At 70.5% G+C, this 40,716-nt stretch carries 34 protein-coding genes and 1 tRNA gene; 19 read left to right on the top strand and 16 right to left on the bottom strand.

The window, feature by feature from the left end:
• Nucleotides 1-331: 331 nt before the first annotated feature.
• The gene (locus tag L6E10_RS23820) at nucleotides 332-2,533 is read left to right on the top strand and encodes an esterase-like activity of phytase family protein (protein ID WP_236221740.1); all 2,202 of its coding nucleotides are present in this window, start codon (nucleotides 332-334) and stop codon (nucleotides 2,531-2,533) included.
• Here the strand turns inward: L6E10_RS23820 and L6E10_RS40920 are convergent, their stop codons facing one another.
• Complete coding sequence (locus tag L6E10_RS40920; RefSeq protein WP_236221739.1) at nucleotides 2,534-3,382, bottom strand: SWIM zinc finger family protein; 849 nt, start codon at nucleotides 3,380-3,382, stop codon at nucleotides 2,534-2,536.
• The gene (locus L6E10_RS23810) at nucleotides 3,375-6,350 is read right to left on the bottom strand and encodes a DEAD/DEAH box helicase (protein ID WP_236221738.1); all 2,976 of its coding nucleotides are present in this window, start codon (nucleotides 6,348-6,350) and stop codon (nucleotides 3,375-3,377) included. Before L6E10_RS23810 ends, L6E10_RS40920 begins: the two co-directional genes overlap by 8 nt.
• A gap of 30 nt (nucleotides 6,351-6,380) precedes the next feature.
• On the opposite strand from L6E10_RS23810, the gene L6E10_RS23805 reads away from it, so the two are divergent.
• Nucleotides 6,381-7,847: an aromatic amino acid ammonia-lyase gene (locus L6E10_RS23805; protein WP_236221737.1), complete on the top strand. Its 1,467-nt coding sequence runs from the start codon at nucleotides 6,381-6,383 to the stop codon at nucleotides 7,845-7,847.
• A gap of 629 nt (nucleotides 7,848-8,476) precedes the next feature.
• Here the strand turns inward: L6E10_RS23805 and L6E10_RS23800 are convergent.
• Nucleotides 8,477-8,761, bottom strand: a complete 285-nt coding sequence (locus tag L6E10_RS23800; RefSeq protein WP_236221736.1) for a MoaD/ThiS family protein — start codon at nucleotides 8,759-8,761, stop codon at nucleotides 8,477-8,479.
• Nucleotides 8,758-9,837, bottom strand: coding sequence for a sialidase family protein (locus L6E10_RS23795; protein ID WP_236221735.1), 1,080 nt, complete (start codon nucleotides 9,835-9,837; stop codon nucleotides 8,758-8,760). The genes L6E10_RS23800 and L6E10_RS23795 overlap by 4 nt, the downstream gene beginning before the upstream one ends.
• Before the next feature lie 147 nt (nucleotides 9,838-9,984).
• On the opposite strand from L6E10_RS23795, the gene L6E10_RS23790 reads away from it, so the two are divergent.
• Complete coding sequence (locus tag L6E10_RS23790) at nucleotides 9,985-11,667, top strand: acyl-CoA dehydrogenase (RefSeq protein WP_236221734.1); 1,683 nt, start codon at nucleotides 9,985-9,987, stop codon at nucleotides 11,665-11,667.
• Here the strand turns inward: L6E10_RS23790 and L6E10_RS23785 are convergent.
• Complete coding sequence (locus tag L6E10_RS23785) at nucleotides 11,664-12,293, bottom strand: TetR/AcrR family transcriptional regulator C-terminal domain-containing protein (RefSeq protein WP_236221733.1); 630 nt, start codon at nucleotides 12,291-12,293, stop codon at nucleotides 11,664-11,666. The two genes, L6E10_RS23790 and L6E10_RS23785, sit on opposite strands and share 4 nt — an antisense overlap.
• 68 nt (nucleotides 12,294-12,361) lie before the next feature.
• Between L6E10_RS23785 and L6E10_RS23780 the strand changes: the two genes are divergently transcribed.
• Nucleotides 12,362-12,802, top strand: coding sequence for an ester cyclase (locus L6E10_RS23780; protein WP_236221732.1), 441 nt, complete (start codon nucleotides 12,362-12,364; stop codon nucleotides 12,800-12,802).
• Here the strand turns inward: L6E10_RS23780 and L6E10_RS23775 are convergent.
• A complete protein-coding gene (locus L6E10_RS23775) occupies nucleotides 12,799-13,698 on the bottom strand; it encodes an asparaginase (protein WP_236221731.1) in 900 nt (299 codons plus the stop codon). The two genes, L6E10_RS23780 and L6E10_RS23775, sit on opposite strands and share 4 nt — an antisense overlap.
• Before the next feature lie 135 nt (nucleotides 13,699-13,833).
• Nucleotides 13,834-14,040 carry a cold-shock protein gene (locus tag L6E10_RS23770; RefSeq protein WP_030468404.1) on the bottom strand — a complete coding sequence of 69 codons (207 nt, stop codon included), beginning with the start codon at nucleotides 14,038-14,040 and terminating at the stop codon, nucleotides 13,834-13,836.
• Between the two features lie 238 nt (nucleotides 14,041-14,278).
• Here L6E10_RS23770 and L6E10_RS23765 point away from each other — a divergent pair, with 238 nt between their 5' ends.
• Together L6E10_RS23765 and L6E10_RS23760 are read left to right on the top strand one after the other, a co-directional pair.
• Nucleotides 14,279-14,509 carry a hypothetical protein gene (locus L6E10_RS23765; protein ID WP_236221730.1) on the top strand — a complete coding sequence of 77 codons (231 nt, stop codon included), beginning with the start codon at nucleotides 14,279-14,281 and terminating at the stop codon, nucleotides 14,507-14,509.
• A 12-nt stretch (nucleotides 14,510-14,521) separates the two neighbouring features.
• A complete protein-coding gene (locus L6E10_RS23760) occupies nucleotides 14,522-15,289 on the top strand; it encodes a hypothetical protein (RefSeq protein WP_236221729.1) in 768 nt (255 codons plus the stop codon).
• A 5-nt stretch (nucleotides 15,290-15,294) separates the two neighbouring features.
• On the opposite strand, the gene L6E10_RS23755 is transcribed toward L6E10_RS23760, so the two are convergent.
• Both L6E10_RS23755 and L6E10_RS23750 read right to left on the bottom strand, forming a co-directional pair.
• Nucleotides 15,295-16,398: a substrate-binding domain-containing protein gene (locus L6E10_RS23755; protein ID WP_236221728.1), complete on the bottom strand. Its 1,104-nt coding sequence runs from the start codon at nucleotides 16,396-16,398 to the stop codon at nucleotides 15,295-15,297.
• Nucleotides 16,399-16,489: 91 nt separating this feature from the next.
• Entirely contained in the window at nucleotides 16,490-17,578 is a 1,089-nt protein-coding gene (locus L6E10_RS23750) for a sugar ABC transporter substrate-binding protein (RefSeq protein WP_236221727.1), read from the bottom strand.
• Nucleotides 17,579-17,824: 246 nt separating this feature from the next.
• On the opposite strand from L6E10_RS23750, the gene L6E10_RS23745 reads away from it, so the two are divergent.
• From L6E10_RS23745 to L6E10_RS23735, 3 genes are all read left to right on the top strand, one after another.
• On the top strand, nucleotides 17,825-19,537 hold the full coding sequence (locus L6E10_RS23745) for a S8 family serine peptidase (RefSeq protein ID WP_236221753.1): 1,713 nt from the start codon (nucleotides 17,825-17,827) through the stop codon (nucleotides 19,535-19,537).
• A 195-nt stretch (nucleotides 19,538-19,732) separates the two neighbouring features.
• On the top strand, nucleotides 19,733-20,428 hold the full coding sequence (locus tag L6E10_RS23740) for a MerR family transcriptional regulator (RefSeq protein ID WP_240011162.1): 696 nt from the start codon (nucleotides 19,733-19,735) through the stop codon (nucleotides 20,426-20,428).
• 55 nt (nucleotides 20,429-20,483) lie between these two features.
• The gene (locus L6E10_RS23735) at nucleotides 20,484-21,944 is read left to right on the top strand and encodes an alpha/beta hydrolase (RefSeq protein ID WP_236221725.1); all 1,461 of its coding nucleotides are present in this window, start codon (nucleotides 20,484-20,486) and stop codon (nucleotides 21,942-21,944) included.
• A 431-nt stretch (nucleotides 21,945-22,375) separates the two neighbouring features.
• Here the strand turns inward: L6E10_RS23735 and L6E10_RS23730 are convergent, their stop codons facing one another.
• The gene (locus L6E10_RS23730) at nucleotides 22,376-25,306 is read right to left on the bottom strand and encodes a glycine--tRNA ligase (RefSeq protein ID WP_236221752.1); all 2,931 of its coding nucleotides are present in this window, start codon (nucleotides 25,304-25,306) and stop codon (nucleotides 22,376-22,378) included.
• A 443-nt stretch (nucleotides 25,307-25,749) separates the two neighbouring features.
• On the opposite strand from L6E10_RS23730, the gene L6E10_RS23725 reads away from it, so the two are divergent.
• Complete coding sequence (locus L6E10_RS23725; RefSeq protein ID WP_236221724.1) at nucleotides 25,750-27,273, top strand: LCP family protein; 1,524 nt, start codon at nucleotides 25,750-25,752, stop codon at nucleotides 27,271-27,273.
• Nucleotides 27,274-27,352: 79 nt separating this feature from the next.
• Entirely contained in the window at nucleotides 27,353-27,874 is a 522-nt protein-coding gene (locus tag L6E10_RS23720; protein ID WP_374237363.1) for a helix-turn-helix domain-containing protein, read from the top strand.
• 52 nt (nucleotides 27,875-27,926) lie between these two features.
• Here L6E10_RS23720 and L6E10_RS23715 read toward each other — a convergent pair whose 3' ends face one another.
• Both L6E10_RS23715 and L6E10_RS23710 read right to left on the bottom strand, forming a co-directional pair.
• Nucleotides 27,927-29,219 carry a glucosaminidase domain-containing protein gene (locus L6E10_RS23715; RefSeq protein WP_236221722.1) on the bottom strand — a complete coding sequence of 431 codons (1,293 nt, stop codon included), beginning with the start codon at nucleotides 29,217-29,219 and terminating at the stop codon, nucleotides 27,927-27,929.
• A gap of 13 nt (nucleotides 29,220-29,232) precedes the next feature.
• Nucleotides 29,233-30,525: a VCBS repeat-containing protein gene (locus L6E10_RS23710; protein ID WP_236221721.1), complete on the bottom strand. Its 1,293-nt coding sequence runs from the start codon at nucleotides 30,523-30,525 to the stop codon at nucleotides 29,233-29,235.
• 155 nt (nucleotides 30,526-30,680) lie between these two features.
• Here L6E10_RS23710 and L6E10_RS23705 point away from each other — a divergent pair, with 155 nt between their 5' ends.
• Together L6E10_RS23705 and L6E10_RS23700 are read left to right on the top strand one after the other, a co-directional pair.
• A complete protein-coding gene (locus L6E10_RS23705; RefSeq protein ID WP_236221720.1) occupies nucleotides 30,681-31,928 on the top strand; it encodes a MurT ligase domain-containing protein in 1,248 nt (415 codons plus the stop codon).
• On the top strand, nucleotides 31,921-32,628 hold the full coding sequence (locus L6E10_RS23700) for a type 1 glutamine amidotransferase (RefSeq protein ID WP_090098665.1): 708 nt from the start codon (nucleotides 31,921-31,923) through the stop codon (nucleotides 32,626-32,628). Before L6E10_RS23705 ends, L6E10_RS23700 begins: the two co-directional genes overlap by 8 nt.
• Here L6E10_RS23700 and L6E10_RS23695 read toward each other — a convergent pair.
• Nucleotides 32,588-33,196: a TetR/AcrR family transcriptional regulator gene (locus tag L6E10_RS23695; RefSeq protein ID WP_236221751.1), complete on the bottom strand. Its 609-nt coding sequence runs from the start codon at nucleotides 33,194-33,196 to the stop codon at nucleotides 32,588-32,590. The two genes, L6E10_RS23700 and L6E10_RS23695, sit on opposite strands and share 41 nt — an antisense overlap.
• 96 nt (nucleotides 33,197-33,292) lie before the next feature.
• Here L6E10_RS23695 and L6E10_RS23690 point away from each other — a divergent pair, with 96 nt between their 5' ends.
• The gene (locus L6E10_RS23690) at nucleotides 33,293-34,780 is read left to right on the top strand and encodes an NAD(P)/FAD-dependent oxidoreductase (protein WP_236221719.1); all 1,488 of its coding nucleotides are present in this window, start codon (nucleotides 33,293-33,295) and stop codon (nucleotides 34,778-34,780) included.
• On the opposite strand, the gene L6E10_RS23685 is transcribed toward L6E10_RS23690, so the two are convergent.
• Nucleotides 34,764-35,798, bottom strand: a complete 1,035-nt coding sequence (locus tag L6E10_RS23685; RefSeq protein WP_236221718.1) for a zinc-dependent alcohol dehydrogenase family protein — start codon at nucleotides 35,796-35,798, stop codon at nucleotides 34,764-34,766. The two genes, L6E10_RS23690 and L6E10_RS23685, sit on opposite strands and share 17 nt — an antisense overlap.
• 113 nt (nucleotides 35,799-35,911) lie before the next feature.
• On the opposite strand from L6E10_RS23685, the gene L6E10_RS23680 reads away from it, so the two are divergent.
• The 3 genes from L6E10_RS23680 (at nucleotide 35,912) to L6E10_RS23670 (ending at nucleotide 38,694) form a co-directional block, all read left to right on the top strand.
• The gene (locus L6E10_RS23680) at nucleotides 35,912-37,054 is read left to right on the top strand and encodes a carboxylesterase family protein (protein WP_236221717.1); all 1,143 of its coding nucleotides are present in this window, start codon (nucleotides 35,912-35,914) and stop codon (nucleotides 37,052-37,054) included.
• Nucleotides 37,051-37,830 (top strand): trans-aconitate 2-methyltransferase, encoded by a 780-nt coding sequence (locus L6E10_RS23675; protein ID WP_236221716.1) that lies wholly within the window; start codon nucleotides 37,051-37,053, stop codon nucleotides 37,828-37,830. Before L6E10_RS23680 ends, L6E10_RS23675 begins: the two co-directional genes overlap by 4 nt.
• 252 nt (nucleotides 37,831-38,082) lie before the next feature.
• Entirely contained in the window at nucleotides 38,083-38,694 is a 612-nt protein-coding gene (locus L6E10_RS23670; protein WP_236221715.1) for a TetR/AcrR family transcriptional regulator, read from the top strand.
• Here the strand turns inward: L6E10_RS23670 and L6E10_RS23665 are convergent.
• On the bottom strand, nucleotides 38,691-38,912 hold the full coding sequence (locus tag L6E10_RS23665) for a DUF3618 domain-containing protein (protein ID WP_090098321.1): 222 nt from the start codon (nucleotides 38,910-38,912) through the stop codon (nucleotides 38,691-38,693). The two genes, L6E10_RS23670 and L6E10_RS23665, sit on opposite strands and share 4 nt — an antisense overlap.
• Before the next feature lie 109 nt (nucleotides 38,913-39,021).
• On the opposite strand from L6E10_RS23665, the gene L6E10_RS23660 reads away from it, so the two are divergent.
• Nucleotides 39,022-39,095: transfer RNA gene (locus L6E10_RS23660), tRNA-Leu, on the top strand.
• Between the two features lie 14 nt (nucleotides 39,096-39,109).
• Here the strand turns inward: L6E10_RS23660 and L6E10_RS23655 are convergent.
• Nucleotides 39,110-39,343: a hypothetical protein gene (locus L6E10_RS23655; protein WP_236221714.1), complete on the bottom strand. Its 234-nt coding sequence runs from the start codon at nucleotides 39,341-39,343 to the stop codon at nucleotides 39,110-39,112.
• Nucleotides 39,344-39,817: 474 nt separating this feature from the next.
• Between L6E10_RS23655 and L6E10_RS23650 the strand changes: the two genes are divergently transcribed.
• A complete protein-coding gene (locus tag L6E10_RS23650; RefSeq protein WP_236221713.1) occupies nucleotides 39,818-40,432 on the top strand; it encodes a DedA family protein in 615 nt (204 codons plus the stop codon).
• Nucleotides 40,433-40,716 lie beyond the last annotated feature (284 nt).

Raw genomic sequence — 40,716 nt, 5'->3', positions numbered from 1 at the left:
CACCGGGCCACCAGCATCACCAGACCACCGGCATCGGCCGCCCACGTCCACAAACCACGCCGCCCGCGTGCAGCACGACGTGCCCGGCCCGCCACACCCGTCGCCACCACCGCAGCCGCGAACTGCCGAACACCCCGCCACCCAGCCCCGCCAGCGTGCCCGTTCCCGCGAAAACTCAACAGTGGAAGCAAACCCGCTCCCCAGCCCGAACCAGACCGACCCAGGCCAACCTCCGTCGGCACCCGATGCACCCCGGATGATCAGCGAGCGTTCACCTCGACGCCCACTCGGTCAGCCACACTGCGCGCCTCCGAGCTGATGGGGAGGACCAGTGGTCCGGTTGTGCGCAGGCCTCGCGGCCTTCGTGGTGCTGTTGTCGGCCGCACCCGCCTCGGCGTCCGCGCCGCAGCGGTTCCAGCGCTTCGACACGATGCCGGTGTTCCGCAACAGCTCGGCGGCCGAGCACACGGCCGCCGAGATCGCCGCCGCCACCGCGGACGGCGGGCTGGTCGTCTACACCGACTCGCCCGCGCGGCGGATCGGCTTCGCCAAGACGGCCAAGGCGGGCAAGGCCGGCAAAGCGCTCACGCCGGACGGTGTGCTGCCGATGCCGGGCGAGCCGACGTCGGTCGACGTCGTCGGCGGGCTCGCGCTCGTCGCGGTCAACACCTCGGAGTCGCACGCCGAGCCGTCCGGCGTGCTGGTGGTGGTCGACCTCGGCCGGCGCGCGGTCGTGGCCACGCACGACCTCGGCGGGCAGCCGGACTCGATCGACATCTCGAAGGACGGCCGGTACGCGGCCGTCGCCATCGAGAACGAGCGCGACGAGGACGTGGCCGAAGGCGAGATCCCGCAGGCGCCGGCGGGGTTCCTGACCATCGTCGACCTCGTGGGGCGCGGCCCTGCCGCGTGGCAGCTGCGCAGGGTGGAGCTGACCGGCCTCGCGCAGGTCGCGCCGACCGACCCGGAGCCGGAGTACGTCAGCATCAACGGGCGCGACGAGGTGGCCGTCACGCTGCAGGAGAACAACCACATCGCGGTCGTGGACCTGCGGTCCGGCCGGGTCGTGAAGCACTTCTCGGCGGGTGCGGCGACGGTCGCGGGCGTCGACACCGAGGACGACGGCCGGATCTCGCCGACCGGGACCATCACGGCCGCTCGTGAGCCGGACGCGGTCGCGTGGCTGGACGACCGCACGCTGGCCACCGCCGACGAAGGCGACCACCGGGGTGGCTCGCGCACGTGGACGATCTTCGACGCCGCCTCCGGCGAGGTCGTGCGGTCCTCGGGCAACGAGCTCGACCAGATCGCGATCAAGCAGGGCCAGTACCCGGACGGCCGGTCGGACAACAAGGGCGTCGAGCCGGAGGGCTTGGCCGTCGCCACGTTCGGCCGTGACAGGTACGCGTTCGTCGGTCTGGAACGCGCCAACCTCGTCGCGGTGTACGACGTGAACGACCCGCGCAAGCCGCGTTTCCTGCAGGCGCTGCCGACCGGTGCCGGGCCGGAGGGCCTGCTGCCGATCCCGGCCACCGGCACGCTCGTGGTGTCGGCGGAGGAGGACTCGGCGCAGGACGGCCTCCGCTCGTCGCTCAGCGGGTACCGGCTCACCCGCAAGCCGCTCGCGGTGTCGCTGGCGCGCAACCAGGGCACGCCGTCGATCGTGTCGGACGGCATCGGTTTCGGGGCGCTGTCGGGGCTTTCCGGCATCCCCGGCAACCACCGCGACGTCGTGTCCGTGACGGACGCGGCCTACACCCCGACCCGGATCCTGACCGTCGACACCCTGGCGGCACCGGCGCGGGTCCGCGAGGAGCTGACGCTGACCAAGGCCGGCGAGCCCGTGGGGTACGACGGCGAGGGCATCGCCGCGCGCCGGGGCGGCGGGTACTGGATCGCGGCGGAGGGCGACGGCAAGCAGAAGCCGAACCTGCTCGTGGAAGTCGCGGCGGACGGCGCCGTCGTCCGGGAGGTCGCGTTGCCCGAGTCCGTCGCGAAGACGGCGACCGGCAACGGGTTCGAAGGCGTGACCGTGCTCGGCGGCGGCCGGTCCGAGCAGGTGTGGCTGGCCGTGCAGCGCGAGTGGAAGGCCGACACCGCGGGCCGGGCCGCGCTGGCCCGGTACACCCCGGCGACCGGCGAGTGGGCGTTCGCCGCCTACCCGCTCGACGCCGCCCGTCCGGGCACGTGGATCGGGCTGTCCGAGATCACCGCGGTGGACGACCGCACGGTGCTGGTCCTCGAACGCGACAACCAGCGCGGTGACGCGGCCGAGGTCAAGAAGGTCTACCGCGTCGACCTCGGCGGCGTGACTCCGGTGCCGGCCAGCGTCGTGAAACCGTTGGTGGAAAAGGAGCTCGCCAAGGACCTGCTGCCCGAGCTCCGGGCGGGCGGCGCCACCGCGCACGACAAGCCGGAGGGCCTCGCCGTGATCGGCGACGGCCGCTTCAAGCGGCTGGTGGGCGTGGTGGACAACGACGGCCTGGACGACGCTCCCGGCGAGTCGGTGTTCCTGCGGCTCGGCCGGCTCTGATCAGGAGCCGGCACCCTCGGGTCCGCGGTCCGGCGGCAGCGACAGGTACGCGGGGCGCAGCAGCGAGACGAGGTCCGACCGCCCGACGGTGATCGGCACGGCGTCGAACTGGTCCAGCACCGCGTCCGCGCGCACGGCCGCCGTCGGATCGCCGAGGGTCAGCCTCGTCGCCGTCTGCTTCTGCCAGAACGTGTCCAGGCACTTCGTCAGTGGCGGCGCCTCCTCGCGCGCCGCCACCGCACGGGTGGTGCCGCGCAGGGTGCGCAGGCGTTCGAGCAGGTCTTCGCGGCTGCGTCCGCGCCAGGCGAGGATCTCGAACGGGTCGTTGTCGAACGACTCGGCGAGCAGGTAGCAGGTGGCGGCGAGGTGCTTGCAGGGCACCTCCCAGTCCGGGCAGGTGCAGTCCATCGTCAGCTCGCGCTGCGTGGCGGGGAACAGCTGCAGGCCGAGCGAGGCGAACAGCGTCTCGATGTCGCTCGGCATCTCGCCGGCCAGCAGCTTGGCGGCGTAGAGGGCTTTGCCGGCCAGCGCGTGCTCGATGCGCTGCCACTCCGGGGTGGTGAACGCCTTGATGGCGATGCGGGTCTTGTACGGCGTGGGGCGCGATCCCTGCACCAGCGCGATGACCATGCTGGTGGACAACGACAGCGAGAGCACCTGGCCCTGGCGGGCGTAGTTGCGGCCGCGGGTCAGGCGGCCGCCCATGCCGAACGACTCGAGCACCTCGATGAAGCGGCGCGACCACCAGGTGGCGCCGATGTCACCGCGCTTGCTCCTGGCCTTGATGCCGTTGTCCACCTTGATGGTCTTGCCGTAGCGGGGCCGTTCGCCGGACCAGTGCTCACTCACCGACGGCCTCCCCGGACAACGTCAGCAGGTCGCGCAGCTGCGCGGTGGACAGGTCGGTGAGCCAGTTCTCGCCGGCGCCGACCACCAGTTGGGCGAGCGCGCGCTTCTCCTCGATCATGGTGTCGATGCGCTCCTCCAGCGTGCCGATGCAGACGAACTTGCGCACCTGCACGTTGCGACGCTGGCCGATGCGGAACGCGCGGTCCGTCGCCTGGTCCTCCACGGCGGGGTTCCACCAGCGGTCGAGGTGGATCACGTGGTTGGCCGCGGTGAGGTTGAGACCGGTGCCGCCCGCCTTGAGCGACAACAGGAACAGCGACGGACCCTTGCTGTCCTGGAACCGCTCGACCATGCGGTCGCGGGTGGCCTTGTTCGTGCCGCCGTGCAGGAACATCACCTCGGTGTCGAAACGGGCGGCCAGGTAGGGCACCAGCATGCTGCCGAACTCGGTGAACTGCGTGAAGCACAAAGCCTTGTCGCCCTCGGCGAGCACTTCCTCCAGCACCTCCTCGAGGCGCGCGAGCTTGCCGGAGCGACCGGCGACGCGGGACCCGTCGCCGAGGAAGTGGGCGGGGTGGTTGCAGACCTGCTTGAGCTTCGACATGGTCGCGAGCACCAGGCCCTTGCGGCCGATGCCCTCGGCCTCCTCGATCTTCTCCAGCATGTCGTTGACGACGGCCTGGTAGAGCGAGGCCTGCTCGGTGGTGAGGTTGCACAGCTGGCGCATCTCGACCTTGTCGGGCAGGTCGCTGATGATGCGCGGGTCGGTCTTGACGCGGCGCAGCACGAACGGGTTCGTGATCTTGCGCAGGCGGGCGGCGGCGTCCTGGTCGTTGTGGCGCTCCACCGGCACGGCGAAACGGGCGCGGAACGTGTTCACCGTGCCGAGCACGCCGGGGTTGGCGAAGTCCATGATCGACCAGAGCTCGGCCAGGCGGTTCTCGACGGGCGTGCCCGTGAGCGCGACCCGGTGGCGTGCCTTGAGCTGCCGGACGGCCTGCGACTGGCGGGTGGCGCTGTTCTTGATGTTCTGCGCCTCGTCGAGCACCACGCGGTCGAAGGTCAGGTCGCTCAACGCGTCCGCGTCGCGGGCCGCCAGCGCGTAGGTGGTGAGGATCAGGTCGTTGCTCTCGACGGCCTCGCGCAGCGCGTCGCCGCCGAGGCGGCCGGCGCCGTGGTGCACGTGCACCGAGAGCTCCGGGGTGAACCGGGCCGCCTCGCGCTGCCAGTTGCCGACGACCGACATCGGGCAGATCAGCAACGTGGGTGGCCGCTTGCCTTGCGCGCGGTTGAGCGCTTCCAGTGCGAGCAGCTGCACGGTCTTGCCGAGGCCCATGTCGTCGGCGAGGCACGCGCCCAGGCCGATCTTGTCGAGGAACGCGAGCCACGCCAGGCCACGCTGCTGGTACGGGCGCATGCGCGCGCCGAAGCTCTCCGGCGGTTCGACGGGTTCGAGCTGTTCGTCGGCCTTGCCGGACAGCAGGTCACCGAGCCAGCCGTCGGCTTCGACGGAGGTGAGCGGAAGCGGCAGGCTCTCGTCCTCCTCGGTCAGTCCGCTGTGGAGGACGACCTCGGCCGCCGTCATCCGCCCGCCACCGCGCTTGAGGAACGCGAGCCCCGCGGCGAGCCGCTTCTGGTCGACCTGCACCCACTGGCCGCGGACCTTCACGAGCGGCACCTTGGCCTTCGCGAGCTCGGCCAGCTCGGCGTCCGTGAGCGTCTCCTCGCCGAGAGCGAGCTCCCACCTGTAGTCCACAATGGACTTCAAGCCGATCTCGCTCTCCTTGGCGACGGTGCCCGCCGTGCCGCGGCTCTTGGTGGTGAGCTTCAGGCCGAGCCTCGTCGTCTGCTGCCACCACGACGGCAGCAGCACGCCGAACCCGGCCTGCGTCAGCACGGGCGCTGCCTGCAGGAACCGGTAGGCGCCCTCCGCGTCGACCTCCATCTCGGCGGGGTGCGAGCCGCGCAACGCCTCGTCGAGGTCCGGGTGCAGCTTGCCGGCGCGTCCGAGGTCGGCCAGCAGGTGCTCCTGCGGTGCCGGGATCCAGCGCCGCAGCACGCCGTCGTCCGCGAACCACACCTGGTGCGCGGGCACGAGCACGCTCGGTTCGTCGACGGCCTGCAGCAGGAACTCGACGGCCCACTCGTCCTCTTCGCGCTGCTCGGGCGAACGCAGCCGGAAGCACGTGCGCACGGGGCTTTCGTTGCCCGCGCTGTCCTGCCACCGGTCGAGCTGTTCGCGCAGTTCGTAGAGCTCCACCGGGTCGGAGTCGAACGCCGGCTCGCCGGTGAGCGCGGCGAGCCACGACTCCGCGGTCGTCGCTCGGCCACGTCGGCGCGGCGCGATGTCGAGCCCGTTCAGCCGGGCCCTGACCTGCTCGTCGACCGCTGTCGTGAGCGCGGCGCGCACGAGTTCCGCGGGGTCGCTGACGACCTCCTCGCACCGGCACGCGGGCGGCATCGCGGCCTGGAGTGCCGCGAACCGCGCCGAGTCCGTGCCCGACAGCAGCGGCACCCACCGCGCGACCGCCCGGTCCGGTGCGACCGAGGGCAGCACGCGTCCGCGGTCGACCAGGTCGGTGGCGAACCCGGCCACGTCGAACACGAACCGGGCGGAGTCGCTGAGCCGCACCTCGGCGCTGAGGTCCGGGGCGCCTTCGAGGCGGATCGTGGGGACACCCCACTGCCGTAGCTGCACCTTGCCCCGCGGCGCCCGTCCCGCCGTCAACGGGTCGCGCACCAGCTCAGGTGACGCCATCGGCCCCGACGAGTACGACGGCAACAGCAACGGGCGCGTGGTCGTTGTGGACGGTTCCCGCCCGAGAGCGCCGGCCAGCACCTCGGCCGCGGCAGCGAACGGGTGCGGCGCGTCCCGCCGCGTGCTCTCGCTGCGTGCGGGCAGCCCGGAATCCTCGGCCCACAGCGCGAGTGCGCCGTCGGTCGTGCACAGGCCATGCAGTACGAGCACCTGTGAACCCTATGTGCTCACATTGGCGCCATGGTCGAAGACTCCCCTGTCGTGCTGGACGGTCAGTCCCTCAGCGCCGACGACGTGGTGCGCGTCGCGCGGTACCACTCCCCGGTGGCGCTGCACGCTGACGGCCTCGCACGGCTCGAAGCGTCGTGGCGCGCGAGCCAGCGCCTGGTGGTGCGACGACAGGTCTACGGCCGCACGACCGGCGTGGGGGCGAACCGCGACCAGATCGTCAGCACGGAGGGCTGGGCCGAACACGGCCTGCGCCTGCTGCGCAGCCACGCGGGCGGCCTGGGCGGCATGCTCCCCGAGGAACAGGTGCGCGCCATGATGGTCGTGCGCCTCAACCAGCTCCTCGCAGGCGGCGCCGGCGTCCGCCCGGCCATCGCCGACGCGCTGCTCGCCGCGTTGAACAGCAGCTGCTACCCCGGCGTGCACGAGTACGGCGCCATCGGCACGGGCGACCTCACCGCGCTCGCCGAAACCGGCCTGACCCTGCTCGGCGAGCGCTACTGGCTCGGCTCGACCCAGACCCCCGACCCGATCGAGCTCGACTCGGGCGACGCACTCGCCCTGATCAGCAGCAACGCCCTCACCATCGGCATGGCGGGCCTCGCCTGGAAGGACGCGCACCAGCTGCTGAAGGCCACGAACGTGGTCGCCGCACTCTCGTTCCTGGCCGTCGACGGCGCCGTCGAGGCCTACGACGAACGCGTCCACCGGGGCCGCCCGCACCCCGGCCAGGTGGCGGTCGCCGCCGAGATGCGCCGCCTGATCGGCGACCCACCGCGCCCCGCGGCCCGCATCCAGGACCCGTTCGGCTACCGCTGTTTCCCGCAGGTCCACGGCCCGGCCGTGGACGCCGCCACCGACCTCGCCGAGGTGCTCGACGTCGAGTTCAACGCCGCCGCCGAGAATCCGCTGATCGTCGCCGACCACTTCGGCCCGTCCGACGACGCCGCCTACCACCACGGCGCCTTCCACAGCGCGTACCTCGGCCAGGCGCTCGACCGCCTGCGGCTGTCGATGCTGCACACCGGCCACCTGTCGACCGCGCGCCTGGCCACCCTGGTCGAACCGAACTTCACGGGCCTGCGCCCGTTCCTGGCAGAAGGTGTGCGCGGCAGCTCGGGCGTGATGATCCTCGAGTACAGCGCGAACTCCGCGCTCGCCGAGGTCCGCACCCTCGCCGAGCCCGCGAGCATCGGCAACGCCGTCGTGTCGCGCGGGCAGGAGGAGAACTCGAGCTTCGCCTTCCAGTCCGCATCGCAGGCGCTGCGGTCTTTGAGCGCGTTCCGGCTGGTGCTGGCTTGCGAGGTGGTGGCCGCCGTCCGCGCGCTGCGGCTGCGGGGGATCATGCCGGACACGCCGTCGTTGCGGGCGGCTTTCGAGGCCGCGGAGTCGAAGCTGAACCCGGACATGGCGGACCGGCAGCTGAGCCCGGACGTGGAGGTGGCGTCGGGGCTGCTCGACGACTTCGCGGCGTGCTGACGGGCCGGTGGCCGGGCGGGGGGACGGCCGGCGGTTCGAGGCGGGAGCGGAGGCAGGGCGAGGGCACGGAACCGCTGAGTGGCAGCGAGTGCGAGCGGCGGGTTGGACGGGCTCGGCCGCCGTCCTCGAAGAGGCGAGGCCGGGCGGCGCGGCAGCAAGGCGATGTGCGCGGAGGCGAGGCGATGCGCGCGGAGGCGACGCAGTGTGCGCGGCAGCAAGGCGGTGTGCGCGGGCAGCGGGTCGCCACGTGGGCGGGTCTGGGTTCTCCGACGGCGCCGAGTCGCGCTACGTCTCCGGGCCAGCCGACGCCACCCGACCAACTCACCCGACCCCACCGCACCGCGCCACGTCGCGACTGCCGCGCCACGCCGCCGCACCGCGCCCGCACGCCAACGCCCGCCCCACCGCCGCGCCACGCCCACGTGCCAACGCCCGCCCCACCGCCACCGACTCCACCACACCGGCTTCACCTCGTCATCCAGCTCACGCCTTCCGGCGGCGGGCGGACGCCCGATGGACGGCATGGCGAGGTGAGACCGCGATGCGGTCAGGGAGGGCGAGCATCCGACTCCCGCTCCACGCCCGGCGTGCGTCGCCAACCCCGATCGGCGCACCTCGGCCGCGTCAGGTCAGCCGCCGGCCACCGAGGGCAGGATCTGGATCTCGGCACCCTCGGCCAGCGGTGTCGCCGGGCCCGAGAGGCGGCGGCATTCCTCGCCGTTGACGTAGAAGTTCACGTAGCGGCGCAGGTCCGCTCGTTCGTCGCGCAGGCGGCGGTCGAGGCCCGGGTAGGTGTCGGCGAGGACGTCGAGGGCTGTGGCCAGGGTGGCTGGTTCGTCGACGTCGACGTCGAGGTGGGCGGCGCCGTCGGTGGCCGTGCGGAGGACGCCCGGGATCAGGACCGTGACCTTCACGTGGGGAGCACCGCCGCTCGCACCGACATCACGTCCGGCAGGTGGGCGGCGATCTGGTGCCAGGTCTCGCCCTCGTCGGGGCTCGCGTAGACCTCGCCCGAGCGGGAGCCGAAGTAGACGCCGGGGACCTCGGCCGTGTCGGTGCACATCGCGTCGCGCATCACGGCTGTCCAGAAGTTGTCCGGCAGGCCCGCCGACAACGGCTCCCAGGACTCGCCCGCGTCGCGGGAACGGTAGACGCGGCACCTGCCCTCCGGTGGGAAGCGGCGGCCGTCGGCCTCGATCGGGAACGTGAAGATCGTGTCCGGGTCGTGCGGGTGGACGACCATGGCGAAGCCGAAGTCCGTCGGGAGGCCGTCGGCTATCGACTGCCAGGTGTCGCCTCCGTCGTCGCTGCGGTAGACGCCGTGGTGGTTCTGGGCGTAGAAGCGCGTCGGCGAGGAGGGGTGCTGGGCGACCTTGTGGACGCACTGGCCGAACTCCGGCCACGGGTCCGGGAAGAAGTACGCCTTGATGCCCTTGTTGCGGGCTTCCCAGGACTTGCCCCCGTCGGCGGTGCGGTAGACGCCGCCGGTGGACATCGCCACGAGCACCCTGTCCGGGTCGACCGGGTCCGGCACGATCGTGTGGACGGCCTGGCCGCCGAAGCCCGCGTCCCACTCCGGGCGGTGCGGGTGGTTCCAGAGGCCCTCGACGAACTCGAACGAGCGGCCGCCGTCGGTGGACTTGAACAGGGCCGAGGGCTGGGTGCCCGCCCAGACGACGCCCGGCTGGGAGGCGGGTGCCGGCTGGAGCTGCCAGACGCGTTCGAGCGCGGCGCCCTCCACCGGGAACGCGATCGGGGGTGAGGCGGACTCCTCCCACGTGGCGCCCAGGTCGTCCGAAATGGACACCCCCGGGCCGAAGTGCGGTGAGGCCACGCCGGCCAGCAGGCGGACGCCGGCACGCGTGTCGAACGCGACCGCGTACACCTCCTGCATCGGGTGGTGGGGGCCGTCGACCTCCCACGTGACCCTGTCCTCGCTACGGGCGAGCCACAGCCCCTTGCGCGTACCCATCGCCACGACCACCGTCATCGCAACGCAGCCTCCAAGCCTGGCGGGATGTGATGCGGAGCACGTTACGCCGGGTGTCCGACAATTTCTGGGTGAGCGGGAAACCCCACGTAGACCCACAAGTTACTGACTGGTAGCGTCCGAAGCAGGAGACGCAAGGAGGCGCCAGTGCTGCTCGACCCGAACCACTACGACCCCGCACACCTCGACGACGAGACCCGCCGCCTGCTCAGGGCGACCGTCGACTGGTTCGAGGCTCGCGGCAAGCGGCAGCTGATCGCGGACGCGCAGGACAGGGTCTGGTACACCGAGTTCCTCGACTTCGTGAAGCGGGAGAAGCTCTTCGCCACCTTCTGCACCCCGAGCAGCGTCGACCCCGCCAAGCGCTGGGACGCCGCCCGCAACGCCGCGTTCAGCGAGGTGCTCGGCTTCTACGGCCTGCAGTACTGGTACGCGTGGCAGGTCACGGTGCTCGGCCTCGGCCCCATCTGGATGAGCGGCAACGCCGAGGCCAAGAAGAAGGCGGCGGCCCTGCTCGACAGCGGCGCGGTCTTCGCGTTCGGCCTGTCCGAGAAGGAGCACGGCGCCGACGTCTACAGCACCGACATGATCGTCACGAAGACCGAGGACGGTTATCGGGCCAACGGCAGCAAGTACTACATCGGCAACGGCAACGTCGCCGGCATGGTCAGCGTCTTCGGCAGGATCGACGACGAGTACCTCTTCTTCGCCGTCGACAGCGGGCACGAGAACTTCAAGCTGGTCAAGAACGTCGTCGACAGCCAGATGTTCGTGAGCGAGTTCCGCCTCGAGGACTACCCGCTGACCGACGCCGACGTCCTGCACCGCGGCCCCGACGCGTTCTCCGCCGCGCTGAACACCGTCAACGTCGGCAAGTTCAACCTCTGCACGGCGAGCATCGGCATCTGCGAGCACTCGTTCTACGAGGCGATCACGCACGCCCACAACCGGATCCTCTACGGCAACCCGGTCACGGACTTCCCGCACGTGCGCCAGAACTTCGTCGACGCGTACGCGCGCCTCACCGCGATGAAGCTCTTCTCGGACCGCAGCGTCGACTACTTCCGCAGCGCCAACGAGAACGACCGCCGCTACCTGCTCTTCAACCCCATCACGAAGATGAAGGTGACGAGCGAGGGCGAGAACGTCATCGACCTGCTCTGGGACGTCATCGCCGCCAAGGGCTTCGAGAAGGACACCTACTTCACCCGCGCCACGGCCGACATCCGCGCGCTGCCCAAGCTCGAGGGCACCGTCCACGTGAACCTCGCGCTGGTGCTCAAGTTCATGCCGAACTACTTCTTCAACCCGGCGCGGTATGACGAGGTCCCGACCCGCCACGACGCCGCGGACGACGACTTCTTCTGGCACCAGGGTCCCGCGCGCGGCCTCGGCAAGATCCAGTTCCACGACTGGGAGCCGATCTACGCCGAGCACGCCCACCTGCCGAACGTCGCGCTGTTCCACGAGCAGGCGAGCGCGATCAAGACCCTCCTCACCACCGCGGCGCCGGACGCCGAGCAGCAGAAGGACCTCGACTTCCTGCTCAACCTCGGCCACCTGTTCACGCTGGTCGTCTACGGGCAGCTGGTCCTGGAGCAGGCCAAGATCACGGGGATCGACGACGCGGTCCTCGACCAGGTCTTCGACGTGCTGGTCCGCGACTTCGCGGGCTACGCGACCGCTCTGCACGGCAAGGCGAGCAGCACCGAGGCCCAGCAGCAGTGGGCCGTGGCGCAGATCCGCAAGCCGCACGTCGACCAGGCCCGCTTCGACGCCGTGTGGCAGCAGGTGGAAGCGCTCTCCGGCCGCTACGAGATGCGCCCCTAGGACCGGTAGCGCTCCAAGGCCGCGATCAGGAGCTCGAGCCCGAACTCGAACTCCTGGTCGTGGTCGTAGGTGCCCAACTCGTCCATCACACCGGCGGACAACGGGAACGCCGACATGTCGACGTCCTCGTACGGCGACAACGCGATCCCGCCCAGCTCGGGAGACGTGGCGACCTCCCGCATCAGCGTGCCCAGCAGGTACGACACCATCGCCCGCATCATCCCGACGGCGACCCCGCCCCGGAACCCTGCGCGGTCGAAGTTCGCGAGCGCCGCCTCGATCGTCCGGAACCCCGCCTCGCTGCTGAGCCGCCGCGTCGCCAGCATCACGAACGCGCGCGGGTGCCGCCGGGCCAGTTCGCGCACCGCCCGCGCGTGCGCCCGGATGTGGTCGCGCCAGTCGTCGCTGTCCACCTGGTACGGCCGGGCGTCGGCCATGATCCGCTCGGCGGCGAGGTCGACGAGCACCGCCTTGTTCGGCACGTGGTTGTACAGCGACATCGTGCCCGCGCCGAGCTCGGCGGCGAGCCGTCGCATCGAGACGGCCTCGACGCCCTCGCGTTCGATCAGCCGCACCGCCGCGTCGACGATGCGGGCGCGCGTCAGCGGTTCACGGGGCGGGGACACTGGCGGAGACCCTGCGGCGTGGAGTAGCTTCCGTGCGACGTACGGCGTACGTAGGAGGGTCTCGCCGCATGACGGAGTCCAAGGCGCTCAGAGCGCTGCGTGAAGCGATCGTCTTGGAGCACATGGAGTCGCAGAACGACCACGACTTCGACACCTCCCTGAACACCTTCCCACACCCCCGCTACGAGATCATGGCGTCCGGCCAGGTGTTCGAGGGCGTGGACGCGGTTCGCGACTACTGGCAGCGCACCCGAGCGGCCTTCCCCGACCAGCGCAGCAAGATCATCGACGTCCACCACGCGGACGACGCCGTGATCCTCGAGTTCGAGTTCCAGGGCACGCACCTCGGCAGCCTCATCGGCGAAGAAGTTACCGGACGGTCGTTCAAGGTCAGGATGGTCGGGTTCTTCCTGTTCGACAAGGACGTGCTGATCTGCGAGCGGGTCTACGGCGACACCGCGACCGTGATGGCCCAGCTCGGCATGCTCGAACTGCCGGAGCAGTTCTAGAAGACGACCCGCACCTCGCCGACGACCTCTCCCCCGCCCAGCACCGGCACGGACAGGTGCTCCTCGGCGGGTGACACGTCGAACCCCGTGGCGGCGAGCGCCGCCAGCCCGATCGCCGTCGTGGCACGGGGGTTGCCGTCCAGCACCTTCACCGCCACCGCGTGCCCGGCCGCCGTCGCGAGCACCAGCACGCCCTCCGCGCCGCCCTTGGCGACCACGCCCGGCAGCAGCCGCATGACCGCCGTGTTGACGTGCCCGGTGCCGCCGACGTACTCGGGAAACCGGCGCATGGCATCGGCGACCGGCGTGCGCACCAACCCCTGCATCGCGCGCGCCAAGCCGTGCAACGACAACGCGTACACGGGAGCACCGCAGCCGTCGATCGCCGTGTGCGCGATGTCCTCACCGGCGAGTTCGGCGACGGTCCTCGACACCAACTGCTGCAACGGGTGCGTCGGCTCCAGGTAGGACCGCGTCGGCCACCGCGCCGCCACGCACGCCGCCAGCATCGCCGCGTGCTTGCCGGAGCAGTTCATCCGCACGCGCGACGGCTCGGGCACCCGCCGCCGCGTCTCCTCGTCCTCCGGCCACGACGGTGGGCAGCGCAGCAAGTCCACCGACAGCCCGCCGAGCACCCGCACCACCAGCTCGACGTGCCGGTTCTCCCCCGTGTGCGACCCTGCCGCGATCGCGAGCGCCGGTCCCGCGAGAGGCGCTCCGGCGGACAGGCACGCCAACGCCTGGAACGGTTTCATGCACGACCGCGGCAGCACCGGGTCCTCGACCGCGCCGGCGGACACGCCGACGGCACCGGACGGCAGCAGGCCGACCACGCTGCCGTGGTGCAGGCTCTCCACGAACCCCGACCGGGTCACCTCAGCGAGCAGTGCGGGCACGGGAAGCCTCCAGCCGGCGGGCCGGGCCGGGTGCAGCCTCCACCGCTGCCACCGGCCACGGAGAGCAACGGAGCCGCTTGCCCGATGCGGGACAAGCGGCTCCGGTGTCAGATCAGATGTGCTGACCGGTCAGACTCAGACGGCGCGAACGCCCTGGGCCTGCGGGCCCTTCTGGCCCTGACCGATCTCGAACTCGACCCGCTGGTTCTCCTCGAGAGCCTTGTAGCCGTTCATCTGGATCTCGGAGTAGTGGACGAACACGTCGGCGCCACCGTTGTCGGGGGAGATGAAGCCGAAGCCCTTCTCCGCGTTGAACCACTTGACGGTGCCCTGTACTGCCATCTTGCTACTTCTCCTCTAACAGGTGCCGGATCGCGCTCGCGACCACCGGGTCAAGTCACGGCGGCGTCTTCTCCGGAACCTGGAGAACCCGCACAACCCGCGACCTCGTTCCGCGAGCGGGGTGATCCACGAACACGAAACGTACGACCTCGGACAGTCAACCACGGCTCCCCGTCCTCAGTCGAGCCATCGATTTCACTGCTAACGTGAGACCCCGAACGACCACGCGGAGGTGCCCGTGCCCGAGCTGACGACCTTGTCGATCAAGGTCTCGGTCACACCGCAGGTCGCGCGCGGCCTGCACGCTCTCGTCCGGGAACACCCGGCGAGCACCCCCGCGCGGCCCGAGTCACCGGATCGGCCCAGTGGTCGCGGGGCGATCGTGAACCAGGCGTTCGGCGACGTCCACGGCACCCTGTTCCAGATCGGCACCGTCCACGGGAACGTGAACCGGTACGGCGACCGGTAACCTGGAGGGTCGTTGACCCAGGGGGCCGTGGCTTTGACCGGCAGCGAAAGACTGCTCTTCTTCTTCATCGGTTTGGTGACCACGTTCGTGTTCATCCGCATCAGCGTGCGCATGATCAGGGCGAAGGTCCGCTGGTGGCCTGGGAACGTCGTGGCGGGCGACACGCACGTGCACCACGTCGTGTTCGGCACCGTGCTGCTCCTGCTGTCCAGCGTCACGAGCCTGGTGATCCCCGACGAGATGCACGGCGCCCGGCTGGCCGCCGCGGTGGGTCTCGGCGTGGGCGCGGCGCTGGTGCTGGACGAGTTCGCGCTGATCCTGCACCTGCGCGACGTGTACTGGACGGAGGCGGGGCGCCTGTCCGTGGACGCCGTGTTCCTCGCGGTGGGCCTGACCGGCACGTTCCTGCTCGGCGCCCGGCCGCTCGGCTACGACGAGGTGCTGCAGCTCAACCCGGACACGACGCCCGCGTCCACGTTCACGCTGCGGCTGATCGCGATCGGCGTGAACCTGTGCTTCGCGATCGTGGCGCTGCTCAAGGGCAAGATCTGGACGGGGCTGCTCGGCCTGCTCGTGCCGGTCGTCCCCGCCGTGGGGGCCGTGCGGCTGGCACGGCCGGGATCACCGTGGGCGCGCTGGCGCTACCTTGAGGGTTCGCGCAAGCTCACCCGCGCGTACCGCCGCGAGGCCCGGATCCGGCAGCCGATCATCCGGGCGAAGATCGCCGTGCAGGAGTTCATCTCGGGGCGTCACGACCTGCCGGATCACGACAGGTCGTGACGGGGTCAACCTCCGAGGATGTCCTGCTGGGCGCACACCGGGGCGAGGTCGCCGGCGCACAGCTCCGCCGGCTTCACGATGCCCTCGGTGACCAGCGTCCGGACGGTGTCCTTCTTGATCAGCGTGGCGCCGAGCAGCACCGACTTGACGTCCCGCCGCGCGACGGGGTCCCTGAGGTTGCCGGTGGCGAGGTCGTCGGCACCGTCGAGGTCTCCGCGGGCGACGGCGATCGCCAGCCTGGCCGCGGCCTCGGCCTCGTCGCGCACCGGCTTGTAGACGGTGATGCACTGGTCGCCGCGCAGCACGGCCCGCAGGCCGTCCACGGTGGCGTCCTGGCCGGTGACCGGGACCTTGCCCGCGAGGTTCTTCTTCTTGAGCACCCCGATGACCGCGCCGGCCAGGCCGTCGTTGGCCGCGACCACGCCGTCGACCTTGCCGCCGTTGTCGTTCAGGATCTGCTCGAACAGCTGCCCGCCGAGGTCGTTGTTCCAGTCGGCGACCGGCTGCGACTTCACGAGCTTGAGCGCGCCGCTGTCGTACTTCGACGACAGCCGTGACTTCTGCCCCTGGGTGAAAAGGGTCGCGTTGTGGTCCGTCGGCGCGCCCTCGATCTCGATGATCTGGGCGCCCGGCCTGTTGCCGAGGCAGTCCAGCAGGCCGTCCGCCTGCAGCTGGCCGACGTTCACGCTGTCGAAGCCGACGTGGTACTCCGCCTGGCCGCCGAGCGTGACGCGGTCGTAGTCGATGACCGGGATGCCCGCGGCCTTCGCCTTCTTCTGCACCGCGAGACCACCCGCCGCCGAGAGCGGTGTGATCATCATGACCTTCACCTTGCGGCGGATCATCTCGTCGGCGATCTGGGCGAACTTCGCCTCGTCGCCCTCCGCGTTCTCCATGAACGGTTCGATGTCCGCGTAGTTGAACGCCTGGGCCAGCAGGGGGCGGTCTTGTTCTTCCCAGCGCGCGGAAGTCGTTCGGTCGGGAAGGATTACCCCGACGATTGGTTTGGGACCGCGCGCGGGCAGCGTCGGAGAGCCCTGACCTGCGTCACCGCAGGCCGAGAGGAGAAAGAGCAGGCACGCCGACGATGCCATTACCCGTCTTCGCATAAACGCGGAGTTCAGCCCTTGAATCTTGTTAAGTCAAGATTTCTTCTCATAACATCACCCTCCGCTGCCGACCGGTCACCAGTGGTCGGGCTCAGCCCGTGACGATGTCCTGGCCGGCGCACACCGCCACGAGGTCGGCGGTGCAGAGGTCCTGCGCCTTCACCACGCCCTCGGTCACGAGCCTCCTGACGCTGTCCTTCTTGATCAAGGTGGCGCCGAGCAGCACCGACTTGATGTCCCGCCGGGCGACGGGGTCCCTGAGGTTGCCGGTGGCGAGGTCGTCGGCACCGGCGAGGTCACCCCTGGCGACCGCGATCGCCAGGCGGGCGACCGCCTCCGCCTCGTCGCGCACCGGCTTGTAGACGGTGTTGCACTGCTCGCCGCGCAGGATGGCCCGCAGACCCTCCACGGTGGCGTCCTGACCGGTGACCGGGACCTTGCCCGCGAGGCCCTTCTTCTTGAGCACCTCGACGACCGCGCCGGCCAGGCCGTCGTTGGCCGCGATCACACCGTCGACCTTGCCGCCGTTGTCGTTCAGGATCTGCTCGAACAGCGGACCGCCGATGTCGGGTTTCCACCCCTCCACGGACTGCGTCTTCACGAGCTTGAGCGCGCCGCTCTCGTACCTCGGCCCCAGCACCGACTTGTGCCCCTGGGCGAACAGCGTGGCGTTGTGGTCGGTCGGCGCGCCCTCCATCTCGACGATCTGGGCGCCCGGCTTGGCGCCGAGGCAGCTCAGCATGCCCTCGGCCTGCAGCTGGCCGACGTTCACGCCGTCGAAGCTCACGTAGTACTCGGCCTGGCCGCCGAGTGTCAGCCGGTCGTAGTCGATGACCGGGATGCCGGCCTCCTTGGCCTTCTTCTGCACGGCGAGACCGCCCGCCGACGACAACGGCGTCGTCACCAGGACCTTGACCTTGCGGCGGATCATCTCCTCGGCGATCTGGAGGAACTTCCCCTCGTCGCCGTTCGCGTTCTCGATGAACGGTTCGATGTCCGCGTAGGTGAAGGCTTGCGTCAGAAGAGGACGGTCCTGCGCCTCCCAACGCGTGGAGCTCGTCTGGTCGGGAAGGATTACCCCGACGATCGGTTTGGGACCACGCGAAGGCAGCGTCAGAGCGTCCCCGCCCGCGTCACCGCAGGCCGAGAGCAGAAAGAGCAGGCATGCCGACGTTGCCATTACCCGACTCCGCATAGCCGCGAAGTCCATCTTCTCGATATCGACAAGTCAAGATTTGTTCCCATAACGTCACGCTCCGCTTTCGATCGGCTACAGTTCGATTCCGTACGAAAGGCGCTGATGCGGGACGCAATTTCGTGCCAGTGTGACGGACTCGAGCGGCAATTCGGGGGCCGCTCCCGTGTTGTTGGATCCAGCCCTGACCGGGTGTGAGGAGACAGCTAGGTGAGAACGCGCAGAACCGTGATGGCGGTGGCGGCAACGGTGTCGCTGATCGCCGCGGGTACGTCGGCGGCGGGGGCAGCGCCGGCCTCGGCCACCGCGGGCCAGGCGGCGGACACGGAGTACACGGTGCTCCTGGAGGAACCCGGCAACCGCGACTTCGCGATCGACGCCGTCGAGGCGGCGGGCGGCGAGGTCGTGCGGGACAACAAGGCCGTGGGCCTGCTGACGGTGAAGGCGCCCGCGACGGGGTTCGTGGAGAAGGTTTCCGCCTCGAGCGCGATCGTCGGTGCCGCCCGGACCAAGCCGATCGGGCACGCGCCCGCGGCGAAGGCCGAGAAGGCCAAGCGGGACAACGTCGAGAAGGAGAACAAGGCCGAGAAGCCGAACAAGGCTCCGGCGTCGTCGCAGTCGACCGCGGGCATGGACCCGCTCGACGGCGACCTGTGGGGCCTGAACCTGGTGCGCTCCAACATCGCGCGCGCCAAGCAGGCCGGTGACAAGCGGGTGTACGTCGGCATCCTCGACACCGGTGTGGACGGTTCGCACCCGGACATCGCGCCCAACTTCAACAACGAGCTGTCGCGCAACTTCACCGTCGACATCCCGAACGACTCCGACGGCGGCGAGTTCGACGGCCCGTGCGAGTTCCGCGGTTGCGTCGACCCGGCCAACTGGGACGACGGCGGCCACGGCACGCACGTCGCCGGCACCATCGGCGCCGCTGCCAACGGCTTCGGCATCTCCGGTGTCGCGCCGAACGTGTCGCTGGTCAACATCCGCGGCGGGCAGGACGCGGGCTCGTTCTTCCTGCAGCCCGTCGTCGACGCCCTGACCTACGGTGCCGACGTCGGCCTGGACGTCATCAACATGTCGTTCTACGTCGACCCGTGGTACATGAACTGCACCAACGACCCCACGGCCTCGGCCGAGGAGCAGCTGGAGCAGCGCACCATCATCGCGTCCGTTCAGCGCGCGCTGAACTACGCGCACCGCAAGGGCGTCACGCTCATCGGTGCCGGTGGCAACAACCACGAGGACCTGGGCAAGCCACGCCAGGACGTGCAGAGCCCGAACTACCCGCCGGGTCACGCCCGTCCGCGTCCGATCGACAACGCGACCTGCCTCAACCTGCCGACCGAGGGCGACCACGTCATCTCGGTGTCGTCGCTCGGCCCGTCGACCTCCAAGGCCGACTACTCGAACTACGGCCTCGAGCAGACCTCGATCTCGGCTCCGGGCGGCTACTTCCGCGACTTCTTCGGCACGCCGTGGTACCGCACCAACGAGAACATGATCCTGTCGACCTACCCGCGCAACGTCGCTCTCGCCGAAGGCGCGATCGACGAGGCCGGCAACATCACGGACGAGGGCCTCAGCGCCGGCGTGAAGAAGGCCGTGCAGGGCGACAAGGTCGGCTACTACCAGTTCCTGCAGGGCACCTCGATGGCCGCCCCGCACGCCGCCGGTGTCGCGGCGCTGGTCGTCAGCCAGTACGGCAAGAAGGACAAGAAGAACCCCGGCCTGACCCTCGACCCCGACAAGGTCGAGAAGGTGCTCTACAAGACCGCGATCCAGCGCGCCTGCCCGAACCCGCGCACTGTCTCGTACGTCAACGTGGGCCGCACGCCGGAGTTCGACGCCACCTGTGAGGGTGACGCGAAGTTCAACGGCTTCTACGGTCACGGCATCGTGGACGCCTACGGTGCTGTTACCCGCGGTGGTCAGTTCCTGTAAGTCCCAGCTGGACAGCGAAGGGCTCCCGGTCGTCTCGACCGGGAGCCTTTTGCGTGCGACGAAAGTAGTTCGCCTCGTCCACCTTCGTCCCCACCTCCCGCCGCGCCTTGACCGTGCCGTAGCGGCATGGTTTCCACTGGTCCTGTCAGCAAGCGGGAACCGGGAAGAGGCGTCGTGGCGTGGAGCACCAGTCAGTTGGCAGATCTCGCCGGCACGACGCTGCGCACGATCCGGCACTACCACGAGGTGGGCCTGCTCCCCGAGCCGGAGCGCAAGGCGAACGGCTACAAGAGCTACGGCGTGCCGCACCTCGTGCGGGTGCTGCGGATCAAGCGCCTCACCGGTCTCGGGCTGTCGCTCACGCAGATCGCGGACCTGGGCGACGGCGACGAACACCCCGGTGAGGCGTTGCGCGAGATGGACGCCGAGCTGGCGGCGACGATCGAGCGCCTGCAAAGGGTGCGGGGCGAGATCGCGGTGATCCTGCGGCAGGAGTCACCGACCGCCCTGCCTCCGGACGTCGCGGCGATGCTCGCGAACGTGGACCTGTCACCGCAGGACCGTTCGTTCACCGTCGTGCTCGCCCAACTGGTCTCGCCGGAGGCGTTGTCCTCGTACGCCGAGGTGCTCAAGCGCTACGCGAGGGTTCCCGTGCTCGTCGAGTTCGACGAGCTGCCCGCGGACGCGGACGAGGCGACGCGCCAGGACCTGGCGGAGCGCATGCGCGTGCACCCGCAGGTGCTGGAGATGCGGGCAGCGTTCCCGGACCCGGCGAGCCTGTACGGCGCTTCGCCGCACAGCGAGAAGTTCGTGGCGCAGACGATCGTCAAGACCATCGCCGAGCTCTACAACAAGGCGCAGCTCGACGTCCTCGTCCGCATGAACGGCTGACTTTTTCATCGGTTCGGCACGCCGGGAGGGTGTGCCGTCGGGGAGGGATTTGCTAATGCGAAAATCGTTGTCACTGGCCGCGGTCGTGACCGCCGCCGCGGGCCTGGTGGCGGTGCCGGGGGTGTCGTCCGCCGGCACGCCGAAGCCCGAGGTGCAGTGGGTCGCCTGTCCCGCCGACGTGGCGCTGCCGGGCCTGGAGTGCGGCAAGCTCCAGCTGCCGCTCGACTACCGCAAGCCGCAGGGCCGCAAGACCGAGGTGATGTTCAGCCGGCTGGCCAGCAAGAACCCCGCGAAGCGCAAGGGGATCCTGCTGACCAACCCCGGCGGGCCGAGCGAGGGCCTCACGTTCCCGGCGGTGCTGAAGGCGGTGGGCCTGCCGCAGAGCGTTCAGGACGCCTACGACGTCATCGGCATGGACCCGCGTGGCATCGGCTACAGCTCACCGTCCACATGCGACATGACCGAGGAGCAGATGGCGGACGGCAGCGTGCCGCCGTACGCCAACAACTCCGCCGAGGTGCGCCAGCGCGCCGCCGAGGTGGAGAAGATCGCCGAACAGTGCCTGAAGTCGTCCTCCGCGGACGAACTGCCGTACAACACGACCGCGAACATCGCGCGTGACCTGGACTCGGTCCGTGCGGCGCTGGGCGAGAAGAAGGCGTCGTTCCTCGGCTACTCGTACGGCTCGTACCTGGGTTCGGTGTACGCCACGCTGTTCCCGAAGACCTCCGATCGCGTCGTCATCGACAGCAACCTGCCGAAGGGCGGCTGGGACGTCGAGGGCGGCCGGCTGATGGGCCGCGGCGTCGAGGACACGTTCCCGGACTTCGCGAAGTGGGCGGCGGCGCACCCCGAGCACGGCCTGGGCACCACGCCGCAGCAGGTGCGCGCCAAGTTCTTCGACCTGGCCGCACGGCTCGACGAGAAGCCCTCGGTGGAGGGCATCGACGGCAGGACCTTCCGCTTGCTCACCTTCACGGGCCTGTACGGCACCGGTGACGCGGCCTTCACGAAGCTCGCCGCCTCCTGGAAGGCCTTCGACGCCGGACAGCCGCAGCCGCCGCAGGACTACCCGGAGGTCCCGCGCGTCCAGGCACTGCTGGCGGGGCGCCTGCACGTGATCTGCGGTGACTCGGCCTGGCCGACGTCGGTCGGCGCGTACGAGCGCACCGTGGCGGTCGACCGGGTCCGCCACCCGATGTTCGGCGCGGCCGCCGCGAACATCCAGCCGTGCGCGTTCTTCCCGAAGCCGCTGGAGAAGCAGGTCCTGCCGTCCGACCGGGGCCCGCGCAACGTCCTGCTGGTGCAGAACGAACGCGACCCCGCGACGCCGCTGGCCGGTGCCCGGTCGACGCGCCGCGCGTTCGGCGACAGGGCCGCGATGATCACGGTCGACCAGGGCGGGCACGGCGCCTACGTCATCGGCAAGAACAAGTGCGCCAACGACAAGGTGACCGAGTACCTGCTCGGCGGGCAGCGCCCGGACGACCTCCGGTGCGCGGCTGGGACCAGCTGACGCCCGGTGGTGGAGGACGGCTCCGGCCGTCCTCCACCACCGTCGCTTCGCGAACGCCTCCGACCAGGCCGCTGAGGTGGAAGCCTGCGGCCGGGGCTCGAGTCCAGTGCGGAGAACTCCTTCGCGAACTGGAAGAGCGGGGCACCCGCACCCGCCAATGCGAGGCGACCACGAACCCAGGCCCGGCGCGCGGTGCCGACCGGAGAGCCGCACTTCCAATTCAGCCACGCACGCAGCCTGGTGTGGCGATGCGCAGCGAGCCGACCGAACCTGACGCCGCCGAGCACCGGTCGGCACCTGCTCAGGCGATCGTGGCTTCGTCCGGACCCACGCGAGCACCCGCGCAAGACGAGGTGCACGTGCCAGCGCAACCACCTCGCTGGAACAGGAACGGGCCGACGCGAGCCGACCCGCTCCCACCGATGACCTCCCTACAGCTGGGTCCAGTCCAGCACCGGCGCCGCGAAGTCCCGGATGGACGCCAGCAACCCGAGCCGGGCCGCCTTCACCGACTCGTCCTCGGCCATCACCAGCACCTCGTCGAAGAACGTGTTGATCGGCCCGGTCAGCCCCTCGGCCGCGGCCACGAAAGCAGCCAGCCCGGCCACGTCCCGCGGCACCTGGTCGAACGCCTTGTGCAGCGCCACCTCGGCGGGCTCGACCAGCACGGAGGCGTCGTACGACCCCTCCACCGAAGCCGGCACGATCCGCCGCACCCGCTGCAGAGCAGCCGTCAGCGCCGCGAAGGACTCGTCGCCCGCCAGCGACTCCAGCTGCGCGAGCGTCTCGTCGGCCAGCACGGGCGAGTCGGCCAGCGGCAGCACGGCCTGGACGAACCGGTGCTCGTGCCCGGCGTCGAGCAAAGCCTGCTCGTACCGGCGCACGGCGAACTCCCGTGCCGTCTCCAGCGCGTCGGCCGAAACCTCGAGCCCTTCCGCGGCAAGGGAAAGCGCCACCGGCAACGTGATCGCCCGCAGGTCCGGGAACGCCCGCAGCACCGTCACCGCGCCGAGAGCGGCACGACGCAGCCCGAACGGGTCGGACGACCCGGTCGGCTGGGCGCCGATCCCGAAGAGCCCTGCCAGCAGGTCGAACCGGTCGGCCAGCGACAGCAGCGCCCCCGGAACCGACGACGGCAGCGCGTCGCCGGCCGACCGGGGAAGCTCCATCTCCCACAACGCCAGCGCGACCTCGGGCGTCTCCCCCGCCCGCTCCGCGTACTCGCGGGCCATCACACCGGCCAGCGACGACAGCTCGATCACCATCTGCGAGCCGAGGTCGAACTTGGCCAGCGCGCCGGCGCGGTCCAGCGTCTCGCGGTCGGCGTCGACCACCGCGGCGAACCGGCCGGCGAGCGCGGCGATCCGGGTGGCGCGGTCCGCCATCGAGCCCAGCTTGTCCGCGAACGTCAGCTTCGCGAGACCGGACTTCATCTCCTCCAGCGGCGTCTTGAGGTCCGCGCGCCAGAAGAACGCCGCGTCCTCGTACCGCGCCCGCAGCACGGCCTCGTTGCCCGCGCGCACCAGGTCGGCGTCCACGGACCCGTTCGCCACGGCCACGAAGTGCGGCAGCAGCGCGCCGTCGGCCGAGCGCACCGGCAGGTAGCGCTGGTGCTTGCGCATCACGGTGGTGAGGATCTGTGCCGGCAGCTCCAGGTACCGCTCCTCGAACGAGCCGAGGATCGGCGTCGGCCACTCGACGAGGTTCGTGACCTCGGACAGCAGCCCGTCGACCTCGACGACGCCGCCGACCGACGCCGCGAGCTCCTGCGCGGCCTCGACGATCGCGGCCGAGCGGGCGGCCGCGTCGACCTGGATCCCGTGCGAGGACAGGAACTCCAGGTAACCGTCCGCTGTGGACACCTCGACCACCGGCGTCGAAGCCGTGCGGTGCACGCGGGTCGTCGTGCCGGAGGCCAGCGACGACACCGCGACCGGCACCGGCGTCGAGCCCAGCAGCGCGAGCAGCCACCGGATCGGGCGGGTGAACGACAGCTTCGGGTCGTTCCACTTCATGTTCTTCTCGGCGCGCAGGTCCGCGACGACCTCGCCCAGCAGGCCGCTGAGCACCTCGACGGCACCGCGCCCGGCGTCGGTCTTGGTCAGCGCCACGAACTCGACGCCGTTCTCGGTGACGCGGCCCAGCGCGGACACGTCGACGCCCTGGCCGCGGGCGAAGCCCTGCACGGCCTTCGTCGGGTTGCCGTCGGCGTCGAAGGCGGCGGAGACGCGCGGACCGCGGACGGTGCGCTCGGCGTCCGGCTCACGCGGCGACACGGCGGGCACCAGGACGACGATCCGGCGCGGCGTGCCGTGCACCGCCACCTCGCCGTGCGTGAGGCGGGTGGCGCCGAGCTTCGCCGTCACAGCCTCGCGCACCGCGTCGACGGTCCGGACGACCTCGGCGGGCGGCAGTTCCTCGGTGCCGATCTCGAACAGCAGGGTCGCGGGCGCCACGACGTCGGCGAAAGACGAGGGCTTCTCGACGGCGGCGGGGGCCTCGGCGACGCCCAGCGGGTGCCCGAGCTCGGCGCGGCGCTCGGCCCACAGACCGGCGACCTCGCGGGCCAGGCCGCGCATCCGGCCGAACGCGCGGGCGCGCTCGGTCGTCGAGATGGAGCCGCGCGCGTCCAGGACGTTGAAGATGTGCGAGCACTTCAGCACGAAGCTGTGCGCCGGCACGGGCAGGCGGGCGTCGAGCATGCGCCGGGCCTCGGCGGCGAACTCCTCGAAGAGGCGCTTGTTCGCCTCCACGTCGGCGTCGTCGAGGTAGTACCGCGACATCTCGTACTCGGCCTGGCCGAACGCCTCGCCGTAGGAGATGCCGGGCGCGTAGGCGATCTTCTTGAAGTGGTCGACGCCCTGCAGCGCCATCATGATCCGCTCGATGCCGTAGGTGATCTCCACCGACACCGGGTCGAGCGTCATGCCGCCGGCCTGCTGGAAGTACGTGAACTGGGTGATCTCCAGGCCGTCGAGCCAGACCTCCCAGCCGAGGCCCCAGGCGCCGAGCGCGGGCGAGGCCCAGTTGTCCTCGACGAACCGGACGTCGTGCGCGCGGACGTCGATGCCCAGCGCCTCGAGCGAGCCGAGGTAGAGCTCCTGCGGGTCGCCCGGGTCGGGCTTGAGGATCACCTGGAACTGCGTGTGCGTCTGCAGGCGGTTCGGGTTCTCGCCGTAACGGGCGTCGTCGGGCCGCACGGACGGCTCCACGTACGCGACGCGCCACGGCTCGGGACCCAGCACCCTCAGCACGGTGGCGGGGTTCAGCGTTCCCGCCCCGACCTCGGTGTTGAACGGCTGCACCACGATGCAGCCTCGGTCGGTCCAGTACTTGGTCAGCGCGAGCAGCGCGTCCTGCATCGTCAACACGGCGACGAGTCTACGAAACGGACAAAAACGCTGGTCAGGGGGCCTTGATCGGCTGGTGTCCACCACTGTGCCACCCTTTGCGCAACCGAGTGACGCTCCCGCACGTCCACTTGGGGTACCCGCATGTGCCGAGAGGAGTGGGTGTGGACAACCGGCCGCCGCGGCCGGGAGACCCGAACGGGGCTCCCGGTCGATCGTCATCTGGGCGCCCTTCCGCCACCCCTCGTCCGCAGGCGGGACAGCCCCGCCGCCCACCGGTGCCGCCGCGGGCGTCCGATCCGCCGCGCAGGCAGCCGAACCGGGCGGAGCCGCCGAGGCGCGAGCCCCCGAGGCGCATCGAACCGGCGCGCAGGGAACCCCAGCGCGGGCGTGAGGCCTCGTCCGCACCGCGCTCGCCGGCCGACCGCCCGACGGTCCGCACCACCCCGGCCAAGGTGAAGGCCCCGGAGCCGAGGCCGCGCCCCAGGCCCGCTCCCGCCCGCCGCCCGAGCGCGGCCAGGCGCGGCGCGTCGACCGGCGCCAAGGTCTTCATCAGCATGCTGTCCGCGGCGGTCCTCGTGGTCACCGGCGTCGCGTGGCAGAACCTCACCGCGCTGACCGACGGCCTGACCAAACAGGACCTGAACCTCGCCGACGCCGGGGAGAAGCCGGCCGACGGCGCGATCGACATCCTGCTGGTCGGCATGGACAGCCGCACCGACTCCAAGGGCAACCCGCTGCCGCAGAACATCCTCAACGAACTGCAGGCGGGCGGCACCGACGACGGCGGGTTCAACACCGACACGCTCATCCTGCTGCACATCCCGAACGACAGCGGCAAGGCGTTCGCCGTCTCGTTCCCGCGCGACTCCTACGTGAAGATCGCGGGCGGGTTCGGGCGGCACAAGATCAACTCTGCCTACGGCTACGCCAAGAACCAGGCCGCCGAGAAGCTGAAGGGCAGCGGCAAGAGCGGGCCCGAGGTCGAGATGGAGTCGCGCAAGGCAGGCGCGAACAACCTCATCGACACCGTGCAGACCCTGACCGGCACGACGATCGACCACTACGCCGAGGTCAACCTGGTCGGCTTCTACGACATCACCAAGGCCATCGGCGGCATCGAGGTCTGCCTCAACGCCAAGGTCCGCGACAGCTTCTCCGGAGCGAACTTCGCCGCGGGCCGGCAGACCATCGAAGGCAAGAACGCGTTGGCGTTCGTCCGGCAGCGCCACGGCCTGCCGCTGGGCGACCTCGACCGCGTCGTGCGCCAGCAGGTCTTCATGGCGGGCCTCGCCAAGAAGATGCTGTCGGCGGGCGTGCTCACCGACAGCACCAAGCGCAACGACATGATCAAGGCCGTCAGCGGCGCGATCGTGCTCGACGACGGCTGGGACATCACCAAGTTCGCCCTGCAGATGAAGGACATGACGGGCGGCAACATGACGTTCCAGACCATCCCGACCGGCAACCCCGACCTGCAGACGCCGGAGGACGGCTCGGCGGTCGAGGTGGTCGAGTCGGAGGTGCGCGCGTTCTTCAAGGGCCTGGGCAAGACCCCGGCGTCCTCGGACCCGGCAGCCCCGAAGTTCGACAAGGCCTCGCTGACCGTCGACGTCCGCAACGCCTCCGGCCAGCCGGGCCTCGCGAACCAGGTGCTGCAGTCGCTCGTCACGAAGGGCTTCAAGGGCGGCCAGGCGGGCAACGCCGAGGCGCTGGCGAAGTCGGTCGTGCGCTACGGCAAGGGCGGCGAGGCGGGCGCCGACGCCGTCCAGGAGGCCCTCGGCGGGCTGAAGGTCGAGGAGGACGTCAACATCCCGGTCGGCACCGCCCGCGTGTTCCTCGGAGCCGACTACTCGGGTCCCGGCGCGCAGGGTTTCACCGGGTCCGGAGTGCTCGCCCTGGACGGTGCGCGCCAGCAACCGGCTGACCCCGCGGCCCCTCCGCCCATCTCCGCGGACGGCGTGCGCTGCGTGAACTGATACTCAGAGTAGAGAAGTATCCCCCGTTCGGGGGATTCTGCGGGCAAGTTGCGTAAGCGACGAAGCACTGGCGCCTTCCATGACCGTGAGACCCGCTCACGGGGTGGAGGGACCAGTGCGACCTGCGAACGGCCAAATCGACACAGCGGCGTACCAGCGCGTGCTCGGTGATGAGATCCGCAGCCTTCGCAAGCGACGCGGATGGACCCGCAAGGAGCTCAACAAGCGGCTGCAGACGGAGATCTCGCTGCAGACGCTCGCGACCTACGAGCTCGGCACCCGGCAGTGCTCCGTCGTGCGCCTCGTCGAGATCTGCCACGCCCTCGACGTTCCGGCGCACGAGGTCCTCGCCCGCGTCCACGAACGCTTCTTCGGCGACACCCCGGCGGGGCACCTGGCGCTGAACCTCGCCGCCGTCGCGGCGACCGACAACTCCCGGCTGATCCCGCTGCGGAGGTGGGCGGCCGGACGCCTGCACGCGCTGCCTCCCGGCGTCTCACCGGAGGTGCACCTCGACCTGCCCGCCCTGGAGAACATGGCACAGCTCTGCCAGCTGCCCACCGTGGAGCTCATCAGGATCCTGCGCGGGTTGAGCCGCTGACGCCGGAACGCCCCCACCGGCCGGCAGGGGCGTTCTGGTCGTCGTGCGGTTGTCAGGCGGCGAAGCGGGTGAGGGTGCTCCAGCCGGCGCCACCCTCGTGGCCCCAGTGGAAGTTCCCCGTTCCGTCGCCGTAGTAGTAGCGGAGCTTGTCACCGGCGACCGCGAGCAGGTCGCCCTTGCCGTCACCGTTCATGTCGGTCACCGCGAGATGTCCCAGGCTCCCCCAGCCGGTGCCGCCTTCGCTGCCCCAGTGGAAGTTGCCGCTGCCGTCGCCGTAGAAGTACCGCAGCTGGTCACCCGCGACGGCGACCAGGTCCGCCCTGCCGTCGCCGTTGACGTCCCCGGCCTCCAGTTTGGACAGAGCGCCCCAGCCGACGCCGCCCTCGCTGTGGAGGTGGAAGTTCCCGGTGCCGTCGCCGTAGTAGTAACGGAGCTGGTCGCCCACCACACCGACGATGTCGGCCTTGTTGTCGCCGTTGACGTCCTCGAGGTTGAGGTGCTTCACGGCCTCCCAGCCGTTGCCGCCCTCGCTGCCCCAGTGCAGGTTGCCGCTGCCGTCACCGTAGAAGTACCGCAGCTTCCCACCGGCCTCGGCGATCAGGTCACCCTTGCCGTCGCCGTTCACGTCACCCATGGCGATCTCGCCGAGACCGCTCCAGCCGACGCCGCCTTCGCTGCCCCAGTGCAGGTTCCCGGATCCGTCGCCGAAGTAGTAGCGCAACTTGTCCTGGTACACGGCGAAGAGGTCGCCCTTGCCGTCACCGGTGATGTCGGCGTTGCCGCGGCCACCGCCGTTGTCGAACCGGTAGGTGTTCCAGTTCCGCATGATGGCCAGGACCTTGGTCACGTAGGACTGGTCGGTCGCGTACGCCTTGGCGATCTCGGTGAGGAACCTGTCCGGCTGCGACCGGTACGGCAGGGCGTGGGCGTAGCTCGGAGCCGTCGAGATCATCCGGCCGTAGTCGCGGAACGAGTCCCGCACCGAGGTGTAGGTGCGGAAGTACGCCGTGGCCGGGTGGCAGCCGCTCTGGTCGCACTCGGTCGTCGGGTAGGCCCGGCAGCCGACGGCGATCGGGCCGGGCAGGCCGTCCTCGCATTTGATGCCGAAGTAGTTGCGGTCGTTGGCGGACAGGGTGCTGCGGCCCCAGGCGGACTCGTGGATCGCCTGCCCGGCGGTCACCGAGGCGGGCACGTCGTACTCCCGCTTCACGTCCTGGGCGAGCGGTCCGGCGACGGCGATGAAGTCGTCCCGGTAGTCCTGCGCGGACAGTTCGGACGCCGTGGCCAGTGCGGGCGTGGCGACCAGACCGGCCACCGCGGCGGCGAGAACGAGGATCTTCCTCATGGCTGGTTCCCCCTCATCCTGCGAAGCGGGTCAGGGCGCTCCAGCCGGCGCCACCCTCGTGGCCCCAGTGGAAGTTGCCCGAGCCGTCGCCGTAGTAGTAGCGGAGCTTGTCGCCGGCGACCGCGAGCAGGTCGCCCTTGCCGTCGCCGTTCATGTCGGTCACCGCGAGGTGGCCCAGGCTTCCCCAGCCGGCGCCGCCTTCGCTGCCCCAGTGGAAGTTGCCGTTGCCGTCGCCGTAGAAGTAACGGAGCTGGTCACCGGCCACACCGATCAGGTCCGCCCTGCCGTCGCCGTTGACGTCCCCGGCCTCCAGCTTGGACAGAGCACCCCAGCCGACGCCGCCCTCGCTGTGGAAGTGGAAGTTGCCCGTGCCGTCGCCGTAGTAGTAACGCAGCTTGTCCCCGGCCACGCCGACGATGTCCGCCTTGCCGTCGCCGTTGACGTCCTCGAGGTTGAGGTGCTTGACGGCCTCCCAGCCGCTGCCGCCCTCGTTGTGGAAGTGCAGGTTCCCGGTGCCGTCGCCGTAGTAGTACCGCAGCTTCCCGCCCGCTTCGGCGATGAGGTCGCCCTTGCCGTCGCCGTTCACGTCACCCATGGCGACCTCGCCGAGACCGCCCCAGCCGGCGCCACCTTCGCTGCCCCAGTGCAGGTTCCCGGATCCGTCGCCGTAGTAGTACCGCAGCTTGTCCCCGGCCACGGCCCACAGGTCGCCCCTGCCGTCACCGGTGATGTCGGCGTTGCCGCGGCCACTACCGCCGACGATGTTGTTGTAGCGGTAGGGCGGGTACTCGGCGGCCGTCGCGGACCAGGTGTACTCGTTGTACGTCGCGATGGGCGGGGTCTGCTCGTAGACCCAGTAGCGGGTGCGGGCCGAGTCGAGCCAGCCGCCGAACAACCGGACGTGCCCGGCCGCGCCCTCCGTGCCGGGGCCGCCCTTGATGAGGATGTCGCCGGGCAGCAGCTCGTCCTTGGTGATGCGGTGGGTCACGTTGGACCCGACGAGCGTGACCGTGCTCAGGCCCGGCTTGGAGAGGTTCCAGGCCATCGAGACGAAGCCGGAGCAGTCGGTCCGCCAGCCGTCCCTCGCGGCGCTCATGCTGTACGGCACTCTCGCGTCCACCCACGTCTTGGCGCGGGCCATCACCTCGGCCCTGGTGATGGTCGCCATCGTCGAGAAGTCGGCCTCGGAGTAGACGACCGCGGCGTCGGGCTTGGCCGGCGCGGCACCCGCCGAGGGGAGCAGGACGGAGGTGAAGGTGGCCGCGAGGAGAACGGCGCTGACGAAAGCCTTGTTCGTGGTGCGCATTTCGATGACCCCCAGGTCGGTGTCTTCGCTGTCTTGCTGACAGGAACGACACTGCTGGGGCGATCTCCAGAAAACCTGCAACGCGTCTCCAGAAGTCCTGCAAGCGGAGCGAGCCGGGCAGGAGCCGCTCCGCGAGCGCCGGTAGAGTCGCCGGGGTGAACGATTCCCCCGCCCGCCTTCCCCTGCGCACCGCAGCCGCCGTGAAGCTGGGCAACCTGAGCTCCACGCTGTCGCAGAAGATGGGCCTCGGCGCCGGCGGCATGATCGGCGGCCGGGTCGCGCTGAAGCTCGACCCCCAGGCGCTGGGCCGCCTCACGCAGGGCCGCAGGGTCGCCGTCGTGACGGGCACCAACGGCAAGACGACCAGCACGATGATGCTGGCGAGGGCCGTGGGCGCGCTGGGCGAGGTCGCCACGAACCACAGCGGCGCGAACATGCCCGACGGCCACGTCACGGCGCTGTCGAAGCAGCCGGACGCCCCGTACGCGGTCCTGGAGTGCGACGAGGCCTACTTCCCGGCCGTCGCGGGTGCCAGCAACCCGGCCGTCGCGGTGGTCCTGAACCTGAGCCGCGACCAGCTGGACCGCGTCGGCGAGGTCCGCACCATCGAGCGGTCGCTGCGCGACGCCATCTCCAAGCTGCGGAACTGCACGATCGTCGCCAACTGCGACGACGTGATGGTGACGAGCGCGGCCTGGAACGCCGCGAAGGTCGTCTGGGTCGCCACCGGCACCGGCTGGCACCACGACTCGGCGAGCTGCCCGCGCTGCGGCAGCCCGATCAGCTGGCAGGGCGAGCACTGGCACTGCACGGGCTGCGACCTCGCCCGCCCGCACCCGAACTGGATCACCACCGACGAGGCGATGATCACGCCGGAGCACCAGAAGCTCGAGCTGCGCCTCACGCTGCCGGGCAAGTTCAACCAGGCCAACGCCGTCATGGCGGCCGCCGCCGCGCACGCGATGGGCGTCCCCGCCGACGAGGCCGTGCGCCGTCTGCGCGGTGTCTCGAACGTGAGCGGCCGTTACCGCACGATCCAGCGCAACGGCCGCAGCGCGCGCCTGTTGCTCAGCAAGAACCCGGCGGGCTGGAGCGAGACGCTCACGGTCGTCAAGGAGGCCGACCACCCGGCCGTCCTGGTGATCAACGCCCAGGAGGCCGACGGCCGCGACCTGTCGTGGCTGTGGGACGTCCCGTTCGAACGCCTGCAGGGCCGCACGGTCATTGCTTCCGGTGAACGCGCCACGGACCTCGCGGTGCGTCTCACGTACGCCGAGGTCCAGCACACGATCGTGCCCGACCCCCTGAAGGCCATCGACCAGATGCCGCAGGGGGCGGTCGAGGTCATCGCCAACTACACCGCGTTCCGCGACTTGAATGCCAGGGCTGCCGCTGATGAGTGAGTCGACTGTCCAGATCGCGCTCGTGCTGCCGGATCTCCTCGGCACGTACGGGGACTTCGGCAACGCCGTGGTCCTGGAGAAGCGCATGACGTGGCGCGGGATCAAAGCCGAGATCGTGCCGATCAACTACGGCCAGCCGGTGCCGGACTCGTGCGACATCTACGTCGTCGGCGGCGGTGAGGACACCGCGCAGACGCTGGCGGTCAAGCACCTGCGAGAGCACCCCGGCCTGCAGCGCGCCGTCACGAAGAACGCCGTGGTGCTGGGCGTCTGCGCCGGCATCCAGATCTTCGGCGAGAGCTTCACCCGTGCCGACAACGTCACCCACCCCGGCATGGGCCTGATCGACTCGACCTCCCACGCCGGCGGCAGCCGCGCGATCGGCGAGGTCGTCGCCGAGCCCGCCGACGGCCTGTTCGCGGGTCCGCTGACCGGCTTCGAGAACCACCAGGGCCGCACGGTGCTGGGCCCGGCCGCGCGTCCGCTGGCGCACGTCAAGGTCGGCACCGGCAACGACGGCAGCGTCGAAGGCGCTGTTCAGGGCCGGATCGTGTGCACGTACCTGCACGGGCCGGTGCTGCCGCGCAACCCGGCGCTCGCGGACATGCTGATCGAGTGGGCGACCGGGACCAAGGTCGCGCCGATCGACCTGCCGGCCGTCACCGCCATGCGGGCTGAACGGGTCCGGGCAGCTTCCTGAGGCGGTCGGCCACCCCCGGCCAGACCACCGCCATCACGTAGTCGGTCGCGAGCGCGGGTCCCACCGAGGGCCTGCGCTCGCACCACACCGCGAGCCGTTCACACGCGCCGACGACGATCTCCGCGAAGGCCTCCGCCTCCAGCGGGTCGATCTGCGGCGCGAACGACACCAGCACGGACCCGATCATGTCCGTCTGCTGCTGCCGGATCCCCTCGACCTCCTCCTGCGCCGACGGCACCGCGATCGCCGCCTCCTGCCGCAGCAGGGCCCAGGACCGCTGGTGGTCGACGATGAACTCGAAGAACGCCCGCAGCCCGAGCCGCAGGAACTCCTCCGGGTCCGCCGCGCCCGCGATGGCCGCCGCCGTCTTCTCGCGCAGCTCTGCGCGCGCACGGTGGATGCAGCCGATGAGCAGGCCTTCCTTCGAGCCGAAGTACTCGTAGAGCATGGGTTTCGAGACGCCGACGCGGTCGGCGATCTCGTCCATCGACGTGGCCAGATACCCCTGCTCGGCGAAGATCTCCTCGGCGACGGTGAGCATCTGCGCCATGCGCTGGGCCTTGGGCATGCGGCGGCGCGGAGCAGTCACGAACGGAGTCTACCGCTCGTAACTTACTTCGAGTAACCTACTGCGAAGTAGCCACCGCGAGCGGAGGGAACCCCCATGCACCGAGAGACGAAGGTCCTCGTCATCGGCACCGGCTTCTCCGGCCTGGGCATGGCCGTCGAACTGAAGCGCCGCGGCGAGCACGACTTCGTGGTTCTCGAGAAGGCCGCCGACCTCGGCGGCACGTGGAGGGACAACTCCTACCCCGGCTGCGCGTGCGACGTGCCGTCGCACATGTACTCGTTCTCGTTCGAGATGAACCCGAAGTGGTCGCGGATGTTCGCGCAGCAGGGCGAGATCTTCGACTACCTGCGGCGGGTGGCCGAGAAGTACCGGCTGCGGCCGCACATCCGCTTCAACAGCAAGGTCTCCGGCGCGCGGTGGGACGACGAGGCCAAGCACTGGAACGTCACGACCGAGCAGGGCGACACGTACACGGCGAAGGCGCTGGTCGCCGGCGTCGGCGCGTTGCACATCCCGAACATCCCCGAACTGCCGGGCATCGAGAACTTCGCCGGCAAGGCGTTCCACAGCGCGCAGTGGGACCACGACCACGACCTCACCGGCAAGCGCGTGGCCGTCATCGGCACCGGCGCGTCCGCGATCCAGTTCGTCCCGAAGATCGCGGGGCAGGTCGGGTCGATGAAGATCTTCCAGCGCACGCCGCCGTGGATCATGCCCAAGGCCGACCGCGAGATCAGCGGCTGGGAGCAGAAGCTGTTCCGCGCCCTGCCCGTCACGCAACGGCTCTACCGCAACTTCGTCTACTGGATGCGCGAGTCGTCCGCGCTGGGCTTCGCGGTGAACCCGAAGATCATGCAGTTCGCGCAGGGCATCGCGTTGCGGCACATGAAGAAGCAGGTGCCCGACCCCGCGCTGCGCGCGAAGCTGAAGCCCGACTACACGATGGGCTGCAAGCGCGTGCTCATCTCCAACGACTTCTACCCGGCGCTCGGCTACCCGAACGTCGACCTGGTGACCGACAAGGTCTCCGAGGTCCGCGAGAACTCCATCGTGGACAGCGCGGGCGTCGAGCACGAGGTCGACGTCATCATCTACGGCACCGGTTTCCACGTCGTCGACTCGTTCGACTACCTGGACATCCAGGGCAAGAACGGCGTCGACCTCGCGAAGAAGTGGCGCCAGGAGGGGATCGAGACCTACTACGGCATCACGGTCTCCGGTTTCCCCAACCTGTTCTTCCTGCTGGGCCCCAACACGGGACTCGGGCACAACTCGGTCGTGTTCATGATCGAGTCGCAGATCCGGTACGTCTCGCAGTGCCTCCGGCTCCTCGACCGGCACCGCGCAGCGGAGCTGGACGTGCGGTTGGAGGCCCAGCAGGAGTTCAACTCGGAGATCCAGCGCAAGCTCGGCAAGGGCGTCTGGACCCAGGGCGGCTGCAAGAGCTGGTACCTCGACGCGCAGGGCGTGAACCGCACCGTGTGGCCGGGCTTCACCTGGCGGTACTGGATGCGGACCAAGCGCGTGCGCGCCGAGGACTACGTGCTGACCGCCGCCAGGAGGGCTACGGCCGCACGATGACCTTCAGGGCGGTGCGCTCGTCCATCGCCCGGTAGCCCTCGGCGACGTCGTCGAGCGAGACCGTCCTGTCGAAGACGGGACCGGGGTCGATCCGGCCGGCCAGCACGTCGGCCAGCAGCTCAGGCAGGTACGCCCGCGCGGGCGCGATGCCGCCACCGATGGCGATGTTGCGCCCGAAGAGCTTGCCCAGCGGCAACCCCGGCATCTCGTGCGGCACGCCGACGTAGCCGATCCTGCCGCCGTCGCGCACGACGCCCATCGCGGTCTCCCACGACTGCTCGGTGCCGACGCACTCCAGCACCGCCGACGCACCGAGGCCGCCGGTCATCTCCTTGATCCGCTCGACCGCGGCCTCGCCGCGTTCGGCGACCTGGTCCGTGGCACCGAAGAGCCTCGCGATCCCGGCGCGGTCCTCGTGGCGGCCCATCGCGATGATCCGCTCGGCGCCGAGCCGCTTGGCCGCGAGGACGCCGCACAGCCCGACCGCGCCGTCCCCGACGACCGCGACCGTGCTGCCGGGACCCACACCCGCGCCCAGGGCGGCGTGGTGACCGGTGCCCATGACGTCGCTCAGGCTGAGGAACGCGGGCAGCAGCTCCTGCGGCGCGTCCGCAGGCACCCGGACCAGCGTGCCGTCCGCCTGCGGCACCCTCACGGCCTCGCCCTGCCCGCCGTCGCTGCCCTTGCCGCCCCAGAACCCGCCGTTGCGGCACGAGGTCTGCAGCCCGGCCTGGCAGTACGCGCACGTGCCGTCGCTCCACACGAACGGCGCGATGACGCGGTCACCCACGTTGACGGACCGGACCGCGCTGCCGACCTCCTCGACGATGCCGAGGAACTCGTGGCCGATGCGCTGCCCCTCCTCGCGCTTGGCCACGCCCCGGTACGCCCACAGGTCGCTGCCGCAGATGCACGCGAGCTCGACCCGGACGACGACGTCGGTGGGCTCCTGGACCGCCGCGTCCGGCACCTCCTCGACGCGGATGTCTCGGGTGCCGTAGATCGTCGTAGCCCGCACCGGGCGCCTCCTCTGTTCCGCCGTACAAAACCTCCTGCATCGTGCTCCTGCCGCGGGCTCCACGCCGAATCGAGACGCTGTGGAATTGGTTACGCGTGCCTACCATCGGAACCGTGCTGATCAACGCCGAAGGTTTCGTACGAGCGCGCGGTGTCCGTTATGCGACGGCTTCCCGGTTCGAAAAACCCGAGCCGTACGAGTGGGACGGCGTCGTCGACGCCGGCGAGCGCGGTCCCGCGTGCCCGCAGCCACCCTCGGCGCTCGCGGCACTGGTCGGCAACTCGGTCGAGGGCCTGGCGTTCGACGAGCACTGCCACGTGCTGAGCGTGACGGCTCCCGCCGGCGCCTCCGGGTTGCCGGTGATGGTCTGGTTCCACGGCGGCGCGTACGTGACGGGCAGCGGTGAGTCGGTCAAGTACGACTGCGACCTGCTGGCGTCGGAGGGCGTCGTGGTCGTCCGCGTCAGCTACCGGCTCGGCGTCTTCGGGTACCTGCGGGACAACCTGGGGTTGCTCGACCAGCTCACCGCGCTGCGGTGGGTGCGGGACAACATCGCCGCGTTCGGCGGCGACCCGGCGAACGTGACGGCGTTCGGCCAGTCCGCGGGCGCCGACTCCGTGTACGCGCTGATGCTCACCGACACGGAGGGCCTGTTCCACCGGGCGATCCTGCAGAGCGCGCCGCTGGGCACCCGCGGCCCCGAGCGCGCCGAGATGACGGCCGCGCTGCGGTCGTCGGTCTCCGTGGACGCCTCCACGCCCGCGGACGACGTGCTCGTGGCGCAGATCGCCGTCGTCGCCGAGCTGGGGCCCCGGTTCGGGCCTTCCGGCGCCATGCCGTTCGCCCCGGAGCTCGGCGAGGTCGACCTGGCCGCGGCGGCGTCCCGCGTCGAGCTGCTCGTCGGGCACACCGCGGACGACGGCAGCCCGTACGTGCCGAGCCGCGAGCACTGGGAGGCGGTGACGGAGCTGATCTTCGCGGGACCCGCCCGGCAGCTCGCCCTGGACTGGGAGGCGGCGGGCGGCCAGGTCGCCACCTACAGGTTCGGGTGGGCGCCTCCCGGCGCTCCGCTGGGCGCGTGCCACTGCATGGAGCTGCCGTTGCTGTTCGACCCGGCCGGCTGGTCGGGCGCGGGCATGCTGGCCGGGCACGAGCCGGACGTCGGGCTGGCGAAGACCGTCCGGGGGCTGTGGGCCGGGTTCGCGCGGAACGGGATGGACGCGTTGCCCTCGCGGTCGCTCGAATTCGACGCGTGACCGACCGCGAGAGGCTGCGCACCACGTTCGGCGCGGACGCGGCCCGCTACCACCGGGCCCGTCCCACCTACCCCGCCGAGCTGTTCGGCCGTCTGCGGGGCCCGCGGATCCTGGAGATCGGTCCCGGCACCGGTCAGGCCACGCTGCCGCTGACGGCGCTGGGACACGTGACGGCGGTCGAGCTGAGCCCCGCCCTGGCGGCACTCGCCCGTGCGCACGCCCCCGCCGCCGACGTGGTCGTCGCGGACTTCGACTCGTGGCCGTTGCCGGGCGAACCGTTCGACCTCGTGGTGTCCGCGACGGCGTTCCACTGGCTCGACCCGGCCACCCGGACGGCCCGCTGCGCCGCGGCGTTGCGGCCCGGCGGTGCGCTGGCGGTGATCTCGACGCACCACGTGGCGGGCGGTACCGAGCAGTTCTTCGTGGACATGCAGGAGTGCTACGAGCGCTGGGACCCCTCGACCCCGCCCGGGCTCCGGCTCCCCCGCGCCGCGGACGTCCCGCGCGAGTTCGACGACAGCCCCGAGTTCGAGGAGCCGGAGTTCCACCGGTACGAGTGGGAGCGGGCCTACGACACCGAGGCGTACGTGGACCTGCTCCTCACGTACTCGAACCACATCGCGCTGCCGACGCGGGACGAGCTGGTCGCGGACATCCGGTCGCTGATCGACACGCGCTTCGGCGGCCGGATCGTGAAGCGGTACCTGACCCAGCTCGCCGTCGCCCGTGTCAGGGCCGCCGGGACCAACGCCGCGCCGCCACGGGTCGAGTCGTAGAGGTCGTGGACGTTCGTGCCGTCGCCGCTGAAACCCGCCTTCGACGGGGACCGGGACTTTTCCCGGTACGCGACCGGTTGAGCTGCCGGAAACGCGGGAGCTGTCCCGCGCGCCGCTCGGGAAGCCGCGGACCGCAACACGAAGCGGCAAACCGGGTGCTGCTCACCCAGCGGGGTGGGCGGGACGCCTAGGATGTCCCGCCAAAGGGGCGGGGAGACACGCATGAGCCGTGCCCTTGTACGAGGAGGTGGCATGGCCGTGTCGACAACGGCGTACAACGAGGGCAGGGTCCCCCAGCGGGGCCGTCCTCGCGACGCCAGCAGGGACGACGCATTACGTCAGGCAGCGCTCGAGGTGATGGCCGAGGTCGGGTACCGCGCCCTCACCATGGACGCCGTCGCGGCCCGCGCGCGAGCGGGCAAGGCGACGATCTACCGGCGGTGGGAGTCGAAGCTCGATCTCGTGATCGACACGTGCACCCAGCTCGCGACGCAGAACCTCGCGGCGCCGGACACCGGCTCACTGGCCGGGGACCTGCGCGAGTTCCTCTCGTCGTTCGCCGCGTTCCTCTCCGGACCGATCGGCAAGGCCGCGCAGGCGCTCGTGGGCGAGCTGCCGCACGAGCCCGAGCTGGCGGCGGCGTTCCGGGAGACGTTCCTGATCTCGCAGCGCGACGTGCTGCGCGGGATCCTCGACCGCGCGGCCGACCGGGGCGAGCTCAAGGCGGACGCCCCGCGCGGCATGGCGGTCGAGATCGCGGGCGCCGCGCTGATCTACCGGCTGATGCTCACCGGTGACCCGCTCGACGAGCCGTTCGTGGAGAAGGTCGTCGAGCAGGTGCTCCTACCGTTGGTGCACGCTTAGCGGAACAGCTTGCGGACCAGCGCGAAGCCGACCACCGCGCCGACCGCGATCAGCGTGTACTTCACCTGGGGCCTGCTCAGCACCTCGAGCACGGACGACTTGCCCTGCTCGACGAGCTTCTGCGGGTTGGCGCGCTCGCTGAGCTCGTCCAGGGTGGCGGCCAGCGCGGTGCGAGCCTGCTCGATCTCGCGCTGGATGGTGTCGGGATCGCGAGCCACATGTCCTCCTAGCAGCGGTTCTGCCCGCAACCGTAGTGGACGGCGGGGAGGGTGGCTTCGCGCGACCCGCGAGAGCGAGTCCACGGACGCGCTATAGGCTTCCGCACGAGGGGTCGTAGCCCAATTGGCAGAGGCACTGGGTTTAGGTCCCAGCCAGTGGGGGTTCGAGTCCCCCCGACCTCATTGAGCAGCGGTTTTCAGTGGTGCGCCGCGGGGATCGCTCCGTGGCGCACCACGTCCGCGGACCGCTCTCCGCCGTGGAGCCGCACCGGCTCCGGCTGGTCGAACCGGTAGCAGGCCGTCGATCCCGAAGCCGCCCACTGCGAGACGCACCGGAACGCTCGCTGCTCACCGGCGCTGAGGCTCCGGTGCCGTTCGGCGGCGGTACGGGTGCCGCGGGCCTGACCCGCCCTGTCGGTGAGCAGCCGCACCGCGCGCGATCGACCACGGAGACACCGCGAACAGCACCCCGACCGGCTCCCAGCGCTTCCGCACACGCCCTCGCCGCGTCCGGCGCCGCCGCGAGGTCGGCTCAGTTCGACATCACGGCCGACCAAGCTGTCCGGCGTCGATGCGGACTCGTCCACGCGCCGCCGGGACGCGCCGGCTCCCAGCGCGTTCGAGCGGTACCGCACCCGCCCGCGCCGGAAGGTGGCGGCCGGAGCGCCGCAGATCACACACGTCCTCACCAGGTCGGCCATCAGCGAAGCACCGCAGCCAAACGATCACACGTCCGAACAGCGTTTCCGGTGCGATGCAGACGATCGGCCCGTCTCCGGTCCTTTCTGGACTTCCTCAGGTGTCCCCTAGTGGTTTCCCCCCAACTCCCCGGTGGGGTTTCCCCCACCCCAATCCTGCGGATCACCCCAATGTCCCCCGCGTCCACCCTCCGTACCGTGGAAACCATGAACTTGGTCGACTGGGTCACCGATCTGATGCACACGGCCGGCGCACCCGGAGCGGCTTTGGCGATCGCGCTGGAGAACCTGTTCCCGCCGCTGCCCAGCGAGGTCTTCCTGCCCCTGGCGGGCTTCACCGCCGCCCAGGGCAAGATGTCGCTGCTCGACGCCGTCCTGTGGACCACGTTCGGCTCCGTCGCGGGCGCCCTGCTGCTGTACTGGGTCGGTGCCCAGTTGGGCCGCGAGAGGGTCCGCCGCATCGCCGCCCGCATGCCCCTGATCCGGGTGTCCGATGTGGACAAGACGGAGGCCTGGTTCCTGCGCAACGGCTACCGCGCCGTCTTCTTCGGCCGCATGATCCCGGTCTTCCGCAGCCTGATCTCGATCCCGGCAGGCGTGGAACGCATGCGATTAGCACCGTTCATCGCGTACACGGCGGCCGGCAGCCTCCTGTGGAACACGGCGCTGATCCTCGCGGGCTACCTGCTGGGCGACAACTGGCACCTGGTCGAGCAGTACGTGGGCCTGGGCTCCAAGGTGGTCCTGGGGCTGGCCGTGGTCGCCGTGGCGGTGTTCGTGGCGACACGCCTCTCGAAGCACCGCGCCAACGCGGACAGCTGACCTTCCGCGCCGCCCGCGACCACGTCGGCTGACGCCACAACAGGGTTTTCGCTGCACCTGCCGCCACGCTGCCCCGCACCGCGGCGAAGTTCCAGCGCTCGCGACCCGGCCGATCAACACCGCCGCACCCGCTTCATCACACCCGCCACCACGCCACCCATACCGGCGCAGGGACTCGCCGCTCACGACCGCGTCAACGCAGGCCGCAGCACGAGCCTCACGCCCCCTCACCCCGCACCTCAGCAGCGCCAACCTCCACCGTCCACCCCGGCCGCGCCACCCCT

The organism is Lentzea sp. CC55, from assembly GCF_021056325.1.
Lineage (GTDB): Bacteria > Actinomycetota > Actinomycetes > Mycobacteriales > Pseudonocardiaceae > Lentzea > Lentzea jiangxiensis.
The sequence above is the reverse complement of the archived record's forward strand: the minus strand, read 5'-3'. Positions and strand labels throughout refer to the sequence as shown.

Coding starts and splice junctions, on each gene's coding strand:
- L6E10_RS23805 (WP_236221737.1), top strand. CDS start 6,381: ATGGTCGAAGACTCCCCTGTCGTGCTGGACGGTCAGTCCCTCAGCGCC.
- L6E10_RS23795 (WP_236221735.1), bottom strand. CDS start 9,837: ATGACGGTGGTCGTGGCGATGGGTACGCGCAAGGGGCTGTGGCTCGCC.
- L6E10_RS23780 (WP_236221732.1), top strand. CDS start 12,362: ATGACGGAGTCCAAGGCGCTCAGAGCGCTGCGTGAAGCGATCGTCTTG.
- L6E10_RS23770 (WP_030468404.1), bottom strand. CDS start 14,040: ATGGCAGTACAGGGCACCGTCAAGTGGTTCAACGCGGAGAAGGGCTTC.
- L6E10_RS23755 (WP_236221728.1), bottom strand. CDS start 16,398: ATGCGAAGACGGGTAATGGCATCGTCGGCGTGCCTGCTCTTTCTCCTC.
- L6E10_RS23750 (WP_236221727.1), bottom strand. CDS start 17,578: ATGGCAACGTCGGCATGCCTGCTCTTTCTGCTCTCGGCCTGCGGTGAC.
- L6E10_RS23745 (WP_236221753.1), top strand. CDS start 17,825: ATGGCGGTGGCGGCAACGGTGTCGCTGATCGCCGCGGGTACGTCGGCG.
- L6E10_RS23735 (WP_236221725.1), top strand. CDS start 20,484: ATGCGAAAATCGTTGTCACTGGCCGCGGTCGTGACCGCCGCCGCGGGC.
- L6E10_RS23730 (WP_236221752.1), bottom strand. CDS start 25,306: ATGCAGGACGCGCTGCTCGCGCTGACCAAGTACTGGACCGACCGAGGC.
- L6E10_RS23720 (WP_374237363.1), top strand. CDS start 27,353: ATGACCGTGAGACCCGCTCACGGGGTGGAGGGACCAGTGCGACCTGCG.
- L6E10_RS23715 (WP_236221722.1), bottom strand. CDS start 29,219: ATGAGGAAGATCCTCGTTCTCGCCGCCGCGGTGGCCGGTCTGGTCGCC.
- L6E10_RS23710 (WP_236221721.1), bottom strand. CDS start 30,525: ATGCGCACCACGAACAAGGCTTTCGTCAGCGCCGTTCTCCTCGCGGCC.
- L6E10_RS23700 (WP_090098665.1), top strand. CDS start 31,921: ATGAGTGAGTCGACTGTCCAGATCGCGCTCGTGCTGCCGGATCTCCTC.
- L6E10_RS23695 (WP_236221751.1), bottom strand. CDS start 33,196: ATGCCCAAGGCCCAGCGCATGGCGCAGATGCTCACCGTCGCCGAGGAG.
- L6E10_RS23690 (WP_236221719.1), top strand. CDS start 33,293: ATGCACCGAGAGACGAAGGTCCTCGTCATCGGCACCGGCTTCTCCGGC.
- L6E10_RS23670 (WP_236221715.1), top strand. CDS start 38,083: ATGGCCGTGTCGACAACGGCGTACAACGAGGGCAGGGTCCCCCAGCGG.
- L6E10_RS23650 (WP_236221713.1), top strand. CDS start 39,818: ATGAACTTGGTCGACTGGGTCACCGATCTGATGCACACGGCCGGCGCA.